Origin of the sequence: Pedobacter sp. (genome assembly GCF_031119335.1) — a bacterium.
Taxonomy (GTDB): domain Bacteria; phylum Bacteroidota; class Bacteroidia; order Sphingobacteriales; family Sphingobacteriaceae; genus Pedobacter.
Window position 1 is genome coordinate 230,686 of sequence record NZ_JAVHXT010000002.1, and the last position, 57,671, is coordinate 288,356.

Annotated in this window: 56 protein-coding genes (2 of these 56 only partly in view); 28 read left to right on the plus strand and 28 right to left on the minus strand. The window is 38.2% G+C overall.

Features of this window, described 5'->3' with window-relative positions; translation table 11 throughout:
* Together REI64_RS03155 and REI64_RS03160 are read right to left on the minus strand one after the other, a co-directional pair.
* Positions 1 to 187, minus strand: partial view of a hypothetical protein gene (locus REI64_RS03155; RefSeq protein ID WP_308848640.1) — the 5' portion only. It extends 98 nt beyond the left edge of the window; the window shows 187 of its 285 coding nt (coding positions 1–187); the start codon lies at positions 185 to 187; its stop codon lies beyond the left edge, outside the window.
* 16 nt (positions 188 to 203) lie between these two features.
* Complete coding sequence (locus REI64_RS03160) at positions 204 to 464, minus strand: hypothetical protein (protein ID WP_308848641.1); 261 nt, start codon at positions 462 to 464, stop codon at positions 204 to 206.
* Positions 465 to 751: 287 nt separating this feature from the next.
* Between REI64_RS03160 and REI64_RS03165 the strand changes: the two genes are divergently transcribed.
* Positions 752 to 1,021, plus strand: a complete 270-nt coding sequence (locus REI64_RS03165; RefSeq protein ID WP_308848642.1) for a helix-turn-helix transcriptional regulator — start codon at positions 752 to 754, stop codon at positions 1,019 to 1,021.
* Positions 1,022 to 1,041: 20 nt separating this feature from the next.
* Here REI64_RS03165 and REI64_RS03170 read toward each other — a convergent pair whose 3' ends face one another.
* From REI64_RS03170 to REI64_RS03190, 5 genes are all read right to left on the minus strand, one after another.
* A complete protein-coding gene (locus REI64_RS03170) occupies positions 1,042 to 2,058 on the minus strand; it encodes a Smr/MutS family protein (protein ID WP_308848643.1) in 1,017 nt (338 codons plus the stop codon).
* Between the two features lie 70 nt (positions 2,059 to 2,128).
* Positions 2,129 to 3,175, minus strand: coding sequence for a beta-ketoacyl-ACP synthase III (locus tag REI64_RS03175; protein ID WP_308848644.1), 1,047 nt, complete (start codon positions 3,173 to 3,175; stop codon positions 2,129 to 2,131).
* Between the two features lie 326 nt (positions 3,176 to 3,501).
* Positions 3,502 to 4,416 (minus strand): outer membrane beta-barrel protein, encoded by a 915-nt coding sequence (locus REI64_RS03180; protein ID WP_308848787.1) that lies wholly within the window; start codon positions 4,414 to 4,416, stop codon positions 3,502 to 3,504.
* A gap of 3 nt (positions 4,417 to 4,419) precedes the next feature.
* Entirely contained in the window at positions 4,420 to 6,282 is a 1,863-nt protein-coding gene (locus REI64_RS03185; RefSeq protein WP_308848645.1) for a hypothetical protein, read from the minus strand.
* A gap of 325 nt (positions 6,283 to 6,607) precedes the next feature.
* On the minus strand, positions 6,608 to 7,207 hold the full coding sequence (locus REI64_RS03190) for a hypothetical protein (protein WP_308848646.1): 600 nt from the start codon (positions 7,205 to 7,207) through the stop codon (positions 6,608 to 6,610).
* 197 nt (positions 7,208 to 7,404) lie between these two features.
* Here REI64_RS03190 and REI64_RS03195 point away from each other — a divergent pair, with 197 nt between their 5' ends.
* From REI64_RS03195 to REI64_RS03205, 3 genes are all read left to right on the plus strand, one after another.
* Positions 7,405 to 9,822, plus strand: coding sequence for a PIG-L family deacetylase (locus REI64_RS03195; RefSeq protein ID WP_308848647.1), 2,418 nt, complete (start codon positions 7,405 to 7,407; stop codon positions 9,820 to 9,822).
* Between the two features lie 23 nt (positions 9,823 to 9,845).
* Positions 9,846 to 10,241, plus strand: a complete 396-nt coding sequence (locus REI64_RS03200; protein ID WP_308848648.1) for a GxxExxY protein — start codon at positions 9,846 to 9,848, stop codon at positions 10,239 to 10,241.
* Between the two features lie 140 nt (positions 10,242 to 10,381).
* A complete protein-coding gene (locus REI64_RS03205; protein ID WP_308848649.1) occupies positions 10,382 to 12,091 on the plus strand; it encodes a sodium:solute symporter in 1,710 nt (569 codons plus the stop codon).
* 462 nt (positions 12,092 to 12,553) lie between these two features.
* Here REI64_RS03205 and REI64_RS03210 read toward each other — a convergent pair whose 3' ends face one another.
* A complete protein-coding gene (locus tag REI64_RS03210) occupies positions 12,554 to 13,399 on the minus strand; it encodes a DUF2911 domain-containing protein (RefSeq protein WP_308848650.1) in 846 nt (281 codons plus the stop codon).
* 154 nt (positions 13,400 to 13,553) lie between these two features.
* Here REI64_RS03210 and REI64_RS03215 point away from each other — a divergent pair, with 154 nt between their 5' ends.
* On the plus strand, positions 13,554 to 14,375 hold the full coding sequence (locus REI64_RS03215) for an SDR family oxidoreductase (protein WP_308848651.1): 822 nt from the start codon (positions 13,554 to 13,556) through the stop codon (positions 14,373 to 14,375).
* Between the two features lie 49 nt (positions 14,376 to 14,424).
* On the opposite strand, the gene REI64_RS03220 is transcribed toward REI64_RS03215, so the two are convergent.
* Both REI64_RS03220 and REI64_RS03225 read right to left on the minus strand, forming a co-directional pair.
* Complete coding sequence (locus tag REI64_RS03220; RefSeq protein ID WP_308848652.1) at positions 14,425 to 15,732, minus strand: DUF3887 domain-containing protein; 1,308 nt, start codon at positions 15,730 to 15,732, stop codon at positions 14,425 to 14,427.
* Positions 15,733 to 15,923: 191 nt separating this feature from the next.
* A complete protein-coding gene (locus REI64_RS03225; protein ID WP_308848653.1) occupies positions 15,924 to 16,340 on the minus strand; it encodes an OsmC family peroxiredoxin in 417 nt (138 codons plus the stop codon).
* Between the two features lie 303 nt (positions 16,341 to 16,643).
* On the opposite strand from REI64_RS03225, the gene REI64_RS03230 reads away from it, so the two are divergent.
* Complete coding sequence (locus tag REI64_RS03230; protein ID WP_308848654.1) at positions 16,644 to 17,120, plus strand: nuclear transport factor 2 family protein; 477 nt, start codon at positions 16,644 to 16,646, stop codon at positions 17,118 to 17,120.
* On the opposite strand, the gene REI64_RS03235 is transcribed toward REI64_RS03230, so the two are convergent.
* The 4 genes from REI64_RS03235 to hutU form a co-directional block, all read right to left on the minus strand.
* The gene (locus REI64_RS03235) at positions 17,107 to 17,388 is read right to left on the minus strand and encodes an ATP-dependent Clp protease adaptor ClpS (RefSeq protein WP_308848655.1); all 282 of its coding nucleotides are present in this window, start codon (positions 17,386 to 17,388) and stop codon (positions 17,107 to 17,109) included. The two genes, REI64_RS03230 and REI64_RS03235, sit on opposite strands and share 14 nt — an antisense overlap.
* A gap of 245 nt (positions 17,389 to 17,633) precedes the next feature.
* On the minus strand, positions 17,634 to 18,263 hold the full coding sequence (locus tag REI64_RS03240) for a hypothetical protein (protein WP_308848656.1): 630 nt from the start codon (positions 18,261 to 18,263) through the stop codon (positions 17,634 to 17,636).
* 178 nt (positions 18,264 to 18,441) lie between these two features.
* Complete coding sequence (gene crcB / locus REI64_RS03245; RefSeq protein ID WP_308848657.1) at positions 18,442 to 18,819, minus strand: fluoride efflux transporter CrcB; 378 nt, start codon at positions 18,817 to 18,819, stop codon at positions 18,442 to 18,444.
* 75 nt (positions 18,820 to 18,894) lie between these two features.
* Positions 18,895 to 20,535 carry a urocanate hydratase gene (gene hutU / locus REI64_RS03250; RefSeq protein ID WP_308848658.1) on the minus strand — a complete coding sequence of 547 codons (1,641 nt, stop codon included), beginning with the start codon at positions 20,533 to 20,535 and terminating at the stop codon, positions 18,895 to 18,897.
* 218 nt (positions 20,536 to 20,753) lie between these two features.
* On the opposite strand from hutU, the gene REI64_RS03255 reads away from it, so the two are divergent.
* The 7 genes from REI64_RS03255 (at position 20,754) to REI64_RS03285 (ending at position 27,208) form a co-directional block, all read left to right on the plus strand.
* Complete coding sequence (locus REI64_RS03255) at positions 20,754 to 21,089, plus strand: hypothetical protein (RefSeq protein ID WP_308848659.1); 336 nt, start codon at positions 20,754 to 20,756, stop codon at positions 21,087 to 21,089.
* A 114-nt stretch (positions 21,090 to 21,203) separates the two neighbouring features.
* Positions 21,204 to 23,513, plus strand: a complete 2,310-nt coding sequence (locus REI64_RS03260) for a TonB-dependent receptor (protein WP_308848660.1) — start codon at positions 21,204 to 21,206, stop codon at positions 23,511 to 23,513.
* Positions 23,514 to 23,842: 329 nt separating this feature from the next.
* Positions 23,843 to 24,670, plus strand: a complete 828-nt coding sequence (locus REI64_RS03265) for an ABC transporter ATP-binding protein (protein WP_308848661.1) — start codon at positions 23,843 to 23,845, stop codon at positions 24,668 to 24,670.
* Positions 24,671 to 24,676: 6 nt separating this feature from the next.
* A complete protein-coding gene (locus REI64_RS03270) occupies positions 24,677 to 25,513 on the plus strand; it encodes a hypothetical protein (RefSeq protein WP_308848662.1) in 837 nt (278 codons plus the stop codon).
* Positions 25,514 to 25,529: 16 nt separating this feature from the next.
* Positions 25,530 to 25,922 (plus strand): GntR family transcriptional regulator, encoded by a 393-nt coding sequence (locus REI64_RS03275; protein WP_308848663.1) that lies wholly within the window; start codon positions 25,530 to 25,532, stop codon positions 25,920 to 25,922.
* Positions 25,909 to 26,748, plus strand: coding sequence for a GIN domain-containing protein (locus REI64_RS03280; protein WP_308848664.1), 840 nt, complete (start codon positions 25,909 to 25,911; stop codon positions 26,746 to 26,748). Before REI64_RS03275 ends, REI64_RS03280 begins: the two co-directional genes overlap by 14 nt.
* Before the next feature lie 10 nt (positions 26,749 to 26,758).
* The gene (locus tag REI64_RS03285) at positions 26,759 to 27,208 is read left to right on the plus strand and encodes an ankyrin repeat domain-containing protein (RefSeq protein ID WP_308848665.1); all 450 of its coding nucleotides are present in this window, start codon (positions 26,759 to 26,761) and stop codon (positions 27,206 to 27,208) included.
* Positions 27,209 to 27,559: 351 nt separating this feature from the next.
* On the opposite strand, the gene hutH is transcribed toward REI64_RS03285, so the two are convergent.
* Positions 27,560 to 29,041, minus strand: a complete 1,482-nt coding sequence (hutH, locus tag REI64_RS03290) for a histidine ammonia-lyase (protein WP_308848666.1) — start codon at positions 29,039 to 29,041, stop codon at positions 27,560 to 27,562.
* 109 nt (positions 29,042 to 29,150) lie between these two features.
* A complete protein-coding gene (locus REI64_RS03295) occupies positions 29,151 to 30,170 on the minus strand; it encodes a Gfo/Idh/MocA family oxidoreductase (protein ID WP_308848667.1) in 1,020 nt (339 codons plus the stop codon).
* Between the two features lie 81 nt (positions 30,171 to 30,251).
* Between REI64_RS03295 and REI64_RS03300 the strand changes: the two genes are divergently transcribed.
* Positions 30,252 to 30,596, plus strand: coding sequence for a hypothetical protein (locus REI64_RS03300; protein WP_308848668.1), 345 nt, complete (start codon positions 30,252 to 30,254; stop codon positions 30,594 to 30,596).
* A 53-nt stretch (positions 30,597 to 30,649) separates the two neighbouring features.
* On the opposite strand, the gene REI64_RS03305 is transcribed toward REI64_RS03300, so the two are convergent.
* From REI64_RS03305 to REI64_RS03330, 6 genes are all read right to left on the minus strand, one after another.
* Complete coding sequence (locus tag REI64_RS03305) at positions 30,650 to 31,330, minus strand: OmpA family protein (RefSeq protein WP_308848669.1); 681 nt, start codon at positions 31,328 to 31,330, stop codon at positions 30,650 to 30,652.
* Positions 31,331 to 31,514: 184 nt separating this feature from the next.
* The gene (locus REI64_RS03310; protein ID WP_308848670.1) at positions 31,515 to 32,210 is read right to left on the minus strand and encodes an ABC transporter ATP-binding protein; all 696 of its coding nucleotides are present in this window, start codon (positions 32,208 to 32,210) and stop codon (positions 31,515 to 31,517) included.
* A gap of 3 nt (positions 32,211 to 32,213) precedes the next feature.
* Positions 32,214 to 33,686, minus strand: a complete 1,473-nt coding sequence (locus REI64_RS03315) for a DUF5687 family protein (RefSeq protein WP_308848671.1) — start codon at positions 33,684 to 33,686, stop codon at positions 32,214 to 32,216.
* A 1-nt stretch (position 33,687) separates the two neighbouring features.
* Positions 33,688 to 34,968: a replication-associated recombination protein A gene (locus REI64_RS03320; RefSeq protein WP_308848672.1), complete on the minus strand. Its 1,281-nt coding sequence runs from the start codon at positions 34,966 to 34,968 to the stop codon at positions 33,688 to 33,690.
* A 13-nt stretch (positions 34,969 to 34,981) separates the two neighbouring features.
* Positions 34,982 to 35,302: a hypothetical protein gene (locus REI64_RS03325; protein WP_308848673.1), complete on the minus strand. Its 321-nt coding sequence runs from the start codon at positions 35,300 to 35,302 to the stop codon at positions 34,982 to 34,984.
* Positions 35,303 to 35,426: 124 nt separating this feature from the next.
* The gene (locus REI64_RS03330; protein WP_308848674.1) at positions 35,427 to 36,662 is read right to left on the minus strand and encodes a DEAD/DEAH box helicase; all 1,236 of its coding nucleotides are present in this window, start codon (positions 36,660 to 36,662) and stop codon (positions 35,427 to 35,429) included.
* Positions 36,663 to 37,431: 769 nt separating this feature from the next.
* Here REI64_RS03330 and REI64_RS03335 point away from each other — a divergent pair.
* The 5 genes from REI64_RS03335 to REI64_RS03355 all read left to right on the plus strand — a co-directional run bounded on the left by REI64_RS03335 (position 37,432) and on the right by REI64_RS03355 (position 42,532).
* A complete protein-coding gene (locus tag REI64_RS03335) occupies positions 37,432 to 38,100 on the plus strand; it encodes a succinate dehydrogenase cytochrome b subunit (RefSeq protein WP_308848675.1) in 669 nt (222 codons plus the stop codon).
* A 31-nt stretch (positions 38,101 to 38,131) separates the two neighbouring features.
* A complete protein-coding gene (locus tag REI64_RS03340; protein ID WP_308848676.1) occupies positions 38,132 to 40,111 on the plus strand; it encodes a fumarate reductase/succinate dehydrogenase flavoprotein subunit in 1,980 nt (659 codons plus the stop codon).
* A gap of 136 nt (positions 40,112 to 40,247) precedes the next feature.
* A complete protein-coding gene (locus tag REI64_RS03345; RefSeq protein ID WP_308848677.1) occupies positions 40,248 to 41,018 on the plus strand; it encodes a succinate dehydrogenase/fumarate reductase iron-sulfur subunit in 771 nt (256 codons plus the stop codon).
* 516 nt (positions 41,019 to 41,534) lie between these two features.
* Positions 41,535 to 41,741, plus strand: coding sequence for a YtxH domain-containing protein (locus REI64_RS03350; protein ID WP_308848678.1), 207 nt, complete (start codon positions 41,535 to 41,537; stop codon positions 41,739 to 41,741).
* Positions 41,742 to 41,848: 107 nt separating this feature from the next.
* Positions 41,849 to 42,532, plus strand: coding sequence for a methyltransferase domain-containing protein (locus tag REI64_RS03355; protein ID WP_308848679.1), 684 nt, complete (start codon positions 41,849 to 41,851; stop codon positions 42,530 to 42,532).
* A 60-nt stretch (positions 42,533 to 42,592) separates the two neighbouring features.
* Here the strand turns inward: REI64_RS03355 and pepT are convergent, their stop codons facing one another.
* Positions 42,593 to 43,846, minus strand: a complete 1,254-nt coding sequence (gene pepT / locus REI64_RS03360; protein WP_308848680.1) for a peptidase T — start codon at positions 43,844 to 43,846, stop codon at positions 42,593 to 42,595.
* 74 nt (positions 43,847 to 43,920) lie between these two features.
* Here pepT and REI64_RS03365 point away from each other — a divergent pair, with 74 nt between their 5' ends.
* The 3 genes from REI64_RS03365 (at position 43,921) to REI64_RS03375 (ending at position 47,148) form a co-directional block, all read left to right on the plus strand.
* Positions 43,921 to 44,631, plus strand: a complete 711-nt coding sequence (locus REI64_RS03365) for a hypothetical protein (protein ID WP_308848681.1) — start codon at positions 43,921 to 43,923, stop codon at positions 44,629 to 44,631.
* A 73-nt stretch (positions 44,632 to 44,704) separates the two neighbouring features.
* Positions 44,705 to 46,447: a M14 family metallopeptidase gene (locus REI64_RS03370; RefSeq protein ID WP_308848682.1), complete on the plus strand. Its 1,743-nt coding sequence runs from the start codon at positions 44,705 to 44,707 to the stop codon at positions 46,445 to 46,447.
* A gap of 65 nt (positions 46,448 to 46,512) precedes the next feature.
* Positions 46,513 to 47,148: a rhomboid family intramembrane serine protease gene (locus REI64_RS03375; RefSeq protein ID WP_308848683.1), complete on the plus strand. Its 636-nt coding sequence runs from the start codon at positions 46,513 to 46,515 to the stop codon at positions 47,146 to 47,148.
* On the opposite strand, the gene REI64_RS03380 is transcribed toward REI64_RS03375, so the two are convergent.
* Complete coding sequence (locus tag REI64_RS03380; protein ID WP_308848684.1) at positions 47,131 to 48,093, minus strand: hypothetical protein; 963 nt, start codon at positions 48,091 to 48,093, stop codon at positions 47,131 to 47,133. The two genes, REI64_RS03375 and REI64_RS03380, sit on opposite strands and share 18 nt — an antisense overlap.
* 362 nt (positions 48,094 to 48,455) lie before the next feature.
* Complete coding sequence (locus REI64_RS03385; RefSeq protein WP_308848685.1) at positions 48,456 to 49,586, minus strand: hypothetical protein; 1,131 nt, start codon at positions 49,584 to 49,586, stop codon at positions 48,456 to 48,458.
* A gap of 88 nt (positions 49,587 to 49,674) precedes the next feature.
* On the opposite strand from REI64_RS03385, the gene REI64_RS03390 reads away from it, so the two are divergent.
* Together REI64_RS03390 and REI64_RS03395 are read left to right on the plus strand one after the other, a co-directional pair.
* The gene (locus tag REI64_RS03390) at positions 49,675 to 50,706 is read left to right on the plus strand and encodes a dipeptide epimerase (RefSeq protein WP_308848686.1); all 1,032 of its coding nucleotides are present in this window, start codon (positions 49,675 to 49,677) and stop codon (positions 50,704 to 50,706) included.
* Between the two features lie 513 nt (positions 50,707 to 51,219).
* Positions 51,220 to 51,519, plus strand: coding sequence for a helix-turn-helix transcriptional regulator (locus tag REI64_RS03395; RefSeq protein ID WP_308848687.1), 300 nt, complete (start codon positions 51,220 to 51,222; stop codon positions 51,517 to 51,519).
* A 58-nt stretch (positions 51,520 to 51,577) separates the two neighbouring features.
* Here REI64_RS03395 and REI64_RS03400 read toward each other — a convergent pair whose 3' ends face one another.
* From REI64_RS03400 to REI64_RS03410, 3 genes are all read right to left on the minus strand, one after another.
* The gene (locus tag REI64_RS03400) at positions 51,578 to 51,778 is read right to left on the minus strand and encodes a DUF6358 family protein (RefSeq protein ID WP_308848688.1); all 201 of its coding nucleotides are present in this window, start codon (positions 51,776 to 51,778) and stop codon (positions 51,578 to 51,580) included.
* Positions 51,779 to 51,858: 80 nt separating this feature from the next.
* Positions 51,859 to 52,176 (minus strand): rhodanese-like domain-containing protein, encoded by a 318-nt coding sequence (locus REI64_RS03405; protein WP_308848689.1) that lies wholly within the window; start codon positions 52,174 to 52,176, stop codon positions 51,859 to 51,861.
* A 199-nt stretch (positions 52,177 to 52,375) separates the two neighbouring features.
* Complete coding sequence (locus tag REI64_RS03410; RefSeq protein ID WP_308848690.1) at positions 52,376 to 54,247, minus strand: PQQ-binding-like beta-propeller repeat protein; 1,872 nt, start codon at positions 54,245 to 54,247, stop codon at positions 52,376 to 52,378.
* Between the two features lie 248 nt (positions 54,248 to 54,495).
* Here REI64_RS03410 and REI64_RS03415 point away from each other — a divergent pair, with 248 nt between their 5' ends.
* From REI64_RS03415 to REI64_RS03430, 4 genes are all read left to right on the plus strand, one after another.
* On the plus strand, positions 54,496 to 55,581 hold the full coding sequence (locus tag REI64_RS03415; protein ID WP_308848691.1) for a DUF4407 domain-containing protein: 1,086 nt from the start codon (positions 54,496 to 54,498) through the stop codon (positions 55,579 to 55,581).
* 91 nt (positions 55,582 to 55,672) lie between these two features.
* Positions 55,673 to 56,206: an ORF6N domain-containing protein gene (locus tag REI64_RS03420; protein WP_308848692.1), complete on the plus strand. Its 534-nt coding sequence runs from the start codon at positions 55,673 to 55,675 to the stop codon at positions 56,204 to 56,206.
* Positions 56,207 to 56,280: 74 nt separating this feature from the next.
* A complete protein-coding gene (locus tag REI64_RS03425) occupies positions 56,281 to 56,928 on the plus strand; it encodes a DUF1579 domain-containing protein (RefSeq protein WP_308848693.1) in 648 nt (215 codons plus the stop codon).
* A gap of 160 nt (positions 56,929 to 57,088) precedes the next feature.
* Positions 57,089 to 57,671, plus strand: partial view of a PDZ domain-containing protein gene (locus REI64_RS03430; protein ID WP_308848694.1) — the 5' portion only. The gene runs 1,247 nt beyond the window's last position; 583 of the gene's 1,830 nt are visible here — the first part of the coding sequence; it begins with the start codon at positions 57,089 to 57,091; its stop codon lies beyond the right edge, outside the window.

Consider the following 57,671-nt stretch of genomic DNA (forward strand, 5'->3'; position numbering starts at 1 on the left):
CATTATAAAACCCCAGTACAAATGCAGCCACGAGCAAAAGTCCCTCTGGCTGGTTTGCACTAATGGTATTCATAGCTACGCTATTTTTAACCTCTTTAAAAGCCCCAACTTGAGTCTTATTGGCAAAAGCTAAAACTGACACAAAAAGCAATAACAAGCATAAGCTTATTGAAATATATTTTTTCATAACATTATCGTTTAACTTAATTATCAAATGATGAGAAATCAGCAGGGTTATGAACGGAAATTTCTGCTAATGCTATTTCTTCACTTCCATGTACACTATGCCCTACTGCTCTTCCCAATGCATAACCCGCTGCATAGAAAGCACCTACTACTAGCACTACCGCACCAACAAGATCTACCTTTTCGTTCTCGATTTGGGAAACAACATTGAGTTCACCAACCACCTGTTCCGCACCAAATGAAGTTTGGTAGGTGAATGAAATTACTGTAATTGCCATAAGACAGACAACTACAATCTTGGAGAATTTTTTCATATAGTTTAGTAAAATTTTCACCTGCTCTTTTCAAGATTTTCGGTAACCTCTTGCTGCTGGCCAAACATTAAATCAAATGTAAAGGCAACTGATAGCAAACTGCAAGATTTTTCGCCCTCGAAATACGAGGGTAAAAATTTAGGCCGCTATTTTTAATTATGTAACATTTCTGTAGCTTTATAAAAAAGAGAATTATGATTTAAACCTACCTACCTACCTACCTACCTACCTACCTACCTACCTACCTACCTATGAAAAAAGAAGCTGGAATAGTAATTAAAGCCATTAGGCTGCGGCTCGGCTATAAACAAGAATACGTAGCACAAAAAATTAACATTAGTGCAAGCTTATTGGGTCATATAGAAAATGGCCGTGTTGGACTAGATATTGACAAACTATATCTTTTGGCTAATCTTTATCATGTGTTGCCCAGAAATATTTTAGAAATAGCAATAGAGCTGTATAAGAATAAAACCGAAGATGGTTTAGATAGAGCCATAAGTTACATTACAACAAAATAATCTAAATTTCCAAGCATAATCTAAACCCTAAAAATCACCTCTGTAGCACCATAACCAAATTTTTCTTTTTTGGCATCCATAAAAGTGCGCACCTGCGGATGTTTGCTAATTACCTTATGAATATGGTTTCTCAAAGTACCGTTACCAACGCCATGAATAAATACAATTGAAGACATTTGATGAACTATAGCTGCATCTAGAACTTCCTGAAACTTATTCAGCTGAACATCTAAAATTTCACTTTGTGATAAGAAATGATGGTCGTCTGTGAGTTTCTCGATATGTAGATCTACCTCTTGTTGTGGTTTTGCAACTTTTGGTTTATCTTCTTTTACACTGAAGAAACTTTCCTTTAGCTTTTGAGCATCAATTACCAAGGCAGGCTCATCCAATCTAATCAACCAACCATATTTATTGATTTCTGTGATTTGATTTTTAGCACCGCTGAAATCTTTAGCCTTGAAACGCTTATTTAGTTGTAGTGGAGCTTTTGGTTTTAAATTACCAGGAGTAAAAAACAAAGCCTGAAACGTGAAATTTGACCAATTGTCTAAATCGCCAAGGTTCGCGGTGTAGATTTGAACACTGCCTTTTGGTTGTACTACGCCTACAAAATCACCTTTGTAAATTCCAGCTTTTTCTGTTTTTAAGGATAACAGTAATTGATATGAGGTTCTGTTCACCAAAGTAAAGTGAGCCACTACAGAGGCTTTGTTGTCCTCGGCAACCGCTAAATAAACACCATCTTCTACAAACTTTTCGTCTACCTGTAGTGCAGGCATGGCATTGTTTGCTGTATCCGCATTGCTGTGATGACCGTGTACAAAAGTTAAATTGCTTTTAGCTACCGGAATTTCAAAACCATCCGTATCAGTAACACCTACGGTCAAATCATCAATTATTTTGGTGATGTAGCCTTCTCTTTTTTCGTCTATGAAACGAACGTAGTCTCCAACCTTAAACCCCAAACCCCTAAAGGGGCTTTCATTTCTAACCTCTAAATCCCCTAAAGGAGACTTTTCCTTTCTATCGTTCATATTGTTGCTTAATTTTTTACTTTTTGTATTTCCATCATGCCTTTAATTCCCACTTTAGGGGGCTAGGGGGTTACCATTTAATTAAAGCACTTGCCCAGGTAAAGCCAGAGCCAAATGCCGCCAAGCAAATCAAATCACCTTCTTTTACTTTGCCAGCTTCCCAAGCCTCGCTTAAAGCAATTGGTACCGATGCTGCAGTGGTATTTCCGTATTTTTGGATGTTATTGAACACCTTATCATCGCTTAAACCCAGTAACTGCTGCACGTATTGACTGATACGCAAATTAGCTTGGTGCGGCACCAACAAGTCAATATCTTTTGCTGTATAGTTATTAGCGGCTAAAGCTTCATTAATTACCTCTGGAAATTTGACCACTGCCTTTTTGAAAACCGCAGGACCATCCATATAAGGCAAGGCAGCACCACTTTCTATTTGTTCGGTGGTAATGAAAAGTCCGCCTAGTTCTTGATTTGGAAATGCTGGCTTATCTTTTAACCATTTATTGGCGTGCGCTCCAGGATAGTGCATTGCTAAAATCTCTGCATCGGCACCATCGCTATGTAAATGCGTACTTAAAATTCCCTGACCTTCTTTTTTTGCTCTTTGTAAAACTGCCGCCCCTGCCCCATCGCCAAATATTACCGAAACATTGCGGCTCCGAGTATCAAAATCCATCGCAAAAGAATGTTTCTCGCTACCTACTACCAAAATGTTTTTATACATTCCGGTTTTAATGAACTGATCGGCTACGGAAAGTGCATACACAAAGCCTGAACATTGGTTACGAATATCCAAAGCACCAACCTCTTTCATCCCCATTTCGCGTTGCAGTAACACACCGCAGCCCGGAAAATAGTAATCGGGACTTAGGGTAGCGAAGATGATGAAATCGATATCATCTTTGGTAACACCTGCTCGTTCCATCGCTACCTTTGCAGCCTCGATGCCCATTGTAGTAGTAGTTTCTTCGTACCTATGCGCAAAGCGACGCTCTTTTATGCCTGTGCGTTCTTGAATCCATTCGTCGCTGGTTTCCATGAAACGCGATAAATCATTATTGGTATATACATTTTTTGGCACATAATGGCCGATGCCGGCAATTTTTGAACTATACATAATAGGCGGTTTGATATACAAAGATAGGTTAATTTACGATTTTAGTCCCGAACATTCGGGATACGATTGGTTAAAAGAAAACAAGACTTTGAGGACTAAGTTTGAACTTAATTTATTGTGTGTCCAAAATTTGGAAAGGGATAATGCAATTGAGTTTTATGCAGGACTTTTTGTTAACTAAACCTGATGGCAGCGGTTATATCCCGATTTTTATCGGGAATAATAGCGAACAGCAGGGCTACCGTTACCGAAATGCTTGTTGCGAAAATTTCCAAATAAAAAAAGGCCGCATCCACGGCCTTGTGCTTAATTAATTATTAACCACGCTAGAACCTAAACATGGTATCTTTACCCCCAACTTTACCTCCAAAATTTTGGATGTTGTACGTGAGCGTAAAGAGCCCGTGCCTACCAATATTGTTCACTCGCAAATCTCTAGCGGTATTTTCGGTGATGTAGACGTAACGCCTGTTATTGGTATTCAGAATATCGTTGAAGCTGCATTTGAGTTGCAAGCGGTCGTTTTTTAGGAAAAGAAAAGTAACAGCAGCGTTCCAAAAACTCATGGTGTTGTTTTGTCCGTTAAGCGTTTGCGTGTTGTGCTGTAAGCGATAGTTGGTTTCCCAAACCACTTTCTTAGGGAAACGGATAATCATTTCGGTATCGCTGCTGTGGTTATAGTAGTTTAAATCTCTGAAGAAATCGCTTTCGTAGTAACTCTTGTTAAAGCCAAAGCTGTAGGTTTCGCCAAATTCGAATTTATCGTTTAGGTTAATTCTAGCGCCAACCCGAGGCCCGCCATTGATGATTCTACTTTTGCTATTTACGCTATTTACAATTACATAGCTTTGATTGTAGTTGCCCCAATAACCCGTGCTAATGGTAAACTGCTTTCTGGTGCCTTTAAATTCTTTCGACAGATTACCGTTGCTATGGAACTGCCAAATACCATCTTGATTTACAGGTGTGGTTGTCTGCACACCGCCATCGCTAACGGTTCTAGACATAATTAGGCCATCGTTTTGTACGCTACCACCTAGATATAAATTATAGCTCAATGTTTTTTGAGTATCGTATTTGTACACATTCATGTTTACTTGGTGTGTTTTAGATGGCCTTAAATTTGGATTACCATTTTGGATAAAAAACGGATTGGTGTTGTTCGCTACGGGCTGCAGGTAACTCACTAATGCTTCCCTAAATGAGGGCGAGTAGCTGAAATTTAAGCTCTTGTACCTGATGGTTCACTGCGGTGCGAAAAACTGAATATGCGGCTCGAAACGTTGGTTATTCGCAAAGTCGTTTGTTAAATCGATGGTGTTGAATACGAAGCCAGGCTGTATGTTCAAATCTTTGTTCACTTTCCATCGCAAGCTTAGGCGGTTGTTGGTTTTAAAGCCGCTCTGATTAACTGTCTCGCTCAAATTTGGCACAGCAATGTCGTAAGCTTGGTTACTCGGATTTTTAATAAAGGTGAGTAGCGCATTTTCATTATCAATATAATTGGCGTTGCTAGCGATGTTTAAACTTAACGACTTGCTAATAGGTTCGCTGTAATTTGCGTTTAGGTTGACGTTAAAATAGCCAATGTTGTTATCACGCCACTGGTCTAAATATTCGCTAGCATTTTGGGGGATATAGAAATTACTTTCGTTAAGATTGTAAGTATCTGTGAGGTTTTCCCTTTTCGAAACATTTAAAGTAAGATTTAGGGAACGTCCGGCTTTTTTAAAGTCTTTCCATAAGCTTGTGCTCAGGTTTAAATCGGTATTTCTACCTTTTACTCTCGAGTTGTTATCGCCATCACTTTCTAGTAAGAGTTGAGTGTTGTAAGTACTGGTTCTTAATGCGCCGCGGTTGTTTGAAATACCAATTGAAGCAGTAGGTTCTATAGTTAGTTTGGTCAAACTATCTAACTTGGCTTCAATTCTAGCACCAAAATTATGACTGTAATTTCTGTTGGTTTGCTGCGAGCTGGTGTTAATGAACAGCCTTCTTTGTGCCAAGGTTTGGTCTACGTCGGTTTGCGAATCTATGAAGTTATCGCTATACCCCAAAAAGTACTTACCGTTAATTTTTATCCCTTTTTTGGTGAGGGTATTGAAGTTTGCACCAGCACCTCCAGATTGCGTTATACCTCCGTTCATGCCTCCTCCAAAAGAAATTCCATTTAGGCTAAAACCACCCTCAGAGTTAATGGAAGTAGAATTTACACCGGCTCTCTGCATACCTCCAATGCGCATTACATCAGAAATGCTGAAACCAGGTTTGTTTGCGTTGTTGCCATAACCTAACACACTTACTTGAGTGGTATCTCTAAAGAAGCTCATGATACCGCCTGCTTCGAATAATTCCCTCGGCCCGCCACCTGCATAGAGTTTTCCAAAAGCACCGCTTTTAATTGCTTTTTTAAGTTTTAGGTTGATGATTTGAGGAATGTTACCCGCCACAATATCTGGATCCCTACGTTTCGCTTCCGGGTCGTCTGTTAATTGTACCTTATCGATGATGTTTGCTGGTAAATTCTTAGTCGCAATTTGCTGGTCGCCGCCGAAGAACTCTTTGCCGTCTACCAAAATTCTACTTACCGATTTGCCATTTACTAAAATTCCACCATCGCCATCAATGGTAACTCCGGGCAGTTTTCTCAATAAATCTTCTACTACAGCACTTGGCAACGTCTTAAACGACTCTGCATTAAACTCGATGGTGTCTTTACGTACAACAATTGGTGGTCGCTCAGACTGTATCACCACTTCGTTTAGGTTATTTGTTTTTTCTGAGAGATAAATATTGCCAAGATTTAAATTGGTTTGGGATGCCTGCAAAGTCACTTCTTTACGAACCACATTGTACATCCAAGCGTTAATTACCAAACGATATCTGGTGCCAATTTCTAAGTTATTGATTTTGAAAACGCCTTTATCGTCAGAAAGCTTGTAGGTATGCAAAACTGTATCAGCACCTTTAAATACGGAAATAGTAGCAAAATTTAGTGTAGTTTTTTTATTAACGCTGTCTAGTAAAGTTCCGCTTACGGTGCCTTTTTGCGCAAATAAAAGTTGTTGAGTAAGTAGTGTAACGAAAAGTAGTAGAAGTTTCTTCATTTGTTTGATTTTACTCAAAAGACGCAGCAGCAATTATAATGTTGCACAAAACTAAAAAAATAGTTTAAACTAAAAAATTAGTTTTATTAACATTCGCTTTTGAAACTAAAAAAGCCGAATAAGTAAATCTCATGCGGCTTGTCTATTTTAATAATTTGTTTACGTAAAAAAATCTAAGTCACTCGTTCGATTATTAATTTAGCTAAATAGCCATTACAAGCTGATGCTGACCTGTAGTTAAACGGAAAGCTACTTGTAAATTTATTTCAGGGTCAACTATAAAAAATATAGAGCTAAATCAATTGAATAATTGTCGAACTCAGGGTTACAACAAAATCTTACTACTTACTTCTTTATCTATCGTGATATAACCTGGGTATTTTACCAAACCTCCGCCAACTTTAATAGATGGACGGATTTTCAAGGTTACCAATCCTTTTTTCTCTGAGCCATTGGTGGCACCGCTGATAAAAGCGCCAATATCATCTATCATTTTGTTATCCGTTAAGAATTGATAGATATTGGCATTTACCTGTACTGGGACTTGAGTAGTTTGTCCAGCGCCAATGCTCACGCTTTGGTTAACCGAGCCGTTGAAAACTTCTTGTCGGTTAATTAGTACAATGTAATCGAAATTGTTAATGGCTGCTAGAGCATTTGATGGGTTGGTAATCTCCAAATTCAGCTTTGCTCTAAGCGGAATATCTTTCCTTAACAAACCTAAAGCCACCCCTGGAAAGTTTACGGAAGAAGTTGCACCACTTTGGATGATTTTCTTTACATCTGCACCAGCTATGGTAATATTTGTGGCATCCGTTAGGCGGTAATCACATTGCTCTAAAGCTTTAATTTGTTGTGCTTGTTTATTGATGCCGCATGACCCTAAACCAAGGATGATAAAGCAGGCTAAAAGTATTTGTTTCATTTCTTGTGTGTGTTTAATTAGCCACAGTACTTGTCCCGATTACGGGATGTACTGATGGTTTTTCAATTTGATTAATTTATAAATGAAAATCTGTGTATCTGTGGCTTGTAAAATTATAGTTTCAGTTATACAAACAGCGTTCCATTTCCGAGCGCTTTTGCAAAAATTAACTATTTTAGCCATACAACCAATACACAATGAACATCAAGACATTTTTTCTTGCTGCCTTGCTATTGCCATGCCTTGTGAGAGCCCAGATGCAGCAGCCTAGTGCAGCAGAAATAGCTCAAGGTATCGCAAGTCTTTCCGTAAAAGGTAGCGTATTATATATCGCCGCTCATCCAGATGATGAAAATACCAGGCTGTTAGCTTATCTTGCCAAAGAAGCCAAAGTAAGAACGGCTTACTTATCTTTAACCAGAGGCGATGGAGGGCAAAATCTAATCGGCAATGAACAAGCTGAACTGCTAGGGCAAATAAGAACGCAAGAGCTTTTAGCTGCTAGAAAAGTAGATGGTGCCGAGCAGTTTTTTAGCAGGGCGAACGACTTCGGTTTCTCCAAAACATCAGACGAAACCTTTAAAATTTGGGGTAAAGAACAGATTTTAGCCGATGCCGTTTGGGTTATCCGTAAGTTCAAACCAAATGTAATTATCACTCGTTTTCCAGAAGATACTAGAGCTGGTCACGGACATCACGCTGCATCAGCAATTATAGCTAGAGAAGCTTTTGTGGCTGCCGCTGATGCGAAAAGGTTTCCCGAGCAATTGAAACAGGGCGTTTCGGTTTGGCAAGCAAAACGTATTTTGTGGAACACCTACAACTTCGGTAATAATAACACTACCGCTCCCGACCAACTGAAAATCAACGTCGGTATCTATAATCCTTTGTTGGGTAAAAATTATGGCGAAATTGCGGCTATCAGTCGTACCAATCATAAAAGCCAGGGCTTTGGTTCTACCTTACAGCGTGGTGAAGCTTTCGAATATTTCAGTCATACTGCGGGAGAACCAGCTACAAGTTCATTATTTGATGGTATCGATATTTTGTTGCCCAACAATGAAATTGCTAACTTGCTAAAAGAAATACAGCAGCAATTCAACATCAACAAACCATCTGCAAGTTTGCCAAGCTTGCTTAAATTGAAAAAATTGACTGCCAATGAGAAAGGCTTCAAACATCAATTATTAGATGAAATGATTTTAGCTTGTGCTGGTTTTTGGGCAGAAGCTGTAACTACGCAACAAAGTTATGCCGTTGGCGATGAAGTCCCATTTACCGTAAATGCTATTTTTAGGGACGGCGATACAGCACCGAAAATTAATTACCTAGCCGCTGCACAAACTATGTCACTGCAGAACAACAAAGTATCAACCATACACTATCGTGTAAAAGCTACTCCTGCCGATATTACACAACCTTATTATCTCCAGAAAAATCATCCAATAGGATATTATACCATTGATAAGCAGAGCGATGTAGGCTACCCGGAAAACCCAAGCCCTTTACAAGTAAAATTAGATGTTGATATTGCTGGCGAGTTGATTAACGTACGTTTGCCGTTAATGTTCAAATCTACCGACCCAATTAAGGGCGAGCAGTATCAACCTTTGGTAATTGCACCGAAAGTAACGGCAACTTTGAACGACCAAGCTTATCTTTTCGTAAATCATCAGCCAAAGGCGATAGAAGTGAACCTGAAGAGTTTCACTAAAAATGTAGCAGGAGAAGTAGTTCCTGTTTTACCTGCCGGATGGAAAAGCAGTCCAGAAAAGATTAGCTTCAACTTTGCACAAAAAGGCGATGGGCAACTAGCTGTTTTTACTATTACACCTGCCGCAAACTCAACATCAGCAACGCTAAATTTACAGGTAAAAATTGCTGGAGAAATAGACAGCAAAGGCTTTAGAACCATCCGTTACGAGCATATTCCCGACATCAATTTATTTCCAAATGCGACGGCTAAATTAGAAGTGGCCGATTTGAAAATTGCCGGCAAAAGTATTGCTTATATTGATGGTGCTGGAGATTTAGTGAGCAATGCGCTACAGCAAGTTGGCTACGAAGTAACACATTTAAATGCGTCGCAAGTGTTGTTAAATAACTTGTCTAGCTACGATGCTATTGTTATTGGGGTAAGGTTTTTCAATGTAAACGAAGAAGCTAAAAATGTACAGGCAAAGCTAATGGATTATGTAAAAAACGGTGGCGTTGTTTTAGCGCAGTACAATGTGAATAACGGATTGAAATCGAGCAATTTTGGCCCGTATCCTTTTAGATTGGTAAACAAACGAGTAACCGAAGAAGATGCGAAGGTTACTTTTACAAAACCTAATCATGCGGCTTTAAATTCTCCAAATAAAATTACTGAAAAAGATTTTGATGGCTGGGTGCAAGAGCGGGGATTGTACTTCGCAGATGATATTGACCCGAAATATGAAACGATTGTAAGGATGAACGATACAGCTGAAGCAGCTAATGACGGCTCATTGCTAATTGCGAATTACGGTAAAGGAAAGTTTGTTTACACTTCTTTATCATTTTTTAGGCAGTTGCCAGCTGGTGTGCCCGGAGCATATCGTCTGTTTGCGAATTTGTTGGCTAAGCCACTGTGATTTTTCTGATTAATTGATTTCCTATGATTAATGAACAGTACAAATATTCAGAGCTAACCGCTAAAATTATTCGTTGTGCCATGAACGTACATAGCGCACTTGGCAACGGATTTCAAGAGGTAATTTATCAAAGAGCTTTGGAAATTGAGATGGCTTTAGAAGGTCTATCTTTTAACCGTGAATTTGCAATGCCTATTTTCTATAGAGAGCAAAGAATTGGAACACGACGAGTTGATTTTTTAGTTGAAGGTGTAATTTCCGTCGAGCTGAAGGCTAGAACACAAATAGAAGATGTACATTTCGCCCAAGCGATAAACTATCTGGAAGCTTACAATCTAGAAATAGGATTATTAATCAATTTTGGAGAAAGAAGCTTAAACTTTAAACGTCTTAATAATAAGAAATACAAGCCATCATAATTAATCATAAAAATCAAATTAATCATAGTCATGGATGAGTTACCTCCTTTCGTAAAAACCTGGAAACAGTTTTACTACCTCCTTATATTTTGGTTGGTGCTACTAATCGCTTTGTTTTACGCTTTTACTAAATATTTCCAATGAGCAATATAGATTGGGCGGTTTTGCTATTAACCCTATTGGGCATTGTTGGTTACGGCGTTTATAAAAGTCGTGGGACGAAAAGCATGGATGCCTATTTATTGGGCGGGCAGAGCATGCCTTGGTACACCGTTTGCCTTTCGGTGATGGCCACACAAGCAAGTGCCATTACTTTCTTGTCTGCACCGGGTTTGGCTTATTCTTCGGGGATGAGTTTTGTACAGTTCTATTTTGGTTTGCCATTGGCGATGATTGTTTTGTGTATCACTTTCGTGCCTATTTTTCATCGGTTGAAGGTGTACACCGCCTACGAATATTTAGAGCAGCGCTTCGATTTTAAAACCCGTGCTTTAACCGCTTTTCTGTTCTTAATTCAACGTGGTTTATCTACCGGAATTACCATTTACGCACCAGCGATTATCCTTTCTACCATTTTAAATATTAGCGTTACTTACACCACTTTGTTTATGGGTGGTTTGGTAATTTTCTATACGGTTTTTGGTGGCACAAAAGCGGTTTCGTATACGCAGTTACTGCAAATGACCATCATTTTTTGCGGTTTATTTGCTGCTGGAGTTATGGTGGTACATCTATTACCAGAAAGCGTTGGTTTCGGAAAAGCCATCAGTATCGCTGGAAAAATGGGACGAACCAATGCCATAGATTTTGATTTCAGCTGGACCAATCCCTACAATGTTTGGAGTGGAATTATAGGTGGTTTCTTCCTGCAGTTATCTTACTTCGGTACCGACCAAAGTCAGGTTGGAAGGTATTTAACAGGCTCTTCTGTTGGACAAAGCCGATTAGGATTGTTGATGAACGGTTTGGTGAAAATCCCAATGCAGTTTTTGATATTGCTGATTGGCGTGTTGGTGTTTACATTTTATCAGTACAATAAAGCACCTTTGTTTTTTAATAGTTACGAGCTAAACAAACTTGAGAAAAGCGAGTACAAAGCAGAGTTAGCGCAAATTCAGGCAAAACACAATCAACTTTTTGAAAGGAAGAAATTAGAAGTAGAAAAGTTGGATGTTGCGCTATCACAAGACAACCAAGCGTTAATTGACCAACAACGTATATTGGTAAAACAGGCAGATGAAGATGGAAAAGTGATTAGGGAAGAACTCACGACCTTAATGAAGAAGAATGATGAAAATGCTTCTACCAACGATAATAACTATATTTTTCTCAGTTTCGTAACCGAATATTTGCCAAAGGGATTGATAGGTTTATTGATTGCTATTATCTTCTTGGCCTCGATGGGTTCTACGGCTAGTGCGCTAAACTCCTTAGCTTCTACCACAGTAGTGGATATTTATAAGCGTATTTTTAACAAAACGGGTAGCGATGGGGCTTATGTAAATGCTTCGCGATGGGCAACGGTTTTGTGGGGTGTGGTTTGTATTATTATGGCTTTGTTTACCAGTAAAATTGGGAATTTGATAGAAGCGGTGAATATTTTAGGTTCGCTTATCTATGGAACTATCCTAGGCATTTTTCTCGTTGCTTTTTATCTTAAAAAAGTGGGCAGTACTGCCGTTTTCTGTGCGGCAATTTTAGCTGAGGGTATTGTTTTAGGCTGTTATCTTACTGACCTAGTTGCTTACTTATGGCTTAATGTGATTGGTTGTTTAGCAGTGGTAATTATCGCTTACATTCTGCAAAAGTTGATAAAGGAAAAGGAAGTTGAGGTTGCTCCAACTGCTTAGTTTTTGCAGACTTGCGAATTTTTAAAACGGCGAAGTCCTCAACTTTACCGCTAAAACACCATAGGAAACTAAAGTTAAGCTTCGTAAGTCTGTACTGTCTCTGCTGGTCGAGATTTGAAATCTCGATTTTGTGAACCGCGGATTTAAAATCCGCAGATAGACAGTTCCGGATTATAAATCCGGAACAGCGAGGTTGGCGCTTTAAGATTGCTTCGCAAAGCTCGCAATGACGAAATATGTAGGTGTGTGCAAAGTTTTTTGTTCTCCAAACCCGATTGAGCGGATTAGCCCGGATCCCGATTTTAATCGGGAGAGGACTATGAGCGAAAGCGGGGCTAGCGTAAATAGTAGTAATGACATTGCTTTACAAAAAGAAAAACCGCTAGATTAATTCTAACGGTTTAAACTTTCTAGACTTACGAAGTTTCGAAACTTCGTAAGTCTAATTTCTTGGCTAAAGTATTACTTCTTAGTTTGTTCTATCAAAGCTGTATTCAAACGAATATACTCATCATTTTTGATTTTTGTAGCAATTTCCACGCCTTCTTTGGCTGTTTTTGCAGCACCGGCTTTATCGCCCATTTTCAATTGAACTTTAGCTTTCCAAAGCTTTACCCAAGGTGCGTCAGTCATTTGTTTTTCGGCTTCGTTCATCCACTCTAGGGCGGTTTTAAGGTCTTTACCGTTGGTGTAATAATACTGAGCAGCTTGGAAATAAGGTTTTTTCTCACCTTTCATCGCTTCTGCAATGTTAGCCATTACACGCTCATCAACTGAGGTCGTTAGTTTTACGTTTACCAAAGTGTTTTCCCATGATAACTGTAAATCTGCATTGGTATCGCTGATGTTCGCAAACTGGATAGTGAAAGTTTCTACTTTATCTTTTAATGTCGTAGGCTTAACTTTTACACGTAGCACATCATTTGTTTCGCTGTAAGTGTAAGAACCCCATTCTTTAGTTCCTTTATTGAAGATGATAGTCCACTCGGTTTTATTTGGAATGGTGAACAAAGCATACTCGCCGGCAGGTAAATCTTTGCCTTCAACTTTTATTGCTTCGCTAAATTTAATTACGGTAGCAGAGTTTGCTCCCGTACGCCAAACCTTATCGAAAGGCTCTAAAGCACCGAAGATTTTGCGCCCCTTTGTGCTGGGACGAGCGTAAGTTAAATCGATTTTTCCTAAGCCAAAAGCTTGAGAAACGGTTTGAGTTGTACTAGCTTGTGGTAATTTTAAGCCTTGTGCTTGTAGGTTTTCGCCTAAGGTAACCAGTACAAAAAGTACTAAGATGAATTTGATTGACTTCATTTTTATTTGATTGTTGTTGTGCGATAAAATTACTGAATAATTCTGTTCAAGTTTATCATCGTTTTGTTATTTAAAACCACATAGAAACATAGATTTTTTAAAATGTCACTATGTACCTATGTGGTCAAATATTTATATCTTATTTTGCGTACAAATGGAGATAAAGACAGTTAGTATTTTGGGTTGCGGTTGGTTTGGACTGCCATTTGCAAAAGCGTTAGTGGCAAAAGGTTTTGTGGTTAAAGGATCTACAACCAGCACAGATAAGTTAGAGCAATTAAAGGCAGAAGGCATTGAACCTTATCAAATTAACTTGAATGAGGCTTCGGTGCTACCTACTGATTTTTTTGATACAGATGTACTTTTTGTAAATGTCCCGCCACGAGCAAAAACAGAAAGTGCTTCTTCGTATCCTGATAAGTTGAAAAACATAGCTGATGCTGCAACAAATGTAAAGCAGGTGGTTTTTATCAGTTCTACCGGAGTTTTTGAGGACGGAAATTTTGAAGTTGATGAAAACACGGTTCCTAAACCGGAAAGCGATGCTGGAAAATCGCTGCTTGAAGCAGAAAATCTTTGGAAAGCATATCCGCAGTTTACTACAACCATCATCCGCTTTGCGGGATTAATTGGCCCCGGTAGAAACTTAGCCAAGTTTTTTGCTGGTAGAGCCGATGTACCCAATGGAAAAGCACCCATCAATTTAATTGCTTTGGATGACTGTATCGGGCTTTGCCTGCAGTTGCTGGAAACGCAGCAATTCGGGGAAATTTACCACGGCGTGTCGCCACATCATCCAACTAGAGAAGAATTTTACACGGCTTTATGTGAGGTTTCTGGAATGGAAAAGCCTGCATTTAAATATGAATTGTTAGAATGGAAGCAAATTAATTCCGTGAATGTAACTCGTAAAATAGGCTACAATCTTAAAGTGCAGAACTGGTTTGAATGGATGGAGAAATTGCCCGTTCTTTAGTACTTGCTAAAAGTTCCCTCTCCTTTGGAGAGGGCTAGGGTGAGGCTCTTTACAACTCCTTAATCCAATTTGCTAAATCTTCTATGGTTCGCTGCTCTACATTACTAGGTCTTTGGTACTGCATAGCATTCCCTTTTTCTTCCTGTTGACTAAACAAATGGTTAAAATCTGGATAAAGCTTGAAACTTACATTGCTATTGGCTGACAAAGCCTCTTTCCATAAATTAAAATCGGTTTCTGTTACCTGGAAATCGTAACCACCTTGAAGTATAAAAATACGCTGCTTTAACTTCTTAGCGGTTTCTACCTGATTATAGCTATTCAAGTCTGCCCAATAGCTAGCAGGTAAGCCTAACAAAATAGAATCTGGTTTCATTTTACCAAGCTTGGTGATTTTTGCTCTTTCTATTTCCGTAATGGCATCAGCCAAGTTTTTTTGCATCACTGCAGAGGTATCCTTAATTTGAGAAACCATGTATTTATTCTGCTCAATAATAATGTCTGGTAAGCTACGTGCAGGAGCCGCCGCTAAAATTATCCCTTTTAAATCTGGCGCTAGGGTAGCAATTCGAGGTGCCAGCATTCCGCCTAAACTATGGCCAAGCAAGTAAATTTGTTTTAAATCTACACCAACAACTGTTTTTGCCAAAGCAATGGCTTGCAAAGCATCATCTAAAACCTCTTCTTTAACGGTGTAAGCTTTGCCAAATTCTTGAGGGTAAATTACAGTACGTTTTACGTATCTCACAGAAGCAATGCCGTTAACAGCTAAACCAGCAGCAATATCTTTAAACGGCTTATTCGGGCCAATAGTTTCATCCATATCATTAGGCCCAGAACCATGAACTAAAACAACAATCGGGAAACTATTGCCATCTTTCGGAGTAGTAACAACCGCCGCCAATTGGTGCCCAGGCCATTCTATGTACGTAGATTTTTCTTTGTAAAGTGTGCTATCTGCATAACCTGGTGCTCTGTAAGTAATTGCTTTTGGAGGCAAGTGCATACCCACCAATTTCTCTGTTTTATCAAATAATAAAATGAAATCTTGCTTGTCGTATTGGAACTCGCCGCTAACTGTTACCGCATAATACTCGCCCTGAACCTTACTGCCTGAAGCATCTATCGATTTTACCTTGCCTAATCTAGCTTCCATATTGGTCCAAAACTGCTTTAAATTTTCGGCAGTCACTTTGGTCTTGCCTTCTTCCGAGAAATAACCATGGGCTTCCTCAAATTTGCCCGCAGCAAAAAGGTCGAAAAATGTATTGGCTTTGCCGAAAAGACTAAAGATATTTTGAGAAAAGCTGGTTATGGCTAAAAGTAAAAAGGCAGATAGTAAAAAAAACTTCTTCATGTGTACTGTTGGTAATCAATAATATGCTAGAAAACCAAATGTACTATTTTTTGTAAAAAATCAACGTTGTTTTTAGTTAAAAGAAGTTAAGGAACAAGATTAGGGAAGGTTTAAATGATTTTAGCCATAGATGCACAAATAAAATCTTTGATAAAGAAATAAATATCTGTGCATCTGTGGCTAACTAAGAATTACAACAATTCAGAATCTAAAGTAATTTCTGCGTTCATCAATTTTGAAATTGGACAGTTTGCCTTAGCATCAGCAACTAGTTCATCAAATTTCTCTTGCGATAAACCTTCCGCTTTTACTTTCACCACCAAATGGATGTTGTCAACCTCGCCTTTTTCTGGGTTTAAATTTACAGTAGCTTTGGTTTCGATACTTTCTGGAGTGATATTTTCTGCAGAGATGTTAAAGCTTAACTTCATGCTGAAACAGCCTGCGTGTGCTGCAGCTACCAGCTCTTCAGGATTTGTCCCTACACCTTCTTCAAATCTGCTTTTGAAAGAGTATTGTGTATCCTGTAGCGTTGTGCTTTGCGTAGTTAGGGTTCCTTTACCTTCTTTGCCTGTGCCATTCCACAAGGCGGTTGCGTGTCTTTTCATTTTTTTATGAATTTAATTTATGAGATGATTTTTGATTTATTCCTAAAGATAATCATCGCTTATCAAATTAATGTTTTTGCAAGGTTAATTGTTTTCATCTAATCAACTTTATTTATCTAAGGTGTCTTAGGTGGTAAAATGATTCTTATATTTTTAAAACAACCTTAGCCACCTAAGTTCATTTTAGCTACTTAATATTCTAATTTATGAAAACACTACGCAAAGCGTTTCAATGGTAAATTTTTAGACTGATGTTTTTTATTCAGTTACGTTTCCTAAATTTAAAAATTCAATCTCGAAATCATGACAGCCAACGAACAATTGATCCAGCAATTTTACACCGCTTTTCAGCAAAAGGATTATAGAACCATGCAAGAAAGCTATGCCGATAATGCGACTTTTAACGATTCTGTTTTTCGCAATTTAGATGCAAAGCAAGTTAGGGCGATGTGGCAAATGCTCATTTCGGGCGGCAAAGATATGACCATGACCTTTGGCAATATCAAAGAAAACGGCAACAAAGTAACAGCTTACTGGGAAGCGCATTATACTTTCAGCGCTACTGGCAAAAAAGTCATCAATAAAATAAATGCAGAATTTGAGATTGAAGGAGGGAAAATCGTTAAACATACCGATAGCTTCGATTTCTACAAATGGGCAAAGCAAGCTTTTGGTGCTGGCGGGTTTTTGCTCGGCTGGACCAACTCTTTCAAAGAAAAAGTACGTCAAACGGCTAAGAAAAAGTTAGATCAATACTTAGAGAAAACTAATCAACCGTAACGGTTAAACCTTCTTGTTGCAAAATTTTACGGTAAACTTCCATCTCGGTAAAAGAACCTTCTAAAACTGCGCACTTACCTTTATTGTGTACTTCCCAAGCAATTTTTTCCGCTTGTGTTTCACTGTAATCTAGGTATTTCATCATACACCAAATTACATGATCAAAGGTATTTACATCATCATTCCAAAGAATTAAACGATGAACCGTTTTCAGCGAGGTTAAAATTTCCTCCAGCGTAAAGGTTTCTTCCTTGGTTTGTGTCGACATGCTACAAAAATACAAAATAGATTTACGAATCAAACGATTTGGTTAAGAGAACGCTAAAACCTGTGGTTCTTCTTTAGCTGTAGTCCTGCTTTGCGGCTTTAGTCCCTCAATCTCCCCCCACATGCCCAAATCGCTCTCGGGCGCTGCCGCCTTCAATCAGGGTTAGCTAACACAAGCCTATTTCCTATCGCTAAAATAAGAAAACCCGAGACAATGCTCAGGTTTCTATTCCTTCTAAGTTGAAACTAGATCTTCTCTCCTTTTTCGAGTTTCTCTTTTCTATGCTCTTGCGAAAGATAATGCAGCAAGGTATTTAAAACCACTGCATTCCAATCGTTGTGCAAACTTACGTTGATGTTCTTTTTCTTATCGTACATATCCTGCACATGCAAAACACCTTTATCTAAGAAATATTTGATTTGGCTCCAAGGCAAAATAGCTGTTTTCGTTTTACCCAAAAACCAAGTCTTGTAAGACACTTCAAAACCTTGATAATCGAATTTTGCAGCACCAACTTCTAGCTTTTCCTGATTGTTCAGCTTTTCGATAAACTCACTTACTAAATGCTTTTTCACATATTGCCATAAGCCAGACATGATGTAATAGTACGTATGGTCTTCTTCTAAAAGTTCTTCAACTTTGCTACTTTCAAACTGTACACTTACCGATTTACCATCTTTGCTTTTAACTTCAATGATGTACTTCTTTTTAGTGGGCTTTTTAGCAGGGCCAATTAACGACACGCCATATTTAACGGCCGCTACGTCGTTACAGGGAATGCGGGTTTGATTTACCTCAATGGCTTCGGCTGTAATTTTTACTTTTTGCTTTGATGAAGGGATGACGATATCTACGTCGAAATTATGGTGTTGCATGGGTTCGAATATACAGATATTTTAGGAATGAAAACATACCTAAAACTTAGGATTTTTTAAAAATTTCGCCTGCTGAGTTTGGTGGGGACACCAAACTCTAATTGTCTGCCATAGGCGGGTGTCCCCACCCGCATAAGTGCCTACTTTAATGCTAATTAAGTTTCATCTCAATTTAATTTCACCAAGATTTACCTAAGGTTAAGCCAATAGCTACCGCTAAAAAGCCAACCAATAAACTGCTTACAGTATAAATAACAAGCAGCGTATAGTTTTGTTGCTGCAACAACTGTATATTTTCTGAGGCGAAAGTAGAAAAAGTGGTATATCCACCGCAAAAACCTGTCACAAAAAGCAATTTCAAATTTTCATTTTCTGTTGGATTTTTACCGAAAACACCCACACATATGCCAAGAATAAAACAGCCTAAAACATTGGCCATAAAAGTTCCCAAAGGGAAACCATTTACGGCATATTTAGTGGCAAATACCGAAGTAAGAAATCGAAAAATACTTCCTATTCCTCCGCCTAATCCTACTAGTAAAATTTGTTTTAACATTTTATTGAATTGGCCACAGATGCACAGATATTCTTCATTTAAATCAATATTTATCTGTGCATCTGTGGCAAAAGTTTATAACCCTAATCTATGCTTCCTCAACGTATCTTTTGCAATATCGTAACCTGCATCTGCATGACGAATTACGCCCATAGCAGGGTCGTTATGCAATACCCGTTTCAATCTTCTAGCTGCATCTTCCGTACCATCAGCAACAATTACCATCCCAGCATGAATGGAATAACCAATACCCACACCTCCACCATGATGTAAAGAAACCCAACTTGCACCACCTGCAGTGTTAATCAAAGCATTTAAAATTGGCCAATCGGCTACCGCATCCGAACCGTCTAGCATTGCTTCCGTTTCCCTATTTGGCGAGGCCACAGAACCAGTATCTAAATGGTCGCGACCAATCACAATTGGCGCTTTTACTTTACCATCAGCTACCAACTTGTTAAAAGCCAAACCAGCTTTTTCCCTATTGCCTTGTCCTAACCAACAAATACGAGCTGGCAAACCTTGAAAAGCAATACGCTCTTGCGCCATGGTAATCCACTGTCTCAAACTTTCATTTTCCGGGAACAGTTCCAAAATCACTTTATCAGTTTCGTAAATATCCTGTGGGTCGCCACTTAATGCAGCCCAACGGAAAGGCCCTTTTCCTTCACAAAACAACGGACGGATATAAGCAGGCACAAAACCTGGAAAATCGAAAGCATTTTTAACACCCACTTCTAATGCTCTGCCACGTAGGTTATTGCCATAATCAAAAGTGATAGCTCCTCTTTTTTGCAGTTCCAACATCTGTTCAACATGTTTCGCCATCGTAGCATAACTACGTTTCACGTATTCTTCAGGATTTTTCTCACGCAAATCTGCCGCTTCAGCAACCGTTAACCCTTCTGGAAAATAGCCAATCAATGGGTCGTGTGCCGAAGTTTGGTCAGTTAAAGTATCAGGTGTAATGTTCCTATCAATCAGCCTTTGCAATAATTCTACCGCATTGCAAACTACACCTATAGATAATGCTTTCTGCTCCTTTTTATATTGTAATGCTTTATCTATCGCTTCATCAATATCGTAAGCAATTTCATCAATATATCTAGTTTCTAAACGCTTTTGAATGCGCCATTCCTCCACATCTGCCGCTAGGCAAACGCCTTGGTTCATGGTAATTGCCAACGGTTGCGCACCGCCCATTCCGCCTAAACCAGCAGTTACATTTAATGTTCCTTTTAGGTTACTGTTAAAATGCTTCTTAGCCAAAGCAGCGTAGGTTTCGTAGGTTCCCTGCACAATTCCCTGCGAACCAATGTAAATCCACGAACCAGCGGTCATCTGTCCGTACATCATCAAACCTTTATCTTCTAGTTCATCAAAATGTTGCTGCGTTGCCCATTTTGGCACCAATTGTGAATTTGAAATCAATACTCTGGGTGCGTCTTTGTGAGTTGGCAAAACTCCTACAGGTTTCCCCGATTGAATGAGCAAAGTTTCATCATCTTCTAAGTTTTTTAATGCCCTGATGATGAGTTCCAAAGCTTCTTTGTTCCTTGCAGCTTTCCCTCTTCCACCGTACACAATCAAATCTTCAGGTCTTTCGGCAACTGCTGGGTCTAAATTATTCAACAACATTCTTAACGCCGCTTCTTGCACCCAACCTTTGCAGGTTAAGGTACTTCCGTGTGGTGTTTGACTTATTTTCAGGTTCATATATTTGGTTGTATTTATTTTCAATAAGTATTTTTTACCACCTAAGACACCTTAGTAAACCTAAGGCTTAAATGAGCTAAGGTGCCTTAGGTGGTTCATTTAATTAGCGTATTGTTTGTCACAGAAATCTAAAATCGTAATTCTTAAATCTCAAATACCTTCTTTGTTACAATTTCAAATCTAACGAATTATTATTATTTGATTAATTTCGCATTAGAATGCAAGCGAAAAAGCGCCATTTCTTGAAACAAATTTCTGCGGTAGTAATTCTGGCGATATTTTCGTTGGCCATTACGCCTTGGGGAGCTTTGCATCATCACGAAGAAAATATTCCAGTTCACGAAAAGAACTGTACGCACACTGTACACGTTAAAACTTCTTCCGAAAACTGTTTAGTTTGCAAAGCGCATTTCGAGAAAAATTTTGTTTCAGATATCCAAAATTATATTGTTTATCTAAAAGCAAATATTGTAGAAAACACCGTTTCATTAGTAGGCAATTCGTTTACCAGCATCATTGCAAGCTGCTTACGCGGCCCACCAGCAAATCAATAAATCTACCTATTCTTTCTGCATTTTAATTCGTTGCCAAAGGCGATGTTTTGACATGCGTATTTAATTATCCATCGTTTTACGTGAGTGGAAATACCACTTAATTATATTTCTTTTATGAAAAGGTTACAACTTTTAGTAACTGTTTTTGGCATTTTGCTGTCTTTAAATACCTTCGCTAATTCATTAGTTAACATTAAAGGTAAAGTTGTCGATGCCTCAACACAAGCACCTTTAGCTGGTGCAACATTATATATTTCTGATTTAAAAGCTAGCACCAGCACCAACGCCAATGGCGAATTTACATTCAACAACGTTCCCGCAAAGGGTAAATTCTTATTAGAGGTTCGCTATTTAGGTTATAAAACTTCCTCAAAACTGATTGATTTATCGGCACAGCAAGACATCAGCTTTGCCTTAGAACCATCGGTAATTGAAAGTGCTGAAGTAGTAATTACCGGAACTCCTTTCAGTGCCAACAATAAAACTAACAGTTTAGCCGTAGTATCGGTTAGTCGCGATAAACTGGCGCAATCTGCAGCAACCAACTTGGTAGATGCCATTGCTAAAATTCCAGGTGTGGCGCAGGTAACAACAGGTGGCGCCATTTCTAAACCTACCATACGTGGTTTGGGCTACAACCGTGTATTAACAATGGTTGATGGCGCAAGAGAAGAAGGACAACAATGGGGCGATGAACACGGTGTACAAGTAGACCAATTTTCTGCTGCTCGTATCGAGGTATTAAAAGGCCCAGCAAGTTTGCTTTATGGTTCTGACGCTTTGGGTGGTGTAATCAATATCATTGATGATTTGGTACCTGCTGAGGGAACTTACAACGGAAACTTCACCACCAATTACAACACTAACGGAGGTTTAACAGCTTCTTCGCTGATGATGCAAGGCAATACCAACGGTTTTGTCTATCGCGGTCGTATTTCTTACAAAAACGCTTATGGCTTTGGCTATAAAAATCAAATTGTACCAAACGCAGGATTTAACGAAATTAATACCAGCGCCATGTTGGGTTTAAACAAAACTTGGGGTTATACACATTTGAGTTTATCTCGCTTTGCAACAAATATTGGCTTGGTCGAGGAAGGTCCAAATGCCGATGGAAATTATCTAGATGAAGAAGGAAATGTGGTTAGCAAAAGTGATGCAAAATCGAGGTCGTTAAATCTACCTTCTCAAAATATCAACCATTATCGTGCAGCTTTAAATAGCAATGTACTTTTGGGCGGTGGACAGTTAAAGTCTACTTTCGCTTTTCAACGTAACATTAGAAAAGAGTTTGAAGAAACGAAAGACGAACCAGGCTTGAACTTAGGCTTAAATTCTTACACCTACGATGTAAAATATTCTTTTGCGAATAATGGAGTTTGGGAACCAACCATTGGCTTACAGGGCATGTATCAAACCAACAGAAATAGCGGCGAGGAGTTTTTAGTGCCCGATTATAATAGCAACAACATTGGTGCTTTTGCTTATTTGAAACGCAATTTCGAAAACGGGGCTATTAATGCTGGTGTACGTTACGATTACAAAAAAATTGATGGCAAAGATTTGTTCGAAGCTCATGATGACCATCAGCACCAAATCTTCAACGCTTTTGACAACAGCTTTTCAAACTTCACAGGTTCTTTGGGTTTTGCATTTGATATCGCTAAAAACCTAAACCTAAAAGGAAATATCGGTTCTGGATTTAGAGCGCCAAACATTGCAGAATTAGGTGCAAATGGTGTGCATCATGGTACTTTTAGATACGAAATTGGTAACAGTGATTTGAAACAGGAAACCAGTTTACAGTTCGATTTAGGGTTGACTTACCAAGCTGAAAACGTCACTTTTGGATTAAATGCTTACAGCAATAAAATCTACGATTACATCTATTTAAGCAACTTAAATGGCGAAACCATTGATGCGGAAGACCATCACTCTGGAGCTACAGAAACTTACCCAGTTTATCGTTTCTTACAAACGGATGCTAGTCTTGTAGGTGGCGAGGCTTCGGTAGATTTCCACTTGGTTAAGGCATTGCACTTTGAAAATACTTTTGCCTATGTAAAAGGAACTAACAAAGCGACAAATTCGCCACTGCCATTTATTCCCGCAGCAAGTTTAAATAACGAAATCCGTTTTGAACCCAACATCAAAGGATTGAATGATAGCTTTATTAAAGTGGGCTTAACCAATGTTTTTAAACAAGATAGAATTGATGCTTTTGAAACAGAAACCGCTGGCTACACCTTGTTTGATGCCGGAATTGGGACTTCGTTTAAAACTAAAAAAGGCAAGCTAAACGTTTGGGTTACCGGACAAAACTTAACGGATAAACTTTATTACAACCACTTAAGTCGCTATAAATTGGCGAATGTTTACAACCCTGGTCGTAATGTAAGTTTTGGAATTAGTGTGCCGTTGTAAGCAGTTGCGCTCAAAGCATGATAGACTTACGAAGTTTCAGAAACTTCGTAAGTCTTCAAGAATTGACATTCATACTTCGTCATACCCAACTCGATTGGGTATCGTAATGCGAAAGAAATTTATAATATAACGCTTTAAGGTTCCCGCATTCGCGGGAATGACGCAGAAGTTATAAGTAAGTGATAAAAGCCCTTCATACGTAAATGAAGGGCTTTTATTTTTCCTATTTCAATTACTATATCCCAACATAGCTAAAAAATTATTTACAAAAAATTTGGAGATTAAAAATTTAGCGCTACTTTAGTGTGTTATTTAACTAATACACTAGTATGATAAAGATAGACAATCTAAATTTTAGCTATAGCAAGCATAGAATTCTCTTCAAGGATATCAGTATGCAATTGAGCAGTGGTCATATCTACGGACTATTGGGCAAAAATGGCGCAGGCAAATCAACCTTGTTAAAAAACTTAGCTGGTTTGGTATATGCACAAAGTGGAAAAATTGATGTGCTCGGCTTAGACCCTGCAAAAAGACAACCTGCACTATTGCAGCAAATCTGTTTCATCCCCGAAGAGTTTCATTTACCTGCTATCAAAATTGATAGTTATGTAAAAGCTAACGCTGCTTTCTATCCAGAATTTAATCATCAGTATTTTGCAGACTTATTAAAGGAGTTTGACATCCCGGTAGGGCAAAAACTAATTGACATGAGTTACGGACAGAAAAAGAAAGTAATTATTTCTTTCGGTTTGGCAACCAATGCCAAGTTGGTGATTATGGACGAACCAACCAACGGCCTGGACATTCCTTCCAAAGCGCAGTTCCGTAAAATTATGGCATCTGCATTAACCGAAGACAAATGTATCATCATCTCTACCCATCAAGTACGCGATTTGGATAATTTGATTGACACGGTAATTATGCTGGATGAAAACAAGATTGCGCTAAAAGCAACGGTAGAAGAAATTACAGAGAAGCTTTCTTTCAAACGCCTGAAAGAAATTGATGAAACAGTGATTTATGCAGAACCTTCGTTAGCAGGCTACAATGCCGTAATGCCAAATTATCATCAAGAAGATAGCAAACTAGACATGGAATTGCTTTTTAATGCAGTTTTAGCTGAGAAAAACAAACTGAAACCAATTTTTAACTAAACAGATATGAACAATACTTTTAACATACATCGTTTTACGCTATTGCTTAAGAGGCAGTGGTTAGAGTTTGGGAAAATCTACCTAATGACTTTAGCCGTTGTTTTGGCAATTATCGTTTGTTTTTATGGTTTATCTTTTTCCAACGTGAACGAATATAAAAAGGCAAATATCATTAATAATCTGCTCAGATTTAGGGAGCCTTTATTTGCGCTTCTTGGATTGCTATTTATTAGTATAGCTTCAAGTGCATATTTCTTACATTTAGGCAATAAAGCCAGAGCAATAGGCGACTTGCTTACGCCTGCTTCTAACTTGGAAAAATATACTGCTGCTATTGTTTACACTACTATAGTGCCTATATTATCTTATCTTTTCATGTTTTACATAGTTGATTTTGCTTTTATACAAACCAACCTAAGCAATTATAAAGACACGCAAAATGTATACGAGAACGGAGAATATATTCACCGAACAATGCAAAATTCAGATTGGCTTTTTTTTCGGTATTCAATTTTATCTACCACTCATTTTGGATATGTATTTAGTGTATGTACTGCATTTTCAGTGCTAGTAACAAGTGTATTTCTATCTGGCTCTATTTATTTCAATCGCTTTCAGTATATCAAAACCTTGGTTTCAGTAGCAGCTTTTATTTCCGTAGCTACATTAATATATATGAAGGCTAGTCAGTTTTTCTTTAGTAATAAGGTGCAGATTACAGCAAACCAATCTTATCGTAACAGCAACGATAATAGTCTATTTCTAGTTGTTGCAGCTATTGCGCTGGTGGCATTATTTTTCTACATAGTAGGATACATCAGATACAAAGAAAAAGAAGTTTAATTAAAAGGGTATAGACATGGAATTTAGAGATAACAAGGCGATATACCTACAAATAGCAGACTTTGTTTGCGAACAAATTATGCTAGGGAAATGGCCAATTGAACAAAAAATACCTTCGGTGAGAGAACTTGCTATGGAAATGGAGGTTAACCCAAATACAGTAATGCGTACTTACGAATTACTACAGCAAAAAAATGTGATACAGAACAAAAGAGGTGTTGGTCTTTTTGTAACCGATGATGCGATAGCTAACATTACAGCCTACCAAAGAGCCCAATTTATAGATGAAGAACTACCAACAGTTTTTAGAAACATCTATCTATTAAACATCGATTTTGATGAGCTAATAAATCGTTACAACACTTTTGTTAAAGAAAATTTTAATACTAGAAATCATGAAAACCAGTAATAAATTATTAATCGCTTTTGCAGCCACGCTAATTGTATTGCCAGTGCTAGTAATGGCTGTAGTTTCTAAAATGTATTATACAGATGCGAAGAATTGGGTAGATTTAGAAAAACAAAACGAAACATTCGATGGTAAATCGGAAAACGTGGAGGCCATTCCATTAAACCAATTTAGTGCAATTAACATTGCCGATGGAAAAGAAGCAGATTTTTATATCCATTTGGTGAAAGATAAAAAATTTGGTGTTAAGCTAGCTAAAAGCGAGAAGGAATTTGTAAAATTTAGCGTAGATAAAGATGGTCGATTACAAATCAATATTACACCAAAAAATAAAGAATATAACTACATCGAATTGTTTGTATATGCTCCAGAAACAAATTTTTTAGGCGCCAATAATGTTTCTGATTTAGAACTAAAAGTTAAAGGAGACACGCTTGCTCTAAATATTAAAAAATTCCGTAATTTGAAGTTCCATGAAGCTTCTCAATTTCAAAAACTGAGTATTAACGCAGAAGGCGGGTACACAAATATTGAAGAAAAAGCAATTGTGAAATCATTACGTTTAAATTTAAAGAGCGCAAGGTTTAAAAGTGATGGCGTATCTTTTGAAAACTTGGATATTACTTCTATAGGAAACTCTAAAATTGATGTATTTGGCAGCTACGACACTGAAAAAAAATACACTATCCGCAACTTAAGCTTAAAAACTACAGACAGTGCCGATGTCACCTTTAAAGAAATTGCTATTGCAAACGCAAAAGGTTCATTATCTGACCAAACAGTAATTCAAATACCCGTTGTAAACTTAAAACAGATGTTGAAATAACCACCGACCTATGAAAAACATAAAAACAGTAATGACAACTGTACTGCTATTGATGAGCAGTTTAAGTTTTGCTCAACAGCTAAACGATAATATAAAGAAGGCTTTTAAAACTGACGATGCGGATGCTTTGCTAGCAGAAGTTAAAACTCAAAAAGTAACTATTAACGATTGCTTCGATATTGAAGATGCAAGTTACACCTTGCTTTCCCTCAGCATCAAAATGAACAAGTCAAACATTTTTAATGCGTTATTGGCAGCAAAAGCTGATTTAAACAAAGTATGTAGCGACAAAACACCGTTAATGTACGCAGCAAAATATGGGGAATTAACTTTTGCAAAAGCTTTGTTAAAAGCTGGTGCAGATATCAGTGTTAAAAATGCTGAAGGAAAAACTGCCTTTGATTATGCTATAAAGTATCAAAAATTGGAATTACAAACTTTGCTTAAACCAACTAAATAACTCGACGTCAAGTCCGTCATTTCGACGAACGAAGGAGGAGAAATCTAGCGACTAGCCGCATAATGTTAGATTTCTCTCTGCGTTCGAAATGACGACAATCGGTCTAATCTGGAAAATTCACTATCTCAAACCAATTAATCTTATGATTTTCATTATCGTAATTCTAATTATTCTTTGCCAAGCTTGCTAATTAGATTGATATTCATAAATACTTTCTTTATTGCAATCAAATTGTTTTTTGAGGTCAAAACAATCATTAAAAGCTGATGCTGAAATAAATTCAGCATGATGAAGCGCCAGTACAACGTCACCCTGAATTTATTTCAGGGTCAGTTAGGAAAGTCAATTAGACTAACGACCTTGAATAAATTGAACGGCAGCTTTAATATCTGTCGCTAACAATCTATCAGCATCGTTAAAGCTTACTACCGCTCTAAAATCACTCAAAAGCTTTTCAATTTTTGGAGATGATTTTAATGGTCTTCTAAGTTCCAAAGCTTGAGTTGCGGTAATTAATTCGATTGCTAAAATACGTTCTACATTTTCTACCACACGGAAACATTTAGTCGCGGCATTGGCGCCCATACTCACATGGTCTTCCTGTCCATTGCTACTTACAATGCTATCTACAGATGCCGGTGTACACAACTGCTTATTCTCGCTGGCAATAGATGCTGCGGTGTATTGCGTAATCATCAAGCCAGAATTTAAACCTGCATTTTTTACCAAGAAAGGGGGCAAACCTCGTGTTCCAGAAATCAGTTGGAAAGTTCTCCTTTCAGAGATAGAACCAATTTCAGCCAAAGCCAAACAAAGAAAATCTAAAGTCAAAGCCAATGGTTGTCCATGGAAATTACCTGCCGAGATAATCAAATCTTCATCGGGAAATACGTTCGGATTATCTGTTACCGAGTTAATTTCTGTTTCAAAAACGGATTGAATATAAGCAACACTATCTTTACTTGCACCATGCACTTGCGGCACACAGCGGAACGAATATGGGTCTTGTGTTTGTTTACCTTCTTGGACAATCAGCTCACTTCCTTCTAGCCAGTTTTTGATATTTTCTGCAGTTTGTAGTTGCCCTCTATGCGGACGAATAACGTGGCTCAAGTTCAGAAATGGGTCAATGCGACAATCAAAAGCGTCGATAGCGGTTGCAGCAATAACATCGGCCCAAGCTAATAAATGTTGAGCTTTTAACAAGCAATGAACACCATAAGCGCTCATAAACTGTGTGCCGTTAATTAGCGCTAAACCTTCTTTGCTTTGTAGTGTTAAAGCTTGCCAACCTAATTGTTGGTATAATTTAGCGGTGCTGATTTTCTCATTTTTATACCAAACTTCTCCTTCGCCAATTAGCGGAATTGCCAAGTGCGCCAAAGGAGCTAAATCGCCAGAAGCACCTAAAGAACCTTGGGTGTAAACCACTGGCAAAATATCATGGTTGTAGAAATCTACCAAGCGTTGTATAGTAGTTAAAGCAATGGCAGAATGACCATAACTCAAAGACTGAATTTTGAGCAACAACATCAACTTTACAATCGGTTTTGGCACTTCATTACCAGTTCCACAAGCGTGGGATAAAAGCAAGTTGTGTTGAAGCTGCGTAAGTTTATCGGCTTCTACTTTTACATTTTGCAAGTAACCAAAACCTGTGTTGATGCCATAGATTGGATATTCGGTTTTACTCAATTTATCATCCAAATAAGCTCTGCACTTGATGATTTTTTCTTCAGCAACAGCCGACAAAGCAATGCTTTGCGATGATTGAATAATTTCTTGGATAATCGCAATATCTAACCTATCGAGACCTATTTGGTAAACGCTCATATTGAATAATTTGGTCACCAAAAGTATATTTTTTTTGTGTGGAGCAGAAAACCTACAGCACAAATTTCTATTAACTCACCAAAGTTGATTATTTGTTGTAAAACTTACGTTAATCCGCCTCTAAAATTGTCAACTGTGCAATAATATCGGCTTCTGTAATCGGATATACTGCATCATTTACGATGGTTTGGTAAACCAACTCAAATAAATCTCCATAATTGCCTTGCGGCGATTTCAAGGCAGTAACTTCCCTTCCACCATCTGCTGTTACCATTGTAAGTTTAGCCGCATCAGTCGCATCTTCAAATCCATAACCCTCATCAGATGGCTTCATACCTTTTAACAATTGGCTTTCTTGAATATCTCCATGATTTTTAGAAAACGATCCCTTTGAGCCGTTCACCACAAATGCCGGAGGAATATCTGCATTCAACAAAGTTGATATCAGGTAAACGTTTAATTGGTTAGGATAAGTCAGGTGTATAAAAAAGTAATCATCTACTTTACTGTTTTCTCTATTGTTGGCAAGTACCTTATAAAATCTTTCGGGCTTCCCAAAAAGCGCCACAGCTTGGTCTATTAAATGTGGCCCTAAATCGTATTGCAAACCACTTGCTTCAAAAGCGGGGTCTTCTTTAAAAGTTTTTGGCCCAATTTCGCTACGGTATCTGTCAAAACGGAAATATACTTCCGTTAACTTACCCAACTTTCCACTTTCTATAATTTCTTTGGTGAGTTTAAAACCACTATCAAATCTTCTATTCTGATAAACTAAAGCTTTTTTACCTACCAATTTCGCTAAATCGAATAATTCTTTGGCCTGAGCTACCGTTGTTGTGAAAGGTTTTTCCACTAAGATATGTTTGCCCGCTTCTAGGCACTTTTTAGCATATTCGTAATGGGTATAATTTGGCGTGTTGATGATGATAAGGTCGATATTTTCGTCGGCAATCAGCTCGTCGATGGTATCATAACTTTTTACATCGGGATAATCTCGAGCAGCTTGCTTCTTACTTCTTTCGGTAACGGCTACAAAATTAAATCCATCATTTAAATGAACAAAAGGTGCATGAAACACCTTACCAGACATACCATAGGCCATTAAGCCTACATTAATTTTCGAACTCATATCACAAAGCTACAAAGACCAAAGCAGAAAGACTAGAGGACAAAGAATAAAGACTAAAGAGTAAAGCTGTATATTTGCGGCATGACTCCAGCAGAAATCAATATCAAATGGAAAGAGCTGCAAGAAAAGATAGCACAAGATTTTGATTCGGAAACTCCGGATTTAAAAGTGGTATTGTTTTTAATTGGTGTACAAGAGCTAGGTAAAGGCCCAGGAAAATTTAGCAAAAGACAAAAAGAAGAGCTAATGCATATTGCTACCTGTCGTTTGTTGAGCGAGATGGGATTTTACGAATTAGAAGCACTAGATCAAGATGGTTGGCCACATTGGAAATTGGTAAAACCTATTCCGGCTTATGCTGGTCTTGAGCAAGAAATGCTTTTAAGATCTTTAGCCATCAGTTATTTCGCAGACATCTACGAATAAAAAAACCCCGAAGTAAATTCGGGGTTTCTTATACTAGATAAATTAGTTTTAAATTATCCTGCTTTTTCTTGAGCTTCTTTTTTCAATTGCTCGTTAGCAACAATTACAATTTCTACCCTACGGTTTGCTGCACGACCAGCTTCTGTTGAGTTATCAGCAATTGGCTCGTTAAAACCTTTACCTTCTGTAACTAAACGTGATGCTGGTACGCCTTGAGAAACTGCATAAGTTTTAACCGCAGCAGCTCTTTTCTCAGATACGGTTTGGTTTACCGCAGCAGTACCGATATTGTCTGTATGACCATAAACTTTCACATCAGTGCCCGGATATTGGTTCAATGAAGATGCTAAAGACTGAATGTTAGTTTTAGCTGCATCTTTCAAATCAGTTTTGTTAAAGTCGAAAAGGATACCGCTATCAAATCTAACGATGATACCTTCACCTTCACGAATAACTTCTGCACCTGGAATAGCTTGCTTAATTTCAGCTGCTTGCTTATCCATTCTTTTACCAATGAAACCACCTGCAGTACCACCTACAGCAGCACCAATTACAGCACCTACAGCAGTATTACCTGCTTTTTTACCAATTAAGGCTCCTACCACGCCACCTGCAGCAGCGCCAATACCTGCACCTTTTTGTGTATTGTTTAAGCTATCGCAGCTTTGAAAAGTCATTGCACCTACCGATAAAGCTATAGCGACAGTTGCTGTCTTAAATTTTGTAGTCATCATGTTCTTATTTCGTTTATTATAATGTTGATAAATGTGTTGGCAAAGGTAATGCCAATTTTACACAACCTCGCTAATTATTCTTAATAGTTGTGAAAAATATCTGCTCAACAAAAACAATCCAACTCGTAGTTAGTTTTTGTTAACCCAAACAAAAAACCCAATTGACCATATTTTTATACAACAATTACTCCGAAAAATAAGCTTCTAGTTCTTTTAAAGAGTTCTCATCAGTATAAAAATCCTTAATCACCTTACCTTTTTCTAACAGGATAATTCTATTGCAAACATCCGTTACGTGGTTTAAATCGTGGCTAGAAATGAAGGTGGTTAAACGTTGAGTGGCACTTAAGTTTTTTACTAACGTTTTTAACCTAATCTGTGTAGTTGGGTCTAGATTGGCAAAAGGTTCGTCCAAAATTAACAGCTCTGGTTTTTGCATTAACGCAGCTGCAATTCCTACCTTATTTTGATTTCCTTTAGAGAAATCTCTAATATACTTGCCTCTACTTAATATTTCGCCATTGAAAAACTCCTCATATTGCCTCAAATAATCGCTTACATGAGCTACGCTTAAGCCGTGCAAACTGCCAATGAAAGTAAAATATTCTTCTGGGGTTAAATAGTCTATCAAAAAGCCTTCATCTAAATAAGATGCTGTATAATCTTTCCATTGCGAACTGCTGGCAACATTAATATCTTTCGATAGGATTTCTCCACTATCTGGACGGATTAAATCTAAAAGCATTCTAAAAAATGTAGTTTTACCTGCACCGTTGTTTCCAACAAGGCCAATGGTTTCGCCCGCTTTTATATTCAAATGCTCGATAGCCACAACTGTACGCCCGCCGTAGCTTTTTACTAAATTCTTAACTTCTATCATTTCTTATTCTCTAAAGCCTTCGGCTATTTTATAACGTTGTTTTTCAAATTTTCTAACAATAACATCTACCCAAAAATTACGCATCAGTAAACCCACCAAACCCAAAAATGCAATAGTGGCCAAACCCCAGTAAGGCAGGTTTAAAATACCAAATGGCACATATATAATCATTGGCAGCAACAGTAATGGTAAGCCCAACAACCATTGCGTTGCGCCTACGCCCTGCCAGTTAAAACTTGCACTAGCCGTAATATCTAACCTTTTATAATTGAAATTGGCAAAGTAAAGCACTACCACAGTACCCACCCCCAAATTATAGATATAAGCAGCAGCATGTAATATCAACAGTTTGTAACTCATAAAACCATAAAAGCTAGAAAGCACAGTAATTAAAGTACTACTAATGGTAAAGAGCAAAAACTTTGCTTTTATAAAATCTTTGTAGTTGATTTTGTTGGACAGTAAACCATCAAAATGGGAGCTTTGCCACGCATACATGAATTGCCCGTAAACTGATATGGTGATACCTGTCATAAACACGGCAGCAAACAACATTTTACCAAACTCATTGCCTGCTATTAACGGCATGCGATAGAAAAAGAAGCCATAGCACAAAAATAGAAAGCCCATAATTACCGAACTTCTAGAGCGTTTGTGCCTTAAAATAAGTTTCAATTCTAGTGCTGCTAGTTCACCAGCCTTACCAAAATTATTAAGGAAAGGATAATCGGTACTTACTTTTTTATCGTCTTTAGTGCTTAGTTCCTCTGTATATAAATTACTCTCCAGAAATTTAGCATTCATGTAATAAACAGCAAATGCAGCCACTGGGAATATCAAAGCCAAAATCGGATATACAGCTACGTTTTGAAAAACCAGATTAGAAAAATCTCTGATGGAAATAAAACCGTAATAATCTGAAGCTGCCAAGCCAAGAATAACGACAATGCCTGCCGCAAAAACAGCTACATTATTAATAGCCTTGCGTTTAATATACAGCACCAAAAAGTTGTTGAAAACAGTAAGCCCAATAATTGAGACCAAATACGCCAGCACGCCAACCGTGCCTGCAGAAGCGCTAATATTGATAAAAATAAATGGAAAAAAGATAAAGATTGGCAGGATATTGAAGAATGAAACAAGCGATTTCAGGTTTAAAAAATTGACAATCGTTTTTCTAGAAATCTTCAAATGTAAATATGGCACCACGCTCAAAGTTGGCAAATCCTGCATTTGTATTCTTACAGCTAAGTCGAGCAAGAAATAATATAAAATTAAACCGTTAAATACTACCGCTGGATTAATACCCGGCATAAATTTGTCTATTAATGTTGTCATCCAAAAACCGATGCCTATGGCTACAACCAAAAAATACAACATAAAAAAGCCCAGTACAATTTGGGCGGCAATACTGCCTGCCTTATTTCTACTGCGCCAAAACGATTTCCATTGATGTGATAAAAAAGTACTCAGCATATTAGTATTTGTATTTGTTCTTCCAGTTTTGTTTCAATTTTTCTCTCATTTTTTCTTCTGCCGGATTTTTGCCGGGGTCATAAAGCTTGGTACCGCTTAACTTTTCTGGCAAATATTCCTGCTCCTCAAAGTTACCATCGTAGGCATGAGAATATTTGTAATCGGCTCCGTAGCCAATGTTTTTCATCAACTTTGTTGGCGCATTACGCAAATGCAAAGGCACAGGCAGGTCGCCAGTTTGTTTTACCAAGGCTTGCGCTTTATTGATGGCTTCGTAAGAGGCATTGCTTTTTACTGATGATGCCATGTAAGTTACGCATTGCGATAAAATAATCCTACTTTCGGGAAAACCGATGACATTGACCGCTTGAAAACAATTGTTCGCCAATAGCAGTGCGTTTGGGTTGGCATTACCAATATCTTCCGATGCCAAAATCACCAATCTACGAGCTATGAATAAGGGGTCTTCTCCACCTTCAATCATTCGTGCTAGCCAATAAACCGCTCCATTTGGGTCACTACCGCGGATGGATTTAATAAATGCCGAAATAATATCGTAATGTTGTTCGCCCGCTTTATCGTAAAGTGCCAAGTTTTGCTGTGCATGAGCCAGTACGTTCTCGTTGGTGAGTTCTATTTTATCACCACCAATACCGTTAATGGCAATTTCTAAAACGTTGAGCAATTTTCGGGCATCGCCGCCACTCAAACGTATTAAAGCTTCATGTTCCTTAATTTTGATTTTCTTTTTCGATAGAATTTCGTCTTTGGCAATTGCTGTATTAAGCAAACCAACCAATTCTTCTTCCGTTAAGTTCTGGAGGATGTAAACTTGGCATCGAGAAAGCAAAGCTGATATCACTTCGAAGCTTGGATTTTCTGTAGTGGCACCAATTAGAGTAACTAAGCCACGCTCTACCGCACCCAACAAACTATCTTGTTGTGATTTGCTAAAACGGTGTATCTCATCAATGAAAAGTACAGGCATTCCCATAAAGCCACCTTTTAGCGCAGCAGCTTTGTCAATTACTTCCCGAACATCTTTAACGCCAGAGTTAATGGCACTTAATGCAAAAAAAGGTCGGTCCAAGTTTTGAGAAATGATGGTAGCTAGAGTAGTTTTTCCAACTCCGGGAGGTCCCCAGAAAATCATGGATGGAATACGACCACTTTCGATAGCTTTTCGTAGTACTGCACCCTCGCCCACCAAGTGCTTTTGCCCTACGTATTCATCTAAGTTTTGTGGGCGTAATCTTTCGGCCAATGGTGGAAGGTTCTGCATTTTTTAAAGGTAATTAAAAATAGAAATCCCAGCCACTCATATACCAGAAAAAAAAGAATATGAGAAGCAGAGAAATCTGAATAACCAGAAAACTAATTCGTTTTCCAGAGTTTTTTGATTTCCTATAAAAATAGATATTTAAAAGTGAAGGAGGGACAACCAATAGTAATAAAAAAATAACTCCATTAGCTTTTGAGTACATAAAACTACTTTCACCTTCTCCAAAAAACAACATCGAAAAAATAGCATATCCAAAGAAAATAAAAGAAAAATAAGCTATCTCAATTAGAAAAGCAGTTACTAAATAGAGAATGTTTTTTTGCTTTTCTGTCATTTTGAAATCCTTTATAGCTATAACTTTTGTAGTAAGATTGCTTCGTTCCTCGCAATGACGCTCCTATTACCGTCATTGCGAGGAACGAAGCAATCTTAAAGCGTTAAACTCTAAGCAATAAAAGTTACTCCGATTTCGCTGGTGCAGCTCCTTGTGCTTTAGGTTTCTTCTTAAAAAACTTCTTTTTCTTTTTAAAAGGCTTCTTTTCTCCCACAGGCTCATCTTTCGGAGCTTCACCTAAATGCTCTGGCAAAGGCATTCTATCAATCTGGCGTTCAATTAGTTTTTCAATATTTGCCAAGCGGCGTTTATCTTTTCCGTTAACCAAGGTAATTGCAGTACCAGTGGTTGCCGCCCTAGCCGTACGCCCAATCCTGTGAATGTAATCTTCAGGGTCTTGTGGCGCATCGTAGTTAATCACCAAATCAATACCGGTTACATCTATACCACGACTTAAAACATCGGTACCAATTAAAACATTCAGTTTATCATTCTTAAAATCAAGCATAATGGCTTCACGTTCCTTTTGCTCCAAATCGCTATGAAATGCTGCTGCTTTTAGGCCTAGTTTTTTAAATACTTTACCCAGCTCTTTAACCTTTTCCTTACGACCAGCAAATACAATGATGCGGTTGTAAGTTGCAGATTTTAGCATCTCGGTAAGCAATGGTACTTTTTGGTCGTCGTGTATGAGATAAACCTGTTGATTGATACCTTCTGCTGGTTTGGAAATCGCCAAACTAATTTGCTCGGGTTCGTTTAACAAAGTAGCCGCCAGCTTGCGTATTTTTGGCGGCATAGTAGCCGAGAACATCACTGTTTGGCGTTTTTTAGGCAGATAACCTACAATTTTCATGATATCATCGTAGAAGCCCATATCCAACATCCTGTCTGCTTCGTCAAGCACTAAATGCTCTAGCTTTTCCATTTTTAAAACTCCAGAAGCTAGGTGAGAAATTAACCTACCAGGGGTAGCTATGATGATGTCTACACCTTCACGCATCGAACGTTTTTGTTGCTCGTATGCTACACCATCGCCGCCGCCAAAAACGGTTAACGAACTGATGTTGGTGAAGTAGGAAAGCGCTTCTACCTGTAAATCTATTTGTTGTGCCAGCTCACGGGTTGGTGTTAAAATAAGTACGCTATTATGGCGGTCTTGCTTAGTGGTAAGCAGGTTCATGATGGGCAGCAAAAAGGCACCAGTTTTACCTGTACCTGTTTGTGCGCAAGCTATTAAATCTTTGTTTGCTGTAATTAAAGGTATAGCTTGTTGCTGTATTGGCGTAGCATTTTTGAAGCCCATTGCTAGCAGGCCTTCTAAAAGCTCCGCGTTAAATCCAAATTCTTTAAAATCCAATTGATGTTTTTAATAATAGCATAAAAGTATTGTTAAATAGAGGGAAATGCAAATTGCCACGCAGTTAAGGTGAACTTTGTCAATCTTTTCTATGCAAAATGTTTATAAGATTGATAAAGTTTGTGTAGAGACCATTGTTAAATAAACACAATTGAAGTGGAAAGCCTTTTTGGAGCGTCATTTCGAATGCAGAGAGAAATCTGTTCGTTAGAAGCATTTATTTACACCCGTGGTTGGTGTTATCACCATACCACATTAAGATATAAACACCATGGAAATCGCTGGATAGTTGGTGATAACACCAACCATAAGGATATCTTTCTTGTGCAAAATTTCTATTTGTGTAGAAATTATTCTTTGCGAAACTTTACACCCGTGGTTGGTGTTATCACCATACCACATAATTATTCTTTGCGAAACTTTGCGAAAACTTCCAAAATCTTTACGTTAAAATTTAACCGCAAAGGAAATAAGAGCTGCGCAAAGAACGCTAAGTTTATTTGCACAGTTTTGGGTTAATTAAACCTGATGGTAGTGTATCCCGATGTAAAATCGGGAGCAGCGTACAGCAGGGCTATCGTCTCCGATGAATACTGACTTTCATTTTGAAATTTAACTACTTCAACTACAAGCGCAAACGTTGCCAATAGCGTATTTTAATTAGAACGTTTCTAAATTGTCGATTTGTCGTTTTTTTGTAAGTTTTATTCCTAGTAAGTCTTCATATTTTAGATAGCTTTGCACACTAGTAATATAAATAAACAATCTAATGAGTAGTTTAAGTAAAGCTTTTACGTCGTCTATAGGTAAAAAGTTTGTAATGGGGCTAACGGGTCTTTTCTTGATTTCGTTTCTTATTGTACACGTATCTATAAACGCACTAATTTTTTTAAATGATGGAGGAGAAACCTTCAATGTTGCTGCCGATTTTATGGCACACAACATTGTTATCCGCATCATGGAAGTTGGATTATTCTTAGGAATTATCTTGCACATTGTTCAGGCGATTATGTTAACGTCGCAAAATAATGCGGCAAGACCTGAGAAATATGCGTACAACAAGCCGCAGGCTAATAGTAAATGGTACTCTCGTAGTATGGGTTTACTGGGTACGTTAATTTTGATGTTCTTGGTATTACACCTTTATCACTTCTGGTGGCCTACAAAAGTGTCTGTTTATACACACCAAGAGCATAACACCTTTCAAAACATTGTGATGATTTTCCAAGAAGAATGGGTGGTTGCTGTTTATGTTTTGGGTGTAATTTCTTTAGGATATCACTTGTTGCACGGTTTTCAATCGTCTTTTCAAACGATGGGCTGGAACCACAAAAAATGGACACCAGTTGTAAAAACAGTAGGCGTATGGTTCTCAATCATTGTTCCTATCATTTTTGCTTTAATGCCAATCGCAATCTATTTTGGTTGGGTTAGCTAAACCGAAACGTTTAATTAAAAGGATTAAGTAAATGTCGAAATTAAATTCAAATATCCCTGCGGGCGAATTAACCCAAAAGTGGACAAAATATAAATCTTCTGTGCCGTTGGTAAACCCAGCAAACAAAAGAAGTTTGGAAGTAATTGTAGTAGGTTCTGGTTTAGCGGGTGCGTCTGCAGCGGCTACATTAGCAGAAATGGGCTACAAAGTAAAATGTTTTTGCTTCCAAGATTCGCCTCGTAGAGCGCACTCTATTGCTGCTCAAGGTGGTATCAATGCTGCAAAAAACTATCAAAATGATGGTGATAGCACTTACCGTTTATTTTACGATACCATTAAAGGTGGTGACTACAGAGCACGTGAAGCTAACGTACACCGTTTAGCTGAGGTGAGTGCAAACATTATTGACCAATGTGTGGCGCAAGGTGTGCCGTTGGCTCGTGAATATGGTGGTTTGTTAGATAACCGTTCTTTTGGCGGTACACAAGTACAACGTACATTCTACGCAGCTGGTCAAACAGGTCAGCAATTATTGTTGGGTGCTTACTCAGCTTTAGAGCGTCAGGTTGGTATGGGTAAAGTACAAATGTACACTCGTCACGAAATGCTTGATGTGGTTGTGATTGATGGAAAAGCTCGTGGTATTATTGCTCGTAACTTAATTACTGGCGAGTTAGAGCGTCACTTCGGTCATGCGGTGGTTTTAGGTACTGGTGGTTACGGTAACGTATTCTACTTATCTACCAATGCAATGGGAAGTAATGTTACTGCGGCTTGGAAAGTGCACAAAAAAGGTGCTTTCTTCGCTAACCCTTGCTACACGCAAATTCACCCTACGTGTATCCCAGTTTCTGGCGATCACCAATCTAAATTAACCTTAATGTCTGAGTCGTTACGTAACGATGGACGTATCTGGGTTCCTAAAAAGAAAGATGATACGCGTAAAGCTTCGGATATTCCAGAAGATGAAAGAGATTACTATTTAGAGCGTCGTTACCCTGCTTTCGGTAACTTGGTACCTCGTGACGTGGCTTCTCGTGCCGCTAAAGAACGTTGCGATGCCGGTTATGGTGTAGGTGCTTCTAAATTAGCTGTATACTTAGATTTTAAAGCAAATACAGAGCGTTATGGTCGTATCGAAGCTTCTAAAGCTGGTAATCATAATCCTGATAAAGAAACTTGCATGCGTTTAGGTACTGCCGTAATTAAAGAAAAGTACGGTAACTTATTCGACATGTATGCGCAAATCACAGGTGAAAATCCTTACGAAACCCCAATGCGTATTTACCCAGCGGTACACTATACCATGGGGGGTGTTTGGGTTGATTATGATTTGATGACAACCATTCCTGGTTTGTACTGTACAGGTGAGGCCAACTTCTCTGATCACGGTGCTAACCGCCTAGGTGCTTCGGCATTGATGCAAGGTTTAGCAGATGGTTATTTCGTATTACCTTACACCATCGGTTCTTACTTATCGAAAGAAATTGCAACTAAACCAATTCCTACAGATCACCCTGCGTTTGTGGAAGCTGAGAACGAAGTTAAAGCAACTATCGATAAATTCTTAAGCATTAACGGAACTAAATCTGTAGACCATTTCCACAAAAGATTAGGCCACATTATGTGGGAAAAATGTGGTATGGCTCGTAATAAAGAAGGTTTAACTCAAGCTATCCAAGAAATTCAAGATTTACGTAGAGAGTTTTGGGCTGATGTTAAAGTTCCAGGTTCTGCAGATGAGTTTAACCCTGAATTGGAAAAAGCACACCGTGTTGCAGATTTTATTGAGTTAGGTGAGTTAATGTGTAAAGATGCCCTAAACAGAGAAGAAAGCTGTGGCGGTCACTTTAGAGAGGAGCACCAAACTGAAGAAGGCGAAGCAAAACGTGATGATGAAAACTATGCATACGTTGCAGCTTGGGAATATAAAGGCGTAAGTGAATTCGAATTGCATAAAGAAGAATTGATTTACGAAAACATTAAAGTAGCACAAAGGAATTATAAATAGTACAGCGTATTGAGATATGCGTATTGAGACATACGATAACTCAAACAACTGTTATAAAGTTATTAATAGTATAGTGTAAAGTTTAGCGAGATTAAAATCTCAATACGCAATACCCAATACTCAATACTTAAAGAAAATGAGTACAGGAAACATGAATTTAACGCTACAAGTTTGGCGTCAAAAAAATAGCAAATCAGCAGGTAAACTAGTTGATTACAAGCTTTCTGATATTTCACCAGACATGTCTTTCTTAGAGATGTTTGACGTTTTAAACGAACAATTAATTAACAAAGGTGAAGAGCCTGTTGTATTTGACCACGATTGTAGAGAAGGTATCTGCGGTATGTGTTCAATGTTCATTAACGGACAACCGCACGGACCAAAAGACTTGGTAACTACCTGCCAATTACACATGCGTTCGTTCAACGATGGTGACACCATTGTGGTTGAGCCTTGGAGAGCAAAAGCATTCCCGGTAATTAAAGATTTAGCGGTAGACCGTTCTGCTTTTGACCGTATCATTGCTTCTGGTGGCTTCGTATCAGTAAACACTGGTAACGCACAAGATGCAAACGCATTGCCAATCCCTAAAATTCAGGCTGATGCTGCTTTTGAAGCTGCTGCTTGTATTGGTTGTGGTGCTTGTGTGGCTACTTGTAAAAATGCTTCGGCAATGCTTTTCGTTTCGGCAAAAGTATCTCAGCTGGCTTTATTACCGCAAGGTCAGCCAGAGCGTTACCGTCGTGTACAAAGCATGGTAGCTCAAATGGACGAAGAAGGTTTCGGTAACTGTACCAATACTGGTGCTTGTGAGGCTGAGTGTCCAAAAGGTATCTCGCTAGAAAACATCGCTCGTATGAACAGAGATTACTTCAGCGCAAAATTCATCAGCGAAGAAGAAGTATAATTAAACTCGTCATTGCGAGGCACGAAGCAATCCTACAACGTCGGTCAAAATAAACTATCGCTTTAAGATTGCTTCGTGCCTCGCAATGACGGCTCATAGTTTTAACATAAGTCCCCAAATCTTTAATTAGGCTTGGGGATTTTTGCATTTGCTTCACCTCGCCGTCATTTCGATGAGGAGTACTAAGAAGAGAATTGGAAATCAACGAAGTTAAATTTAACTACCTATAAGCAAATTGCTAGATCTCTCCTCGTTCCTCGTTCGAGATGACGAATTTCTCAAAGGCTTGGGGTTTTTAGATTTTGAAGCTTGCTTTCGCTCCTCGTCATTCCCGCGTAGGCGGGAATCTTAAAGCGAGATAAAAGTTTTTCAACCTCTTATCGCATTACGATTGCCAGTCAAGCTGGCAATGACGGCATAGGAAAGGAAATACAAACATTCATAATCAACTTTTCTCAAAAAGCTTAAAACAATACATCCATACCATCGTTTTTAAACTAATAAAAGACATTAATTATGACAAAGCAAACAAAAATATTGAGCGGCGTTTTAGCTGGAGTAGCTTTAGGAGCCGTTGTAGCGATGGTTTTATCATCGGATAAAAACAGCGACATGAAAGATAAAATTGGAGATTGGTTCTGCGACTTATTCGATAAATCGAAAGATAAATTAGCTGGCGTTGCCGATATGGTAAAAGACCAAGCTGATAGAATAAAAGCATAAATTTTCGTCATTGCGACGCGATTGAATAGATTGCTTTCCCGAATTATCGGGATAAACTATGCCTCGCAATGACGACTTGTATAAGGGCGTTTCCGTATCTTTGAAACATGGATATTTACGGAAACGCCCTTTTAGATTTTCACCAGACCGGCAAAGCCGATATTTTATGGCTGCACAACTCTTACGGTGAACCAGAAGAAATGCCAATTGAGGTTTTCTTTCGGAGCGAAGATGATATGCCAGAGATTGAACTTAAAGCACTTGGGCTTTGCAAAGGCAAAGTACTTGATGTTGGCGCTGGTGTTGGTAGTCATGCGTTACTGCTAGACAAAAAAAAGATTGATGTAACTGCCATAGACATTTCGCCAATTGCAGTTCAAATTATGCAGGAACGCGGCGTTAAAAATCCTCAATTACAAGATTTCTTTCAGGTAAAGAAAAAGTACGACACCATGTTGTTTTTGATGAATGGTATTGGGCTTACTGGAACTTTACAAGGTTTTGAAGATTTTTTGGAAAGCGCCAAACAAATATTAAATCCAAACGGTCAATTGCTTTTTGACAGCTCTGATATTTCCTATTTGTATGACGATATGCCAATGCCAACTGATCAATATTTTGGCGAAATCAGCTACTGCTATGAATATAAAAAGGAAAAAGGAAATTGGTTTAATTGGCTTTACATAGACCCAACCACGCTGCAACGTTTAAGCAAGCAACATGGTTGGAATTGCAAGATTGTTTATGTAGATGAAAATGACCAGTATTTGGCGCAACTTACTCACCCCTAAATCCCCTAAAGGGGGAATATATATTGCGCCCAGCAAAGTCCCCTTTAGGGGATTTAGGAGTTATGCTCTTTCTTCCCAAACCTGCGCTAAGTGCACAATAGTCTCCACGGATTTTACCATATCTTGGATAGCTACCCACTCCTGCTTACCATGAAATGCATGTCCGCCAGTAAAAATATTCGGACAAGGCAAGCCCATAAACGATAGACGAGAACCATCGGTACCACCCCTAATGCTACGTGTAATCGGATTAAGACCTGCTCTTTTTAAAGCCTCAATGCCGTTGGCCATAATTTGAGGATATTTGTCTAGCACCTCTTTCATGTTACGGTATTGCTCTTTAATGGTCAGCGTATAGCTAGATTTTGGATAAGCTTTCATCACTTCTTTAACAACACCCTCTAAAGTTTCACCGTGAGCTTTTAATAAATCATTATCAAAATCGCGAAGAATAAAACTAGCTTCTGCCTGCTCAGCAGTTCCAGTCATCCCCACTGGGTGAATAAAACCTTCTTTTTGCGAAGTACTTTCTGCGCTTAACCTATCTTTTGGTAAAGCACTGATGATATCTGCTAAGATCTTGATGGCACTTTCCATCTTTCCTTTAGCAAAACCAGGATGAGCACTTACGCCGTTAACAACCAATTTAGCACCATCGGCAGAAAACGTTTCATCTTCTATCGAACCTAAAGTTTCACCATCGATGGTATAAGCAAACTCAGCGCCTAATTTCTTCAAATCAGCTTTATCTACTCCCCTACCAATTTCTTCATCGGGTGTAAATAAAATCTTAATGGTACCATGTTTAATTTGAGGATTTTGAACTAAATAAGCTGCAGCTTCCATAATCTCTGCAACACCTGCTTTATTGTCCGCTCCTAATAATGTTAAGCCACTAGCAGTGATGATATCATTGCCAATTTGGTTTTTTAAATCCTTATGCTCTGAAAGCCTTAAGACAATATTATTATCATCTGGCAATACCAAATCCTCACCTTGATAGTTTTTATGAACAATTGGTTTTACGTTTTCTCCACTACTATCTGGAGAAGTATCCATATGCGAGCAGAAACAAATTACTGGAACTTTTTTTTCTGTAGTGGCAGAAATTGTAGCGTAAACATAACCGTACTCATCCAAATGAGCATCATTTATGCCAATTGCTAATAATTCTTCAACCAATATCTTTCCTAAGTTTTTCTGTTTAGATGTTGAGGGAGTAGTTGGTGAAGATGCGTCAGACTGTGTATCTATTTTTACATATTTCATAAACCTCTCGGCCAAAGAAATACCATCAATTTTAATATTTTGCATAAATTCAAAGATATTGTTTATTTTTTTGAATAAAGATTATACTTTTGTATAGCAAGCACTTAATTTATAACAACTTGAAAAAACGTTACTTAGCTCTAATACTGATATTCTTTACGGTTACGGCATTTGGTCAATCAAATTTTTATAGATTAAGTTTAGGCGGCAGTGCTGGGGGTAATTACACCTTTGCCGATGTAAAAGGCAAGCCCGCTTTTGGAGGTGCTGTTAATCTTGACTACCACTTTACACCATTTATTACCGCAGGCATAGAAGCGCAAATGGGCTTGCTAAAAGGCGGCGATAGAAACACTGGACACCAAAGAGAATTTACCAATGCTTACCAAGCTTTTATGGTGAATGCTAAGTTTAGAGCTGGAGAGTTTACCGATTTCTATTACAGCGATTTTTTAAACTATACCAAAGGCTTCTATTTAGGTACAGGAGTTGGAATGATCAAAAACAATATGAATGAAATTGTTAGATCGAAGATTAACCCAGATGGAAATCCTTACACCTTCCCAGGTAAAGATGTAAGTTCTGGCCTTATTGTTCCCATCAATGTTGGTATAGATTTCTATTTTCCTGATGGATGGGGCGATATCAGATACATCTTTAACATCAACTACCAAGCAAACTGGACTTTTGGCGAAGGATTAGACGGTTACGATGATACAAAAACTATCCGCAGGAACGTTGGTAGTGCACCAGATATCTACAACTTCTTGTCTATAGGCTTTAAGTACACTTTTGGTCCTAGAGGATTAACTGGGAAATCAATCAGATAATCTTTCCAAAATTTAGGATACAATCCATTTCTTCTAAAAACAAAAGCTATTTTTATATTCAAATCATTAACTGATGAGGATATTTCTATTACTAACTTTTGCTTTTACCCACATGAGTGCTTTTGCGCAACTTACTCCCTACGAAAAAAGCAATAAAACGGCTACCGCAACTTACAACGAGGCAATTGCTCATTATCAACAATTAGCGAAGAACTACCCCAGTCAGGCTAAGCTGTTAACTTACGGACAAACCGACTTCGGCAAACCGCTACATTTATTGATACTTAGCAAAGATGGGCTGTTTGAACCTGCTAAAATTAAAACTGCAGACAAACGAGTACTGCTCATTAACAATGGTATTCATCCCGGCGAACCAGAAGGTATTGACGCCAGTATGATGTTAGCAAGAGATTTACTGCAGCAAAAAAATCTCCCTGAAAACATGGTGATCTGCATTATTCCTGTTTATAATATTGATGGTAGCTTTAACCGAACAAGCACATCAAGAGCTAACCAAAATGGGCCGTTGGCTTATGGTTTTAGAGGCAACAGCAAAAACTACGACCTCAACCGCGATTTCATCAAAACAGATTCTAAAAACTCAGCTGCTTTTCAAGAGATCTTCAATACTTGGCAGCCAGAGATTTTTATAGATACACATACCAGTAATGGGGCAGATTACCAGTACACCATGACTTTAATCCCTACGCAAAAGGACAAGCTAGATCCTATTTTATCTGGCTATTTGACGAATACAATGCTGCCCTATCTATATGCTGAAATGAAAACAAAAGGATTTGAATTGATCCCTTATGTAAATTCGGTTAAGGAAATTCCTGATAACGGTATTAGTGGTTTTATGGAAAGCCCGAGATATAGCACAGGCTATGCTGCCTTGCACAACACCATCGGCTTTATGCCCGAAACCCACATGTTAAAACCTTACGACAAGCGGGTAGAATCAACTTATAAGCTGTTGCAAACTTATATCAACATTGTTGAAAGAGATGCTAAAATTATTGGAGAAAACAAGAAGAAAGCGGACGAAACGATAGCGAAACAAAAGACTTTTACTTTAGATTGGAAATTGAACCGAGATAAGTTTGATGAAATTGAGTTTAAGGGATATGCTGCAAAATACAAACCAAGCGAAGTAAGCGGATTGGAGCGCCTTTATTACGACCGTAACGAACCTTATACCAAAACCATCAAACAATGGAACAACTTTGAACCTGCCTTAACCGTTGAAAAACCAATTGCGTACATTATTCCCAAAGCTTGGGATAAAGTGATCAAGTTGCTTAAACTGAACAATGTAAAGGTAAGCGAGCTGAAAAGCGATGTGAAACTTGAAACGGAAATGTATTATATCGCTGACATGAAAACTGCACAACGACCGTTTGAGGGGCATTATCTGCATTCGGCAGTTAAGGTAGAACCGAAAACGCAAACCATTAATTTTTATGCTGGCGATTATGTAATTTACGTTAACCAAAGTACAAACCGCTACATTGTAGAAACCCTAGAACCACAAGCTCCAGATTCGTTTTTCAATTGGAATTTCTTTGATTCGATCTTGGGCCAGAAGGAACATTTCTCATCTTACATTTTTGAGGACACTGCTGCCGAATTGCTAAAGAAAAATCCATCCTTAAAAGAGAAATTAGAGCAAGAGAAAACCAAAAACCCAGAACTTGCAAAAAGTGCTTATGCACAATTAGAGTTCATTTACAAAAATTCTGATTATTTTGAGCCAACTTTTATGCGGTATCCAATTGGGAGGTTGGTAAAAGAAATTAAACTAGATATAAAATAACCATTTTCGTCATTGCTTCGTTCCTCACAATGACGATAAATTTAACTCGAAAAACATTAATAAATATGTTACTAGAATATTGGAATGCTATGCCTGTAGCGTCAATCATTTTCGTTTTTACTTTAATTACCAGTATTTACGCTTTCAACAATCCGCAGTTACTAAGCAACTTCATATTCCATCCCTACTCGGTAAGTAAAGGCTATAGAATTTATACATTTATTACAAGCGGACTGATACATGCAAACTGGATGCACTTGCTCTTTAATATGTTTACTTTTTATTTCTTTGCCTTTAGGCTAGAAGTAATGATTGGACATTGGCAATTTGGCCTACTCTATTTTTTAGGTCTAATTTTAAGTGATATTCCTTCGTTAATTAAGCACAAAGAAAATTATGGTTACCATAGTTTGGGAGCTTCGGGAGCAATAAGCGCTGTACTGTTTAGTTATATTTTGTTCGAGCCAACTACACTTTTATTAGTGATGTTTATTCCGATGCCTGCTATTTTGTTTGCAGTGCTTTATTTATATTATTCTTGGTACATGGCTAAAAAAGGACAAGATAATATTGGACACGACGCACACTTTTTTGGAGCTTTAACCGGACTAGTATTCACTGTCATCTTTGTTCCCAACATTATCCCTAGTTTTATTGAAAAACTTACATTAGGGATTCAGTACCTAATTGGTGGCAGGTAAAAAAGGCTGCTCAAAAAAGCTCATTGGTGCTTTTGGGTCTTTAATAATTTCGAACAAAGTCAATTCATAGGGTTTCCAAAAGTTTTCTAGCACTTGTCCGTAGGTTTTGTGCTGCCATTCATCAAAAAGAGGCTTATTTTGGATACCACGCAGCGGCATCGGATCAATGTAGGCCACACCGTTTGCTTCGATTACATTATATTCTGGCAAGCGGTTGAACAAATAAGCAGAATAAAAGAAACGGGCTGCCAATTCTTCAAACTGTTGATCGGTTAATGGTTTGTCTTTGATGAAATCTAACAGCTGTTGATGGTATCTTTTGTTGGTGCCGTTGTCTTGCAAACAAGCTACGATACCGAAATCCTTAAACTTTAAAGAGAAAATTAGGGTGTTGATTTCATCTCTGAAACTAAATCCAGTTTCAGCATTTTCTAGCGGAACAACTACAATAGACCAAGGCGTAAACTCCTCAAACTCTACTTCTCTAAAAATACCTTGCAACATTAAATGAAGGTTGCCGAATTTGTGCATCAAACCTTGCGACATGTTCATGCCATCCCCACTTAATTGATTTAAACGAATAGCACCCTGCATTTCGATATACAAAAAGCTGTACATCAATTTACCGATCCATTGAAACAACTCTACTTCAGACAAAGCCGACACCCCTTTGTAACCTTGCTCAAATGCAGCTTCAATTTTTTGCTCCAATGGCAAAATAGCTTCGGTATACATTTCTGCACTGGCCGGAACTACCAAGCTTTTGTAGCTTCTAATACTCTCGTCCAATAGCTTTATAGCTTCATCGCCAGTGAGGTTGGCCATGTTTAGCAACCAATCTGGCAATACTCGAATAGCCAATGGCGATGTTTGATTTCCACTTAGAAAACATCTGTCGTTTCTAAAATCGAACGTTTTGAAGGGATTGTAAAGACTATGGTTCATTTCTACAATATTAGTGATAATTAAGATTGTAGGAATTGTTTAATTGTCATATTGTATTTACTTACCCGCAGATTGTCGCAGATTTAACCGCAGATATAAGGGGATTTTTGCTCTGTGCACAAACTTTGGTTATCTAAACCTGATTGCCGCGGATATACTTTTTGTTACGTCATTTCGACGAGGTACGAGGAGAAATCTGTTAGTTTGATGCGTCTCTTCTTAGATTTCTCACATACGTTCGAAATGACGGCAAACGGAACGCAAAAAGATAGCAGCAAAAGCAGGGCTGCCACTAATTGTAGCTGCGAACTCTGCTTTTCAAATTCTAAATAGTTTGAAATTGAGAATTGATTATTTCCTGATTAATATCTACTATAAAAAGCAGTAATATTATCTACCAACTGCGCATAAATGGGCTTGGTAAACTCTACAAACAAGTTTCCGGGTGGCGGCGGCATAACCTCACGTTTTCTGGTTAAGGCGTACTGTTGGTTATTCAGAGCTCTTTCATCGCCCCTAAAAGATGCCCAACTATCTACCCAAACATAAGTACCTGGCAATTTCCTATTTTGTAAAAGTTTATTGGTGTTCAGATCAACTATAGCCACATTTAATAGACCAGACGAAGAAACCTGCTTCTCGAAAACGCTGTAGGTAGCTTTCACCGTTCCGTAAATTTTACCACGCCTGTTCTCGCCAATTACCACGCTGTCTTTCTGCAATTTTTCTACACGTTCTTTCACATAAGTCTGACCAACAATAAAATCATCGAAATGTAGTTCTACCAACTGATCGGCTCTTACTTTTTGTTTATTGGCTTCTTGCTCGGAATAAAAGCGCACAAAGGTATTCCCTCTGTAAGTAGCTAAATAGTTGCTAATTTGTTGCTGAAAATAATCGTTACTTAATCTATAAGTATTGCTATTAATGATGGCCGGCTGAACCACCACTTTTAAAACTGCCGCCCAATAAGCGTCTTCTATCTTTTCTTTAACGCCTCTTAAAGATGGATACAAACTCTCGGCTTTAAGAAAGTGGTTGTACGCAACTTTTGCACTTTGACGATTATTTTCCCTCAGCGCTCTTTCGCCCAGTAAATAACGGGCTTCGGCGGCTTGATATTTAGAATCTTCAAATTCCTTTACATATTTAGGTGGATTTGGCACTAAGGTTAAACAGCTTGGGCAGGCGTTTACCTCATCACTTAGTTGATTAATTCGTTGGTATCGATACAAGATGCTTTCCCATTTTAAGGCATCAGCGGAAACTTTGGCTTCATCAATTTTTCTTAAATGCGTTTTAAGTGCCATATCAAAAGCAACTGGCAAAACTTGCATTGCCTCCTTATTTTGTGGCGAACTTCTCAAACGGTCTACAGCTTTAGAAACCGCAGCATCGTAATCTCCTTTTTGTAGTGCATTTTTTCCTGTGGTACATCCAACAAAAAGTATGGATAAATAAAGAAAATACCGTAATCTTGAAATCGTATTCATGGCCGTAAAATTTAGCGTGACAGCGTAAGAGCGTTTTTGCAAATATAGCGCAAGGCTATTAACCTTTTAATGATTTAGACGATATAAAATGAAAATTAGTTGCAAGGAGTTTGATTTAGAATTGAAGCATGCTTTTTCGATCGCAAAATTTACCAGAACCAGTACGCCTTTACTGCTTTTAAAAGTTGATTACCAAGGTAAAACAGGCTATGGAGAGGCCAGCATGGTACCTTACATGGGCGAGAGCTATGAAACCGCACATGCTTTTCTGAAAAAAGTGGATTGGAGCCGTTTTCAGTTCCCCTTCGATTTTGCTGCCATCATTGAATATTTGGATAGTCTTGCTACAGGAAACCCTGCCATTAAAGCTGCTATCGATATTGCGCTAAATGATTTAAACGGTCAACTCCAGAACAAACCTTGCTATGAAATTTACGGTGCCGACCCAGCTAAAATGCCGGTAACTTCTTTTACCATTGGTATTGACGCACCCGAAGTTTTGCGTAAAAAGCTAGAAGATGCAAAAGATTTTAAGGTGATTAAGGTGAAGCTTGGTAGGGATAACGATAAAGAAATTATTGAAACTATCCGCAGTGTTACCAATGTACCTTTATATGTAGATGCCAACCAAGGCTGGAATGATAGGGCTAAAGCCATTGATTTGATCTACTGGCTGCACCACCAAGGTGTAGTTTTAATTGAGCAACCCATGGATAAAAACGATTTGGAAGGTAATGCTTGGCTAACCGAACGCAGTCCAATTCCACTATTAGCAGACGAGGCGATGCAACGCCTGAAAGATTTAGATGGACTAAAAGGCGCTTATCACGGAATTAACATTAAGCTAATGAAGAGTACTGGAATGTACGAAGGGCATCAAACTATTTTGAAAGCTCGTAAGCTAGGAATGAAGGTTTTAATTGGCTGTATGAGCGAAACTTCTATTGCTACTTTAGCTGGAGTTCATTTAGCGCCTCTTTGCGATTGGGCAGATTTAGATGGGCCTTTCTTAACCGTGAACAATCCTTTTGAGCAACCTACTTTTGAAAATGGAAAATACATTTTAAACGATTTACCAGGTTTGGGATTGAAGGGAATTAGAGAGGATTTATTCGGGTAACATGATACATTTACAGACTGGTTTAGGCCTTTTATACTGACTTAAATCAGTTCCCTTTCTTAATTAATAGCCAAATACCTAGCTTTCTTTCCAGCCGGCTTTAAAGCCAGTTATTATTTCCTCTATATTTAATGCTAATGTTAAAATAATTAATACAATTATTACTAACAGAACAATTTTTAAAGTTTTGCTTTTCATAGGTATTTGGTTATGCAATATTTTTTAGATAGTTGTATTTAAGAAACTGTTTAAAAATGACATTTTTATCTTACAGGTTGAGTTTTTCGATAAACAGGAACAAGTTCAAGCACACCAACCTTCAGCCGTAGTCTATAGGCTGGTGTCCTCATCCGCCTACGCATTTTTGCTCCTAGAAATTAAAACAGTTTCTAAACATTCAAATGTATTTCCCAAAAACATTTATTCCAAAAAAACTACCCTATAAAATATTTAGGGTACAATGGCCAAACAATCTTAAAATCTCTTATTTTAGATTTACCTATCTGTGAAAAAATGAAAAAAGCAACTGGAAAAGTAATTAAGGCTTTTAGGAAGCACCTTAGTTATACTCAAGAATTTGTGGCTGAAAAGTTAAATGTTACTACAGAAACAATAGCCAATATAGAAAATGGCAGGGTAAGCGTAGATATTCAAAGGCTATATGAATTAAGCCTCATTTTTAGAGTGCCTCTTAAAGATATGGTTACCTTAGCCTCAGAAGTATTTGAAAATGGAGATGAAAAAGGACTTAAAACAGCAGTTGGCTATATCCGTTCAGCGAAACTTTACCTGGAGTTGGTTGGGCAACATTAAAATTGCTCCTTTTTCTTATACAAAACAAAAAGCCATCAAAAATTCGATGGCTTTGGTTTTATTTTTTCGGAGGACCTTGTCTAAATTCCCTATTTAGTTCTTTTATCAATTTAACTTTAAAGAACAGGAAAGCGGCCAATACCGCTACTAAGAAAATAGAAATTAGCGGACTTTTATTTTCGTATGCCCAAAATGCACCAATAATACAAAGTATCATTGCCAAATTGTAGAAGGCATTTAGGAATATCTTTTTCTTCATCTTTTTGAATGATTAAATGAGAAAATGACTAGATGATAAAGTGCTTCATTCAATCATCTAGTCATTTTCTCATTTAAAATTTAGTATACCGGCATATTCGGATCATAAGCTTCTTGCCAAGCTAATATACCGCCTTTTAAATTGTGCAAATTATCAAAACCATGTACTTGCTCTAACTGCATAATGGCAGCAGCACTACGTTTACCGCTACGGCACTGTACAATTACGGGCTTATCTCTATCAATTTTATCAGCTTCAATTAAAATACCGCCCAAAGGGATATTTAAACCATCAAGGTTAGAGGTTTCGTACTCGAAAGTCTCCCTAACATCAATTAATTGAAAAGGCTCGTTATTGTCTATTTTTTGTTTAAGATCTTGTACTGTAACTTCCTTCATGTTTATGTGTTTTTATCAAAGATACGAATTACGACAATAATTAATTTAGGTGCAATCTTCCAACGGTATTTTTACTTTTCTTATACTCGATTTGCAATGTACCGAAGGCATCTTACACAAAAAAACGGCTGCAGACAAAACTGCAACCGAATTTACAAATACCACGCACGCATCGAAATTTTGTTAACCTTAATTTTTTTTATTTCTTAAGATCGAAAGCATAAAGTGTAGAACCATCTTTCTGGTAATATAAGAAACCACCAAATTCATCTACCTCGTACTCAGGCTTCTTATCTTTAAGAACAATTTCTTTATCTTTTTTACCTGTGTCTTTGCTTACTTTCGCCAAACCTACCCCATCCTCTAATTTAGTGAGTATAAACTGATAATTCTCTGTGGCCGATGTAGCCTTAAAGCGCTTGTTCATCTCTGCAAAAGATGCCGAAGCAATATTGGCAAAACCTTCTTGGTAAACTTTCATTTGCTCGCCATAGCTATTTAACATATTACTACCTGCGTAAGTACCATATCGCCCCCCTTGGTAAGCTGCCGCCGATGACATAGCCATAGAGGCTACCCCCATAACTCCCGCTAAAATGCCTCCGGCTGTACTTTTGCCTGGCGATCTGTAATACTCATGGAATTTCTTAGATCCGTCAAAGTTCAACATCATCACATTTTGATCTGAAGTAAGTAGCAAACCACCATCTCTTACTTTTAATGTTCCCGGAACTTCCTTCTCTTCGAACTTATATTTTGCCAAAGTAGAAATATCTCCCGAAGTTTCATTAATAGCTACCATCTCTTCGCCTGTACTGATCAAATATCTCTTATTTCTAGCATCGTAAGTACTTGCAACGGCGCTGGCTTTTTTATATTTGATGGGCTTGTTCCAAATAGATTCTCCCGATGATAGATTGATGATGTCCGCATCTGTATCGGTAATGTAAATCAAACCTTTTGGCGTTAATGCCATGGTATGGATATTTTCTCCCGTTTTTAAAGGCTTTTTAAACAAGGTTGTGCCATCAAAAGAAATCTTATTAATACCTCCCTCTTGTATACCAAACAAAATACCATCGCTCATTACATAAAAATGCTGAACATATCCTTTGGTTTTTGGCGCTTTTTCCCACAAGTCAGATCCATCTTTTGCATTTAGAAAACCAATTTTCGACTCGGAAGCTGCCGAAGCTAATTTTGCTAGCCCACTTTTACCAGAATTATCTACATCACTAACAATAGCCAAGCCTTGCGGCAAAATCTCGAACCTAGAAACTTTTCCCTTAACTTTAACACCTTTCTCCCAAAGGATAGTGCCGTCGTTTTTAACTTTATAGATTTTGGTATCGCCACCTTGAGTTTGTTCGAAAGCGTAAATTTCGTTGCCAGTCGCGTCTGCTGTCAACCAAGTAATATCATCTACCTTTGTGGTCCAGGCCGTTTTTCCAGATTTCACATCAATTTGCATGAGGTTTTTGGTAGTTGGTACAATTAAACCATCGCCTATAATGGCTGGCCGGCCAGAAAACTGCGGTATAGCAGATGCAAAACCTACTTTTTTAGGATCGTTCAACTCTACCAAACCTTCCTCTTTTCCTGTTGCCAAATCATACAGTCCAACGGCCATTGCACCACTTTTCCTAGAGCCCAACACAACTAGTTTATTTTGAGGCAGCATTACATCACATCTGTTAGTAAGCTTCCAACCATTCTCTTCTGTACCAAACATCTTTTTTCCCGAAACAAAGTCGATAACCGATTTTTTCGCTGTCATAAAACCTCCTTGACTAACCACCAAATAAGGCGACATCGGAACAAATTCTAACTCATCTGGCTTTACTCTTCCGTAATCCTTAAAGTTAAAATGCGGCTCACTTGCTCCTGGCTTTATACCAACCAAGCCATCGCCGTTGGCAACTACCAAAACTCCCGCATCGGTTAGTTTCCTATAGGTTATTTTCCCACCTAATTTATAGGTAAAGTCTGGGTTCTGCGCTAATACACCCTGTACGCAAAAAGCAAAAAGCACAACTAGGGCTAACTTTGCTAAGTATGTTCTTGTCTTCATAATTATATTTTGAATAATTTGTTTAAGGTTCTGATTGTATGATTTTTCAGGAGTTGCTTTAATAAAAAGTTTCCTTTAAACATTACTTCTTCTAGTTTCTCAAAGATGCTGGGGAACCACCGTAGATTTATACCGTTAATTGGGGATTTTGATATACCAAAATATACGTAGATAAATATTTAACCTACGCCACTGTAACATTTGAGGTGCTTGGTCGTTTAACTATAGATATTTTAATCTGGTTAACAATGAACAGCATTTCTCGCTTCCTTTGGTTTTGCTCTGGCGCTCATGTAGAAACGCTAGAAAAACACCCAACCGACCATAATAAATACATAGGTATAGGCGCTACCATTTTCTTTACGGGCCTATTTGCGGCGTTATCTGGTGGTTATGCTATGTATTTCGTTTTTAAGGGTGGAGATTTTGCTTGGCTATTTGCTATATTCTTCGGTCTAATCTGGGGATTGGCCATCTTCAACATGGACCGCTACATTGTTGGCAGCTTAGACAAAAATGCAAGTAGCAAAAAACAACTTTTGCAGGCAACGCCGAGAATTTTACTAGCCGTTATGATCGGTATTGTGATCTCGCGGCCATTAGAGCTAAAGATTTTCGATAAAGAGATTAAAGAGAAACTGAAAGTAAGTTACCTGAACGGACAGCGCTCTAAAATAGACACACTGAATAAAGCCTTCGATAAGAAATACACCATCGAAATTGGAAAGCTGAACGATTTAAAAGCGCAACGAGACTCGCTTGCTGCAGCAATTAAAAGCGATAGACAAAAACTGAATTACGAGATTTTCGGTAACAAAACCACAGAAACTTCTGGCGTAATGGGTTATGGACCTTACGCAAAACGAAAAGAAGCCGAGCTTAAACAACGCGAACAAAATTTAGATACGCTTAATGCCGACGTAAGGCAGATGGAAAAATTTGTGGATGGCCGCAAACAGTTTGATGGACTGATGAGCGAAAAACTTTTCACTTCCAAACAGCTCGATAGCTTGGCCAACATTGCTGGTTTTGCTGATAGAAACTGGGCTTTGGGTCAATTGAGTTTCAACCCAGATGGTTCAAAAGATTTTAACACCGCCATGGCAGTTACTTTTATAGGCCTGCTATTTATTTTCTTTGAGTGTTTGCCTGTTTTCGTAAAACTGATGAGTGCTAGAGGCTCTTACGATCATGCAGTTGAGAATGCGGACAAAGTTCAAATGCACCTGTCTGACAAAGACCGCGATATGGAAATTACAGTAGCAGATCAGATACAAGATACCCGTGTCGGAATTAGGGCGCAACAGAGAATTGACGATCTTCGAGGGGAGTAATTTTGAGGTCGCAAATTGCGAACTCAAAGTTTAAATGGAGGTCACAAATTGTGACTTCCAATGCCAAAACATCTGTATATTTGGTTTACCTATGACAGCCAAACAACTATTTACTTCCATATCAGATGATATTGTAGTTAACAAAATTTACGAGATTAGAAATCAAAAAGTAATGCTAGATAGTGATTTAGCGGAACTTTACGGTGTTGAAACGAAAAGACTAAACGAGCAAATCCGTAGAAATCTTGATAGATTTTCAGAAGACTTTATGTTTCAACTAACGGACGACGAATGGCAAAACTTGAAGTCGCAAATTGCGACTTCAAGTTGGGGCGGAAGAAGAAAACTTCCTTTTGTCTTCACAGAACACGGCGTACTCATGCTTTCAAGTATACTCAACAGTCCGCAAGCGGTACAGGTGAATATTCAAATCGTTAGAATATTTACGCGGCTAAGAAATTTATTGAGCGAGCATACCGAGCTTAAACTAGAAATTGCTAATATCAAAAAGCACTTACAAAATCACGATAAGAACATCGAACTCGTTTTTAGCTACTTAGATAAGCTCATTGATAAGCAAGCCGAGCCTAGAAAACAAATTGGGTTTAAACCAGATAACCTTTAGCCGTCGCTTTTCAAAACAAAGCCTTATATTTGATGTTAATCACATAACAATCAACTAAATATTATCCTGAAAACATGAAAAACTCAATATTAGCTGCAGGTTTATCGCTATTATTTTTTACCGCCTGCAATAGTGAGAAAAAAGACAACACCTCAGATAGCACCACAGTAGACACTACTATTTTAGATACCGATACCACTACATCAGAACCAGCAGATTCTGCCGCAATGATGAAAGCTTGGGAAGCGTATATGAAACCAGGTAACGAACATCAGATGTTGAGCAAATCTGTAGGCAATTGGGAAGCTGCAATTTCATTTTATGCGCCAGATGGTTCAGTAGCATCAACCAGTCCGGGCATTAAAGCAGAAACCAAAATGGTGTTGGGAGATAGGTATCAACAATCTACCTACAAAGGAGATATGAATGGAATGCCGTTTGAAGGGATGAACACAATTGCTTTTGATAATTCGAAGAAAGTTTACATCAGCACCTGGATAGACAATATGGGAACTGGCCTAATGTATTCGGAAGGCACCTTTAACGAAGCTAAAAAAACGATGATTTTTAAGGGCACGGCAACAGACGCATCATCAGGAAAACAAATTCCGTTTAGAGAAGTGTTCACCATCATAGATGATAACAATCAACTAATGGAAATGTACGACACCAAAGATGGCAAAGAAACAAAAACAATGTCTATTAAGTTGACACGAAAATAACAGCTCGATTTACAGAGATGGAAAGCTTATCAATTGATGGGCTTTTTTTGTGAGCCGTGAACTTTAAACAGGGCTTTTTATTAGTTCCACCGTAATAAAATGCTCACAAATCAGAATATTTACTGTCGAAGTATTAACTTCATATCCTAAACTTAGGCAAATGAAGAATTATATACTAGCTGCACTTCTTGTTGGTGCTGCAGTGAACCTAAAAGCACAGCAAGAAATCAGTTACGAAGTAAGCTTTCCAAATGCGGTGCATCATGAAGCGGAGATCAGCATGACTATTCCGAACGTGCCTACAAATGCGCCGTTAAGGGTTAGATTTGCTCGTTCATCTCCAGGCAGGTACGCTACACACGAGTTCGGGAAAAATGCTTATCGTCTTAAAGCTTTTGATGCTAACGGCAAGGCTCTAGCTTTAAAGCAGCCAGCGGGCGATGTTTTTGAAATTGCCAAACCAAGCGCCAAGGTGAAGATTACCTACACACTTTTCGGCAATTGGATTGATGGCACTTATGCAGGTTTCGACGAAGCCCATGCGCACATGAACATTCCGGCGGTTTTTGCTTTCCCAGTGGGGATGGACAAACGTGCAAGAACCGTGAAATTTAACTATACTGGCAAAACCGACTGGAAAGTGGCCACACAATTGAAACCTTTGGGCAACGGCGTTTATCATGCCAAAGATTTCCAATATTTTATGGATAGTCCGATAGAAATATCGGCTTACCAAGCGGCAA

Bases quoted from the DNA above. Each gene is read 5' to 3' on its own strand.
- REI64_RS03160 (WP_308848641.1), bottom strand. From the start codon at position 464: ATGGCAATTACAGTAATTTCATTCACCTACCAAACTTCATTTGGTGCG.
- REI64_RS03165 (WP_308848642.1), top strand. From the start codon at position 752: ATGAAAAAAGAAGCTGGAATAGTAATTAAAGCCATTAGGCTGCGGCTC.
- REI64_RS03170 (WP_308848643.1), bottom strand. From the start codon at position 2,058: ATGAACGATAGAAAGGAAAAGTCTCCTTTAGGGGATTTAGAGGTTAGA.
- REI64_RS03175 (WP_308848644.1), bottom strand. From the start codon at position 3,175: ATGTATAGTTCAAAAATTGCCGGCATCGGCCATTATGTGCCAAAAAAT.
- REI64_RS03185 (WP_308848645.1), bottom strand. From the start codon at position 6,282: ATGAAGAAACTTCTACTACTTTTCGTTACACTACTTACTCAACAACTT.
- REI64_RS03190 (WP_308848646.1), bottom strand. From the start codon at position 7,207: ATGAAACAAATACTTTTAGCCTGCTTTATCATCCTTGGTTTAGGGTCA.
- REI64_RS03195 (WP_308848647.1), top strand. From the start codon at position 7,405: ATGAACATCAAGACATTTTTTCTTGCTGCCTTGCTATTGCCATGCCTT.
- REI64_RS03200 (WP_308848648.1), top strand. From the start codon at position 9,846: ATGATTAATGAACAGTACAAATATTCAGAGCTAACCGCTAAAATTATT.
- REI64_RS03205 (WP_308848649.1), top strand. From the start codon at position 10,382: ATGAGCAATATAGATTGGGCGGTTTTGCTATTAACCCTATTGGGCATT.
- REI64_RS03210 (WP_308848650.1), bottom strand. From the start codon at position 13,399: ATGAAGTCAATCAAATTCATCTTAGTACTTTTTGTACTGGTTACCTTA.
- REI64_RS03215 (WP_308848651.1), top strand. From the start codon at position 13,554: ATGGAGATAAAGACAGTTAGTATTTTGGGTTGCGGTTGGTTTGGACTG.
- REI64_RS03220 (WP_308848652.1), bottom strand. From the start codon at position 15,732: ATGAAGAAGTTTTTTTTACTATCTGCCTTTTTACTTTTAGCCATAACC.
- REI64_RS03225 (WP_308848653.1), bottom strand. From the start codon at position 16,340: ATGAAAAGACACGCAACCGCCTTGTGGAATGGCACAGGCAAAGAAGGT.
- REI64_RS03230 (WP_308848654.1), top strand. From the start codon at position 16,644: ATGACAGCCAACGAACAATTGATCCAGCAATTTTACACCGCTTTTCAG.
- REI64_RS03235 (WP_308848655.1), bottom strand. From the start codon at position 17,388: ATGTCGACACAAACCAAGGAAGAAACCTTTACGCTGGAGGAAATTTTA.
- REI64_RS03240 (WP_308848656.1), bottom strand. From the start codon at position 18,263: ATGCAACACCATAATTTCGACGTAGATATCGTCATCCCTTCATCAAAG.
- crcB (WP_308848657.1), bottom strand. From the start codon at position 18,819: ATGTTAAAACAAATTTTACTAGTAGGATTAGGCGGAGGAATAGGAAGT.
- hutU (WP_308848658.1), bottom strand. From the start codon at position 20,535: ATGAACCTGAAAATAAGTCAAACACCACACGGAAGTACCTTAACCTGC.
- REI64_RS03255 (WP_308848659.1), top strand. From the start codon at position 20,754: ATGCAAGCGAAAAAGCGCCATTTCTTGAAACAAATTTCTGCGGTAGTA.
- REI64_RS03260 (WP_308848660.1), top strand. From the start codon at position 21,204: ATGAAAAGGTTACAACTTTTAGTAACTGTTTTTGGCATTTTGCTGTCT.
- REI64_RS03265 (WP_308848661.1), top strand. From the start codon at position 23,843: ATGATAAAGATAGACAATCTAAATTTTAGCTATAGCAAGCATAGAATT.
- REI64_RS03270 (WP_308848662.1), top strand. From the start codon at position 24,677: ATGAACAATACTTTTAACATACATCGTTTTACGCTATTGCTTAAGAGG.
- REI64_RS03275 (WP_308848663.1), top strand. From the start codon at position 25,530: ATGGAATTTAGAGATAACAAGGCGATATACCTACAAATAGCAGACTTT.
- REI64_RS03280 (WP_308848664.1), top strand. From the start codon at position 25,909: ATGAAAACCAGTAATAAATTATTAATCGCTTTTGCAGCCACGCTAATT.
- REI64_RS03285 (WP_308848665.1), top strand. From the start codon at position 26,759: ATGAAAAACATAAAAACAGTAATGACAACTGTACTGCTATTGATGAGC.
- hutH (WP_308848666.1), bottom strand. From the start codon at position 29,041: ATGAGCGTTTACCAAATAGGTCTCGATAGGTTAGATATTGCGATTATC.
- REI64_RS03295 (WP_308848667.1), bottom strand. From the start codon at position 30,170: ATGAGTTCGAAAATTAATGTAGGCTTAATGGCCTATGGTATGTCTGGT.
- REI64_RS03300 (WP_308848668.1), top strand. From the start codon at position 30,252: ATGACTCCAGCAGAAATCAATATCAAATGGAAAGAGCTGCAAGAAAAG.
- REI64_RS03305 (WP_308848669.1), bottom strand. From the start codon at position 31,330: ATGATGACTACAAAATTTAAGACAGCAACTGTCGCTATAGCTTTATCG.
- REI64_RS03310 (WP_308848670.1), bottom strand. From the start codon at position 32,210: ATGATAGAAGTTAAGAATTTAGTAAAAAGCTACGGCGGGCGTACAGTT.
- REI64_RS03315 (WP_308848671.1), bottom strand. From the start codon at position 33,686: ATGCTGAGTACTTTTTTATCACATCAATGGAAATCGTTTTGGCGCAGT.
- REI64_RS03320 (WP_308848672.1), bottom strand. From the start codon at position 34,968: ATGCAGAACCTTCCACCATTGGCCGAAAGATTACGCCCACAAAACTTA.
- REI64_RS03325 (WP_308848673.1), bottom strand. From the start codon at position 35,302: ATGACAGAAAAGCAAAAAAACATTCTCTATTTAGTAACTGCTTTTCTA.
- REI64_RS03335 (WP_308848675.1), top strand. From the start codon at position 37,432: ATGAGTAGTTTAAGTAAAGCTTTTACGTCGTCTATAGGTAAAAAGTTT.
- REI64_RS03340 (WP_308848676.1), top strand. From the start codon at position 38,132: ATGTCGAAATTAAATTCAAATATCCCTGCGGGCGAATTAACCCAAAAG.
- REI64_RS03345 (WP_308848677.1), top strand. From the start codon at position 40,248: ATGAGTACAGGAAACATGAATTTAACGCTACAAGTTTGGCGTCAAAAA.
- REI64_RS03350 (WP_308848678.1), top strand. From the start codon at position 41,535: ATGACAAAGCAAACAAAAATATTGAGCGGCGTTTTAGCTGGAGTAGCT.
- REI64_RS03355 (WP_308848679.1), top strand. From the start codon at position 41,849: ATGGATATTTACGGAAACGCCCTTTTAGATTTTCACCAGACCGGCAAA.
- pepT (WP_308848680.1), bottom strand. From the start codon at position 43,846: ATGCAAAATATTAAAATTGATGGTATTTCTTTGGCCGAGAGGTTTATG.
- REI64_RS03370 (WP_308848682.1), top strand. From the start codon at position 44,705: ATGAGGATATTTCTATTACTAACTTTTGCTTTTACCCACATGAGTGCT.
- REI64_RS03375 (WP_308848683.1), top strand. From the start codon at position 46,513: ATGTTACTAGAATATTGGAATGCTATGCCTGTAGCGTCAATCATTTTC.
- REI64_RS03380 (WP_308848684.1), bottom strand. From the start codon at position 48,093: ATGAACCATAGTCTTTACAATCCCTTCAAAACGTTCGATTTTAGAAAC.
- REI64_RS03385 (WP_308848685.1), bottom strand. From the start codon at position 49,586: ATGAATACGATTTCAAGATTACGGTATTTTCTTTATTTATCCATACTT.
- REI64_RS03390 (WP_308848686.1), top strand. From the start codon at position 49,675: ATGAAAATTAGTTGCAAGGAGTTTGATTTAGAATTGAAGCATGCTTTT.
- REI64_RS03395 (WP_308848687.1), top strand. From the start codon at position 51,220: ATGAAAAAAGCAACTGGAAAAGTAATTAAGGCTTTTAGGAAGCACCTT.
- REI64_RS03400 (WP_308848688.1), bottom strand. From the start codon at position 51,778: ATGAAGAAAAAGATATTCCTAAATGCCTTCTACAATTTGGCAATGATA.
- REI64_RS03405 (WP_308848689.1), bottom strand. From the start codon at position 52,176: ATGAAGGAAGTTACAGTACAAGATCTTAAACAAAAAATAGACAATAAC.
- REI64_RS03410 (WP_308848690.1), bottom strand. From the start codon at position 54,247: ATGAAGACAAGAACATACTTAGCAAAGTTAGCCCTAGTTGTGCTTTTT.
- REI64_RS03415 (WP_308848691.1), top strand. From the start codon at position 54,496: ATGAACAGCATTTCTCGCTTCCTTTGGTTTTGCTCTGGCGCTCATGTA.
- REI64_RS03420 (WP_308848692.1), top strand. From the start codon at position 55,673: ATGACAGCCAAACAACTATTTACTTCCATATCAGATGATATTGTAGTT.
- REI64_RS03425 (WP_308848693.1), top strand. From the start codon at position 56,281: ATGAAAAACTCAATATTAGCTGCAGGTTTATCGCTATTATTTTTTACC.